At 33.9% G+C, this 57,671-nt stretch carries 57 protein-coding genes, 1 riboswitch and 1 other annotated feature (2 of these 59 only partly in view); of the genes, 36 read left to right on the forward strand and 21 right to left on the reverse strand.

Annotated features, from left to right (window positions below):
* Together AC22L0_RS04985 and AC22L0_RS04990 are read right to left on the reverse strand one after the other, a co-directional pair.
* On the reverse strand, window positions 1-297 hold the start of the coding sequence (locus tag AC22L0_RS04985; RefSeq protein WP_087966365.1) for a GntR family transcriptional regulator. The gene continues 375 nt to the left of window position 1, outside the view; only the first 297 of its 672 coding nucleotides appear in the window; it begins with the start codon at window positions 295-297; its stop codon lies off the left edge, out of view.
* Between the two features lie 16 nt (window positions 298-313).
* Window positions 314-1,279 (reverse strand): DMT family transporter, encoded by a 966-nt coding sequence (locus tag AC22L0_RS04990; protein WP_000378083.1) that lies wholly within the window; start codon window positions 1,277-1,279, stop codon window positions 314-316.
* Window positions 1,280-1,414: 135 nt separating this feature from the next.
* On the opposite strand from AC22L0_RS04990, the gene AC22L0_RS04995 reads away from it, so the two are divergent.
* On the forward strand, window positions 1,415-1,726 hold the full coding sequence (locus AC22L0_RS04995) for a DUF3784 domain-containing protein (RefSeq protein ID WP_000879376.1): 312 nt from the start codon (window positions 1,415-1,417) through the stop codon (window positions 1,724-1,726).
* A gap of 35 nt (window positions 1,727-1,761) precedes the next feature.
* Here AC22L0_RS04995 and AC22L0_RS05000 read toward each other — a convergent pair whose 3' ends face one another.
* Window positions 1,762-2,949, reverse strand: a complete 1,188-nt coding sequence (locus AC22L0_RS05000) for a GTP-binding protein (protein WP_070757108.1) — start codon at window positions 2,947-2,949, stop codon at window positions 1,762-1,764.
* A gap of 168 nt (window positions 2,950-3,117) precedes the next feature.
* On the opposite strand from AC22L0_RS05000, the gene AC22L0_RS05005 reads away from it, so the two are divergent.
* The 4 genes from AC22L0_RS05005 (at window position 3,118) to nhaC (ending at window position 7,647) form a co-directional block, all read left to right on the forward strand.
* Window positions 3,118-4,110, forward strand: a complete 993-nt coding sequence (locus AC22L0_RS05005; protein ID WP_170925781.1) for a permease — start codon at window positions 3,118-3,120, stop codon at window positions 4,108-4,110.
* Window positions 4,111-4,123: 13 nt separating this feature from the next.
* On the forward strand, window positions 4,124-5,008 hold the full coding sequence (locus AC22L0_RS05010; protein ID WP_087965981.1) for a TIGR03943 family putative permease subunit: 885 nt from the start codon (window positions 4,124-4,126) through the stop codon (window positions 5,006-5,008).
* Window positions 5,009-5,120: 112 nt separating this feature from the next.
* Window positions 5,121-5,780: a class I SAM-dependent methyltransferase gene (locus tag AC22L0_RS05015; protein ID WP_001104673.1), complete on the forward strand. Its 660-nt coding sequence runs from the start codon at window positions 5,121-5,123 to the stop codon at window positions 5,778-5,780.
* A 463-nt stretch (window positions 5,781-6,243) separates the two neighbouring features.
* A complete protein-coding gene (nhaC, locus tag AC22L0_RS05020; protein ID WP_000843992.1) occupies window positions 6,244-7,647 on the forward strand; it encodes a Na+/H+ antiporter NhaC in 1,404 nt (467 codons plus the stop codon).
* A 40-nt stretch (window positions 7,648-7,687) separates the two neighbouring features.
* Here nhaC and AC22L0_RS05025 read toward each other — a convergent pair whose 3' ends face one another.
* Together AC22L0_RS05025 and AC22L0_RS05030 are read right to left on the reverse strand one after the other, a co-directional pair.
* The gene (locus AC22L0_RS05025) at window positions 7,688-8,068 is read right to left on the reverse strand and encodes a MerR family transcriptional regulator (RefSeq protein WP_000291861.1); all 381 of its coding nucleotides are present in this window, start codon (window positions 8,066-8,068) and stop codon (window positions 7,688-7,690) included.
* Window positions 8,069-8,084: 16 nt separating this feature from the next.
* Window positions 8,085-8,795 carry an SDR family NAD(P)-dependent oxidoreductase gene (locus AC22L0_RS05030; protein ID WP_000759549.1) on the reverse strand — a complete coding sequence of 237 codons (711 nt, stop codon included), beginning with the start codon at window positions 8,793-8,795 and terminating at the stop codon, window positions 8,085-8,087.
* Between the two features lie 191 nt (window positions 8,796-8,986).
* Here AC22L0_RS05030 and fumC point away from each other — a divergent pair, with 191 nt between their 5' ends.
* Complete coding sequence (gene fumC, locus AC22L0_RS05035) at window positions 8,987-10,375, forward strand: class II fumarate hydratase (RefSeq protein WP_000456608.1); 1,389 nt, start codon at window positions 8,987-8,989, stop codon at window positions 10,373-10,375.
* Window positions 10,376-10,469: 94 nt separating this feature from the next.
* On the opposite strand, the gene AC22L0_RS05040 is transcribed toward fumC, so the two are convergent.
* On the reverse strand, window positions 10,470-10,892 hold the full coding sequence (locus AC22L0_RS05040; protein ID WP_087965979.1) for a PH domain-containing protein: 423 nt from the start codon (window positions 10,890-10,892) through the stop codon (window positions 10,470-10,472).
* A gap of 692 nt (window positions 10,893-11,584) precedes the next feature.
* Here AC22L0_RS05040 and AC22L0_RS05045 point away from each other — a divergent pair.
* Together AC22L0_RS05045 and AC22L0_RS05050 are read left to right on the forward strand one after the other, a co-directional pair.
* Window positions 11,585-12,349 carry a DUF2087 domain-containing protein gene (locus tag AC22L0_RS05045; protein ID WP_001280278.1) on the forward strand — a complete coding sequence of 255 codons (765 nt, stop codon included), beginning with the start codon at window positions 11,585-11,587 and terminating at the stop codon, window positions 12,347-12,349.
* A gap of 97 nt (window positions 12,350-12,446) precedes the next feature.
* Complete coding sequence (locus AC22L0_RS05050) at window positions 12,447-13,856, forward strand: MATE family efflux transporter (protein WP_000804128.1); 1,410 nt, start codon at window positions 12,447-12,449, stop codon at window positions 13,854-13,856.
* Between the two features lie 57 nt (window positions 13,857-13,913).
* On the opposite strand, the gene AC22L0_RS05055 is transcribed toward AC22L0_RS05050, so the two are convergent.
* Window positions 13,914-14,612 (reverse strand): peptidase E, encoded by a 699-nt coding sequence (locus AC22L0_RS05055; protein ID WP_000762123.1) that lies wholly within the window; start codon window positions 14,610-14,612, stop codon window positions 13,914-13,916.
* Window positions 14,613-15,005: 393 nt separating this feature from the next.
* Here AC22L0_RS05055 and AC22L0_RS05060 point away from each other — a divergent pair, with 393 nt between their 5' ends.
* The 5 genes from AC22L0_RS05060 (at window position 15,006) to AC22L0_RS05080 (ending at window position 18,203) form a co-directional block, all read left to right on the forward strand.
* Window positions 15,006-15,401, forward strand: coding sequence for a DUF3942 family protein (locus AC22L0_RS05060; RefSeq protein ID WP_000347526.1), 396 nt, complete (start codon window positions 15,006-15,008; stop codon window positions 15,399-15,401).
* 110 nt (window positions 15,402-15,511) lie between these two features.
* Entirely contained in the window at window positions 15,512-15,928 is a 417-nt protein-coding gene (locus AC22L0_RS05065) for a BlaI/MecI/CopY family transcriptional regulator (protein ID WP_000495075.1), read from the forward strand.
* A 1-nt stretch (window position 15,929) separates the two neighbouring features.
* The gene (locus AC22L0_RS05070) at window positions 15,930-16,742 is read left to right on the forward strand and encodes a M56 family metallopeptidase (protein ID WP_087965977.1); all 813 of its coding nucleotides are present in this window, start codon (window positions 15,930-15,932) and stop codon (window positions 16,740-16,742) included.
* Window positions 16,743-16,950: 208 nt separating this feature from the next.
* Window positions 16,951-17,505 carry a TlpA family protein disulfide reductase gene (locus AC22L0_RS05075; protein ID WP_000733174.1) on the forward strand — a complete coding sequence of 185 codons (555 nt, stop codon included), beginning with the start codon at window positions 16,951-16,953 and terminating at the stop codon, window positions 17,503-17,505.
* A gap of 17 nt (window positions 17,506-17,522) precedes the next feature.
* Window positions 17,523-18,203 carry a prolipoprotein diacylglyceryl transferase family protein gene (locus AC22L0_RS05080; RefSeq protein ID WP_033667336.1) on the forward strand — a complete coding sequence of 227 codons (681 nt, stop codon included), beginning with the start codon at window positions 17,523-17,525 and terminating at the stop codon, window positions 18,201-18,203.
* Window positions 18,204-18,326: 123 nt separating this feature from the next.
* Here AC22L0_RS05080 and AC22L0_RS05085 read toward each other — a convergent pair whose 3' ends face one another.
* Both AC22L0_RS05085 and AC22L0_RS05090 read right to left on the reverse strand, forming a co-directional pair.
* Window positions 18,327-18,464 carry a hypothetical protein gene (locus tag AC22L0_RS05085; RefSeq protein ID WP_000724010.1) on the reverse strand — a complete coding sequence of 46 codons (138 nt, stop codon included), beginning with the start codon at window positions 18,462-18,464 and terminating at the stop codon, window positions 18,327-18,329.
* Window positions 18,464-19,558 (reverse strand): response regulator aspartate phosphatase, encoded by a 1,095-nt coding sequence (locus AC22L0_RS05090; protein ID WP_000114846.1) that lies wholly within the window; start codon window positions 19,556-19,558, stop codon window positions 18,464-18,466. Before AC22L0_RS05090 ends, AC22L0_RS05085 begins: the two co-directional genes overlap by 1 nt.
* A 143-nt stretch (window positions 19,559-19,701) precedes the next feature.
* On the opposite strand from AC22L0_RS05090, the gene AC22L0_RS05095 reads away from it, so the two are divergent.
* Window positions 19,702-19,878: an ATPase gene (locus AC22L0_RS05095; RefSeq protein ID WP_069604915.1), complete on the forward strand. Its 177-nt coding sequence runs from the start codon at window positions 19,702-19,704 to the stop codon at window positions 19,876-19,878.
* Window positions 19,879-19,917: 39 nt separating this feature from the next.
* On the opposite strand, the gene AC22L0_RS05100 is transcribed toward AC22L0_RS05095, so the two are convergent.
* The gene (locus AC22L0_RS05100) at window positions 19,918-20,463 is read right to left on the reverse strand and encodes a helix-turn-helix domain-containing protein (RefSeq protein ID WP_000427637.1); all 546 of its coding nucleotides are present in this window, start codon (window positions 20,461-20,463) and stop codon (window positions 19,918-19,920) included.
* A gap of 150 nt (window positions 20,464-20,613) precedes the next feature.
* On the opposite strand from AC22L0_RS05100, the gene dsdA reads away from it, so the two are divergent.
* Both dsdA and AC22L0_RS05110 read left to right on the forward strand, forming a co-directional pair.
* A complete protein-coding gene (gene dsdA / locus AC22L0_RS05105) occupies window positions 20,614-21,945 on the forward strand; it encodes a D-serine ammonia-lyase (protein WP_087965975.1) in 1,332 nt (443 codons plus the stop codon).
* 154 nt (window positions 21,946-22,099) lie between these two features.
* Complete coding sequence (locus tag AC22L0_RS05110; RefSeq protein WP_087965972.1) at window positions 22,100-23,347, forward strand: DUF445 domain-containing protein; 1,248 nt, start codon at window positions 22,100-22,102, stop codon at window positions 23,345-23,347.
* Between the two features lie 30 nt (window positions 23,348-23,377).
* On the opposite strand, the gene exsE is transcribed toward AC22L0_RS05110, so the two are convergent.
* Genes exsE through AC22L0_RS05130 form a run of 4 tightly spaced genes read right to left on the reverse strand, consistent with a single transcriptional unit; the run spans window position 23,378 to window position 26,379 of the window.
* On the reverse strand, window positions 23,378-24,334 hold the full coding sequence (gene exsE / locus AC22L0_RS05115; protein ID WP_001261427.1) for an exosporium protein ExsE: 957 nt from the start codon (window positions 24,332-24,334) through the stop codon (window positions 23,378-23,380).
* Window positions 24,331-25,401, reverse strand: a complete 1,071-nt coding sequence (locus AC22L0_RS05120; protein WP_087965970.1) for a hypothetical protein — start codon at window positions 25,399-25,401, stop codon at window positions 24,331-24,333. Before AC22L0_RS05120 ends, exsE begins: the two co-directional genes overlap by 4 nt.
* Window positions 25,394-25,837 carry a hypothetical protein gene (locus AC22L0_RS05125; RefSeq protein ID WP_000972351.1) on the reverse strand — a complete coding sequence of 148 codons (444 nt, stop codon included), beginning with the start codon at window positions 25,835-25,837 and terminating at the stop codon, window positions 25,394-25,396. Before AC22L0_RS05125 ends, AC22L0_RS05120 begins: the two co-directional genes overlap by 8 nt.
* A complete protein-coding gene (locus AC22L0_RS05130; RefSeq protein ID WP_306302920.1) occupies window positions 25,834-26,379 on the reverse strand; it encodes an RNA polymerase sigma factor in 546 nt (181 codons plus the stop codon). The genes AC22L0_RS05125 and AC22L0_RS05130 overlap by 4 nt, the downstream gene beginning before the upstream one ends.
* A 220-nt stretch (window positions 26,380-26,599) precedes the next feature.
* On the opposite strand from AC22L0_RS05130, the gene AC22L0_RS05135 reads away from it, so the two are divergent.
* The 5 genes from AC22L0_RS05135 to AC22L0_RS05155 all read left to right on the forward strand — a co-directional run bounded on the left by AC22L0_RS05135 (window position 26,600) and on the right by AC22L0_RS05155 (window position 31,699).
* Window positions 26,600-27,238 (forward strand): response regulator transcription factor, encoded by a 639-nt coding sequence (locus tag AC22L0_RS05135; RefSeq protein ID WP_000694095.1) that lies wholly within the window; start codon window positions 26,600-26,602, stop codon window positions 27,236-27,238.
* Between the two features lie 4 nt (window positions 27,239-27,242).
* The gene (locus AC22L0_RS05140) at window positions 27,243-28,343 is read left to right on the forward strand and encodes a sensor histidine kinase (protein ID WP_087965968.1); all 1,101 of its coding nucleotides are present in this window, start codon (window positions 27,243-27,245) and stop codon (window positions 28,341-28,343) included.
* Between the two features lie 123 nt (window positions 28,344-28,466).
* Complete coding sequence (locus tag AC22L0_RS05145; RefSeq protein ID WP_001093830.1) at window positions 28,467-29,405, forward strand: ABC transporter ATP-binding protein; 939 nt, start codon at window positions 28,467-28,469, stop codon at window positions 29,403-29,405.
* A 37-nt stretch (window positions 29,406-29,442) separates the two neighbouring features.
* Entirely contained in the window at window positions 29,443-30,552 is a 1,110-nt protein-coding gene (locus AC22L0_RS05150; protein WP_001020151.1) for an ABC transporter permease, read from the forward strand.
* Between the two features lies 1 nt (window position 30,553).
* Window positions 30,554-31,699 (forward strand): ABC transporter permease, encoded by a 1,146-nt coding sequence (locus tag AC22L0_RS05155; protein ID WP_058839107.1) that lies wholly within the window; start codon window positions 30,554-30,556, stop codon window positions 31,697-31,699.
* Between the two features lie 44 nt (window positions 31,700-31,743).
* Here the strand turns inward: AC22L0_RS05155 and AC22L0_RS05160 are convergent, their stop codons facing one another.
* Entirely contained in the window at window positions 31,744-32,682 is a 939-nt protein-coding gene (locus AC22L0_RS05160; RefSeq protein ID WP_087965966.1) for an esterase/lipase family protein, read from the reverse strand.
* A 117-nt stretch (window positions 32,683-32,799) separates the two neighbouring features.
* Here AC22L0_RS05160 and cls point away from each other — a divergent pair, with 117 nt between their 5' ends.
* Window positions 32,800-34,011, forward strand: coding sequence for a cardiolipin synthase (gene cls, locus AC22L0_RS05165; RefSeq protein ID WP_002102956.1), 1,212 nt, complete (start codon window positions 32,800-32,802; stop codon window positions 34,009-34,011).
* Window positions 34,012-34,064: 53 nt separating this feature from the next.
* On the opposite strand, the gene pyrH is transcribed toward cls, so the two are convergent.
* Entirely contained in the window at window positions 34,065-34,808 is a 744-nt protein-coding gene (pyrH, locus tag AC22L0_RS05170; protein ID WP_001248059.1) for a UMP kinase, read from the reverse strand.
* A 376-nt stretch (window positions 34,809-35,184) separates the two neighbouring features.
* Between pyrH and AC22L0_RS05175 the strand changes: the two genes are divergently transcribed.
* From AC22L0_RS05175 to AC22L0_RS05200, 6 genes are all read left to right on the forward strand, one after another.
* Window positions 35,185-36,456, forward strand: a complete 1,272-nt coding sequence (locus tag AC22L0_RS05175; RefSeq protein ID WP_000713291.1) for a cation:dicarboxylate symporter family transporter — start codon at window positions 35,185-35,187, stop codon at window positions 36,454-36,456.
* Window positions 36,457-36,480: 24 nt separating this feature from the next.
* Window positions 36,481-37,920, forward strand: a complete 1,440-nt coding sequence (aspA, locus tag AC22L0_RS05180) for an aspartate ammonia-lyase (RefSeq protein ID WP_000224178.1) — start codon at window positions 36,481-36,483, stop codon at window positions 37,918-37,920.
* Between the two features lie 75 nt (window positions 37,921-37,995).
* On the forward strand, window positions 37,996-39,708 hold the full coding sequence (malS, locus tag AC22L0_RS05185) for an oxaloacetate-decarboxylating malate dehydrogenase (RefSeq protein ID WP_002100899.1): 1,713 nt from the start codon (window positions 37,996-37,998) through the stop codon (window positions 39,706-39,708).
* A 64-nt stretch (window positions 39,709-39,772) separates the two neighbouring features.
* The gene (locus tag AC22L0_RS05190; protein ID WP_074595886.1) at window positions 39,773-41,071 is read left to right on the forward strand and encodes a sensor histidine kinase; all 1,299 of its coding nucleotides are present in this window, start codon (window positions 39,773-39,775) and stop codon (window positions 41,069-41,071) included.
* Window positions 41,072-41,073: 2 nt separating this feature from the next.
* On the forward strand, window positions 41,074-42,006 hold the full coding sequence (locus AC22L0_RS05195) for a response regulator (protein WP_087968092.1): 933 nt from the start codon (window positions 41,074-41,076) through the stop codon (window positions 42,004-42,006).
* Window positions 42,007-42,124: 118 nt separating this feature from the next.
* Complete coding sequence (locus AC22L0_RS05200) at window positions 42,125-45,319, forward strand: SNF2 helicase associated domain-containing protein (RefSeq protein ID WP_487272162.1); 3,195 nt, start codon at window positions 42,125-42,127, stop codon at window positions 45,317-45,319.
* A gap of 98 nt (window positions 45,320-45,417) precedes the next feature.
* On the opposite strand, the gene AC22L0_RS05205 is transcribed toward AC22L0_RS05200, so the two are convergent.
* Window positions 45,418-45,552 carry a DUF3934 domain-containing protein gene (locus AC22L0_RS05205; RefSeq protein ID WP_000047588.1) on the reverse strand — a complete coding sequence of 45 codons (135 nt, stop codon included), beginning with the start codon at window positions 45,550-45,552 and terminating at the stop codon, window positions 45,418-45,420.
* Window positions 45,553-45,958: 406 nt separating this feature from the next.
* Window positions 45,959-46,217: a binding site (T-box leader), on the forward strand.
* 69 nt (window positions 46,218-46,286) lie between these two features.
* Between AC22L0_RS05205 and asnA the strand changes: the two genes are divergently transcribed.
* Complete coding sequence (gene asnA / locus AC22L0_RS05210) at window positions 46,287-47,270, forward strand: aspartate--ammonia ligase (protein ID WP_487272163.1); 984 nt, start codon at window positions 46,287-46,289, stop codon at window positions 47,268-47,270.
* 137 nt (window positions 47,271-47,407) lie between these two features.
* Window positions 47,408-47,848, forward strand: a complete 441-nt coding sequence (locus AC22L0_RS05215; RefSeq protein WP_061654567.1) for a helix-turn-helix domain-containing protein — start codon at window positions 47,408-47,410, stop codon at window positions 47,846-47,848.
* 207 nt (window positions 47,849-48,055) lie between these two features.
* Here the strand turns inward: AC22L0_RS05215 and AC22L0_RS05220 are convergent, their stop codons facing one another.
* Both AC22L0_RS05220 and AC22L0_RS05225 read right to left on the reverse strand, forming a co-directional pair.
* Window positions 48,056-48,508: a VOC family protein gene (locus AC22L0_RS05220; RefSeq protein ID WP_001107257.1), complete on the reverse strand. Its 453-nt coding sequence runs from the start codon at window positions 48,506-48,508 to the stop codon at window positions 48,056-48,058.
* A 226-nt stretch (window positions 48,509-48,734) separates the two neighbouring features.
* Complete coding sequence (locus tag AC22L0_RS05225) at window positions 48,735-49,964, reverse strand: aspartate kinase (RefSeq protein WP_000448031.1); 1,230 nt, start codon at window positions 49,962-49,964, stop codon at window positions 48,735-48,737.
* A 203-nt stretch (window positions 49,965-50,167) separates the two neighbouring features.
* A riboswitch (Lysine riboswitch) is annotated at window positions 50,168-50,354 on the reverse strand.
* A gap of 192 nt (window positions 50,355-50,546) precedes the next feature.
* Between AC22L0_RS05225 and AC22L0_RS05230 the strand changes: the two genes are divergently transcribed.
* The 3 genes from AC22L0_RS05230 to AC22L0_RS05240 are packed head-to-tail and all read left to right on the forward strand — an operon-like array spanning window position 50,547 to window position 53,695.
* Complete coding sequence (locus AC22L0_RS05230) at window positions 50,547-51,455, forward strand: DoxX-like family protein (RefSeq protein ID WP_000823949.1); 909 nt, start codon at window positions 50,547-50,549, stop codon at window positions 51,453-51,455.
* 3 nt (window positions 51,456-51,458) lie between these two features.
* Window positions 51,459-52,064 (forward strand): DUF4166 domain-containing protein, encoded by a 606-nt coding sequence (locus AC22L0_RS05235; RefSeq protein ID WP_087968088.1) that lies wholly within the window; start codon window positions 51,459-51,461, stop codon window positions 52,062-52,064.
* Window positions 52,065-52,069: 5 nt separating this feature from the next.
* Window positions 52,070-53,695 (forward strand): YndJ family protein, encoded by a 1,626-nt coding sequence (locus AC22L0_RS05240; protein WP_000789374.1) that lies wholly within the window; start codon window positions 52,070-52,072, stop codon window positions 53,693-53,695.
* Between the two features lie 28 nt (window positions 53,696-53,723).
* Here the strand turns inward: AC22L0_RS05240 and AC22L0_RS05245 are convergent, their stop codons facing one another.
* Complete coding sequence (locus AC22L0_RS05245; RefSeq protein WP_087968081.1) at window positions 53,724-54,209, reverse strand: 8-oxo-dGTP diphosphatase; 486 nt, start codon at window positions 54,207-54,209, stop codon at window positions 53,724-53,726.
* A gap of 137 nt (window positions 54,210-54,346) precedes the next feature.
* On the opposite strand from AC22L0_RS05245, the gene AC22L0_RS05250 reads away from it, so the two are divergent.
* Window positions 54,347-55,609 carry an MFS transporter gene (locus AC22L0_RS05250; RefSeq protein WP_001161173.1) on the forward strand — a complete coding sequence of 421 codons (1,263 nt, stop codon included), beginning with the start codon at window positions 54,347-54,349 and terminating at the stop codon, window positions 55,607-55,609.
* Between the two features lie 195 nt (window positions 55,610-55,804).
* Here the strand turns inward: AC22L0_RS05250 and AC22L0_RS05255 are convergent, their stop codons facing one another.
* Window positions 55,805-56,269, reverse strand: coding sequence for a hypothetical protein (locus AC22L0_RS05255; RefSeq protein WP_000823343.1), 465 nt, complete (start codon window positions 56,267-56,269; stop codon window positions 55,805-55,807).
* A gap of 403 nt (window positions 56,270-56,672) precedes the next feature.
* Between AC22L0_RS05255 and AC22L0_RS05260 the strand changes: the two genes are divergently transcribed.
* Both AC22L0_RS05260 and AC22L0_RS05265 read left to right on the forward strand, forming a co-directional pair.
* Window positions 56,673-57,479, forward strand: a complete 807-nt coding sequence (locus tag AC22L0_RS05260; protein WP_087968080.1) for a polyphosphate kinase 2 family protein — start codon at window positions 56,673-56,675, stop codon at window positions 57,477-57,479.
* Between the two features lie 152 nt (window positions 57,480-57,631).
* Window positions 57,632-57,671 carry the 5' end (the start) of a PadR family transcriptional regulator gene (locus AC22L0_RS05265; RefSeq protein ID WP_070757096.1) on the forward strand. 500 nt of this gene lie beyond the right edge of the window, so only the first 40 of its 540 coding nucleotides appear in the window; its start codon is at window positions 57,632-57,634; its stop codon lies beyond the right edge, outside the window.

The following is a 57,671-nucleotide window of genomic DNA, read 5'->3' on the forward strand; positions in this document are numbered from 1 at the left end:
TATAATAGAGTGAAGACCAGCCATCGTTTCATAAATGATAGATACGTCGTCTAACTTAATAGGAGCAATTTTCGTTTTTTGCCCTGGTACCATTTCCACTAATCCAGAAAGCTCTAATATTTGAAGTGCTTCTCTTACAGGTGTTCTGCTTACTCCTAGTGCCTCAGCCAATTCCCCATCATTAATTTTTTCATTGGGCTTCAGTACACCTTCAATAATCCAATTTTGTAGTTGATTTAAAACGAGTGATTTTGCTGAAATTCTTCCTGGTTTTTTATAATTTTGAGGGACAGGCATAGTGAATTCAATCCTTTCATTGTATATTTTCCTTTTTTGCATGAACAAGCTTTAATTTTTGTTTCCCTTCATCCGGCTTTTGGCTTAAGATGAGCACCATTACAATGACACAAAAAGCGCCTAATAACTGAAAAGATTGAAATGGCACGTGTAATATAAGTACAGAAGAAATAATAGCTGCGAGTGGTTCTGTGCAACCAAATAATGTTGTTTCTTTCGGAGTCAGGTATCTTATGCTGTCTAAGTATAAATAAAAGGCAATAAGTGTCCCGAAAATGACGACAAATGTGATGAGCGGTAGGGTACTTAGTTTTACATATTTCATAGTTGATAATAAAATGAATTCGTTTGTAGAAATAAAGTGTACAATCGTTACACCAATACCCCCAATAATCATGCCCCATCCAACGATAACGGAGGAAGAACATTTTTCTAACAATTCCTTTGAATATAAACTATAAAAAGCGAGAGATAATCCAGATAAAACACCCCAAATAATAGCTGGTGTAGAAACAGCCAAGTTATGAACAGACCCGTTTGTTAGTAAGAGAAAAGTGCCTACTAATGAAAGGGTAATTGAAATGAAATCAATTTTTGATGGACGAACGTTCCATTTGAAAAGTAAGTATACAGTGATGAATATAGGAGCTAAATATTGTAATAATGTTGCCACGGCAGCATTTCCTTCTTTAATTGAAGCGAAATACGTATACTGTACAGCAAGCATACCGAATAGACCAAACAAAATCATTTTAATAGCATCAGATTTTTGTTTCCAAATGCCAAATATCTCTTTTTTTCTCGTTCCGAATGAGGAAATAATGAGCAAAATAATTCCAGATATAAGTAAACGGATCGTAACTAACCATTCGGTTGAAACATTGTCATATTGAAAAAGTTGTTGTGCAGCTGTACCAGACAAGCCCCATAAACAAGCACCGATTATGACCATTATAATTCCTTTTAATCGATTTGAATCCATATGATCTAAAATTCTCCTTTCTAAAAATACAAATTGAATACAATATGCAATATATCACAGAACGACTCGTTAATAAACTGAAATTTCTAATTTGTTTTTTATGTATAGTAAAATATTGTAGAGGAGGGGGAGTATATGTTAGCTGGATTTTTAGTTTGTTTATTTGTTGGGTTACTTATCATTTTTTTAGGGTATCAAATACATGTGAAAAAGAGGTTGTTTTTGTTAGCAGGATATCAAGAAGAAACGTTTGTTGGAGATAAAAATAAATTAGCGAAGCTTTCAGGAGCATTTTCTTATATAGTTGGAGTTGCTACTATAATATTACCGCTTGGCTTAGAAAAAATAGGTAATGTAGTTGGTATCGTATATGCTATATTAATTGTTTTAGGTACAATTGTATTCATAATTAAAGCAAACTTATTAAATAAGAGTACTATAAAGTAAAAAGGCTTCATTCTACTGAAGCCTTTTATTAATTGTTATGAAGTATAAGTAAAAGCTGGAATAGGATCAACAAATATATCCCAATCTTGTTTCATTTCTTTCTCTGTTAATAGACAACTATCTAATGATTGTTCAATTAAAGAACGGTTCATATCAATTCCGATAAATACGAGTTCGGTAATTCGATCTCCATATTGTTTATCCCAGTTTTTCAATACTTCTGGTTCTTCTGTAATCATTTGATTTCTTTCAGTTTCAGGTAATGCCGCTATCCACTCACCGGCTCCTTGAATTGTAATAGAGGAACCTGCTTGAGATAGAAGCCCTATCATATTATTACGAGATGCCAGCCAGAAGAATCCTTTCGCTCTTACAACATCTAAAGGCCATCTTTCTAGCCAATTCATAAGGCGCTCGGGATGGAAAGGATATTTGCGGCGGTAAACAAAGGAATTGATACCGTATTCTTCCGTTTCTGGTGTATGATGGTCACTATTTAATTCTTGTATCCAGCCGGCCGATTGACTGGCTTCTTCATAATTAAATAGATTTGTGTTTAAAATTTCTTGTAATGGTACTTTGCTAAACGAAGATTCAAGAACTTTTGCATTAGGATTTAATTTTTTTAGTAAATGATGAAGCTCTATCACATCTTCTTTTTCTAGCAAATCTATCTTATTAAGAATAATTACGTTTGCAAATTCAATTTGATCTATTAATAAATCAATAACTTCTCGGGTATCATTCTCATCGATGGCTTGTTTTCGGTCTAATAAACTTTCTCCATCTGCAAAATCATCCCAAAATCTATTTGCATCTACAACTGTAACCATCGTATCGAGGCGACAATTTTTCGTTAAATCAATGTTAAGGACTTCGTCTGTATAAGTAAACGTTTGAGCAACTGGAATAGGCTCACTTATACCAGAAGATTCAATAATAATATAGTCAATATCACCATTTTCCACAAGACGATTCACTTCTATCATTAAATCTTCTCGTAGTGTACAACAAATACAGCCATTTTGAATCTCTACTAGTTTTTCCTCCGTACGTGAAAAACCACCCTTTTTTATAAGAGATGCATCAATGTTTACTTCGCTCATATCATTAACGATAACAGCTACTTTTAAGTTATTCTTATTAGTCAAAATGTGATGTAGTAAGGTAGTTTTTCCAGATCCTAAAAAACCACTTAATACAGTGATAGGTACTTTTTTCATGAAATGATCTCTCCTTTAAATCGTAATGATTACGTTTTATATTAAACGATAGGGAAAGAAAAATCAATAATAAATCATAATGATTACGATTTAAGAATAGAAATAGACTATAAAATTTGTGCTGTAGTATGAAGCATTTGGACAAGCACATGTTTACATGTAAATAAAATGGAGGCGAGAAGCTTGGTCTTTAATAGAGTTTCAAAAGAATTAGTAGGCATAGCTCTTATCGCTATGTTTCTCTTTTTATTATTTTTTGTAGATTTTACAAGTCTAGTAAATTTGCACAAAAATATACCGCAGGAATGGCTGAATGTGAATACGGTATTTTTAAGTATCATTTTTGAAGCAATACCTTTTATTTTATTAGGGGTAATTGTTTCTTCATTTATTCAAGTGTTTGTGACGGAAGATATGATTCAAAAAGTAATGCCGAAATCTCCAATTGTTGCAATGATTCCAGCAGTATTTGTGGGAGTTCTTTTTCCAATGTGTGAATGTGTCATTATACCAATTGTAAGAAGGCTCATTCAAAAGGGGCTACCACTTCATGTAGGCATTGTTATTTTATTGAGTGCACCCATTATGAATCCAGTTGTTCTTTTATCTACTGTATATGCGTTTCAAAAAAATGATTACGTTGTATATGCACGCTTTGGGATAACAATTCTAGTTGCTCTATTCATAGGTCTAATTGTGTATTATTGCTATCGCGAAAGAAATGTTTTAAAAGACGTAGAGGTTTCAGTTCAAACAAGCAAAAAAAAGAGTTGGAAAGATGTTATGAATCACACTGTAGATGAGTTTTTTGATACTGGTAAGTATTTATTGATTGGTGCTTTTTTAGCAAGTGTATTTCAAACGTTTTTTGATCGGAATGTACTGGATGCAGTAGCACATAACGAAGTAATTGCTCCCATTATTATGATGGGGTTCGGTTATGTTTTATCAATTTGCTCTGCAGCCGATGCTTTTATAGCTGCGTCTTTTGGACATGTTTTCTCGATAAAGGCACTTCTCGCATTTCTTGTGTTTGGGCCTATGCTTGATATGAAAAATACGTTAATGCTATTTGCGTATTTTCAAAAGAGATTTGTATTCTTTTTGATGGGAATTGTCATTGTATCTGTGTATACCATCGTGCAAATCATAATGTTATAGGAGGTGAGAAAGAATGGAGAAAGAGGAGCAGAAGGCATATCATCGCTATATTCGTGGCATTATTTTAATTGGTTTAGCAATGCTCTTATTTAAACTACTTGTAACAGGGAATATTTATAATTTTATCGCTCCAAAAATGATCAAATTTACGTATATAGCTTTTGTAGTAATTTTAATTTTTGGTATTGTACAAGTTTGGGGAGATGGAAGAGAAAAACAGCATGATTATAATTGTTGTAAACATCATACAACATCAAAATCAGGGATAAAAAGTTTCTTTGTATATGTTTTATTTGTTGTTCCGATAGTTAGTGCTTTTCTCTTTGGAAGTGTAACAATTGATGGAAGTTTAGCAGGAAAAAGGGGTATGAATCAAAGTGTACAGGCGAGAAGTCTGGAAAGAAACGAAAAAGAGGGGAAACAGGTTAAGTTTGATGAGCGAGAAGTATTAGTTGATTCAGAAGAAACATCAAATTTAGCAACGACTTATAAAACGGAAGAGCAAGTAGTAAAAAGTATGTTAGGACAGCGTAAACTACAAGTAAAGGATAAGGATTATGTTCAAACAATGAATGTAATTGGTCAAAATGTTAATTGGTTTAAAGGGAAAGAAATTACATTCTTAGGGTTTATATATAAGGATAAAGATGTGACGGGGAATAAAGTAGTAGTGGCTCGATATGGCATAACTTGTTGTATTGCGGATGCATCAGTCTGGGGGATGATTGTTACCGGGAAAAATATTGAAAAAATTCCAGAAGAAACATGGGTAAAAATAACAGGATTATTAGATGAAACGACATATAAAGGAACAGTCTTTCCACTTGTAAAAGTAAACAAAATCGAAAAAATTAATAAGCCAACTGACCCATATGTATATGATGTTTTACCTCAATAGAAAAGAATAAATTCTTCATATTTTCATGAAATAGAATCATAATCAAGACGATAAAAAAATAAAGATAAGAGTAATTTGGTTTGTTAAAAATATGTGCAGAAGGAGTTATGCGATGAACTGGGTTACTCATAAACCATCATTTGAATTTGAAACATTTAGTCCTATTATTCGGTCACAATCTGCGTGGAGTGGACATTTAGATTTTGCATATGACTTAGTACGATTTGAAAAACCAGAAACTTTAGTTGAGTTAGGTACACATTTAGGAGCTTCCTTTTTTAGTTTTTGTCAGGGAGTAAAAGATGGAGGGTTATCGACTAAATGCTTTGCAGTAGATACTTGGGCTGGAGATGGGCATACAGGTCCATATGGAGAAGGGGTTTTTCAAATAGTAGAAAAAGTAGTGAGCGATAACTACCTTAATATAGGAAATTTAATTCGATCTACTTTTGATGATGCTGTAGACCGGTTTCAAGATGAAACGATAAATCTTTTGCATATTGATGGCTATCATACGTATGAAGCTGTTTCTCACGATTATAATACATGGCTACCGAAAGTCGCGAAAAACGGTATTGTATTATTTCATGATATTGAAGTTAGAAGTAGTGATTTCGGCGTATATAAGTTTTGGGATGAGGTAAAAGCGAAGTACCCTCATTTTCAATTTGCGCATTCATATGGACTGGGAGTGTTATTTCCGAAGGGTTGTAGTGATAAGTTTGAGGAAATACTTAAAAATAAAGAAGAAATACAAAATATGTATAAATAAAGATAGGGCATACATCATTTTTATGATGTGTGCCCTATTTTTTATGTAGAAAATAATGGTGTGAATTAAAAAGCGAAGATAGTTGTAAAAAGTTTTATTGCAGCAAATATTAAAAAAGTTAGTATGGGATTTTTCTTTGTAAATAAAGTGAAGCTTTAATACGTTCATATCAATTCGGAATTTTACAGTAGTTAATTTCTTACCTAAGTGCTTTGCACTTACTGAATTTTGAGACGGGGGTCTTATTGGCCGAAAATATCGGGATAAATAAAAATACAACATTTTTTATATTTTTCATTGCGAAAAACGTAATCTACTTTTACAATAGAAAGGGTTGTGAATATATTATACTGAAAAAATAAATCGAAATAATATGAAAATTTTGTTTTGTCTTCGCTAATTGTATATTACATACATGTAAGACGACATACGTCATGTTATCGACTTGTAAGGAGAGAAAAAAATGAAAAGTGTAAGATTACCATCGATGCTAGAAATCATAGTTCTTTTATTACTATTTCTTGCTGTTGTCTTTTCCTTCCAAACGATTTTTGATCTCCCAATTCAATTAGCGCTATTTATTTCATGGTTTTTAGTAATTGCGCTTGGATTAAGATTAGGATTTCGTTATCAAGAATTGCAAGATGCAATTACGAAAGGGATTTCTAACGGATTAGAAGCGATACTGATTTTAGTTGCAGTAGGTGCTTTAATTGGAACATGGATTGCTGGTGGGGTAGTACCAACATTAATCTATTATGGATTAGAATTTATTCACCCTAGCATATTCCTATTAGCAACATTAATTATTTGTTCTATAACTTCTATCGCAACAGGAACGTCTTGGGGAACAGTGGGAACAGCAGGTATTGCTATGATGGCGATTGGTGAAGGACTTGGTTTACCACTTCCGCTTGTTGCTGGTGCAGTTCTTTCAGGAGCTTATTTCGGCGACAAATTATCACCACTTTCTGATAGTACAGTTCTTGCAGCTTCTATGGCGAAAGTAGATGTTATTGCTCACGTTCGAGCTATGCTCGTATTAGATGTTCCAGCTTATATTATTACTAGTATTATGTTTACTGTAGCTGGTTGGATGTATGGCGGCGATAATGTAGATTTGAATCGAGTAGAATTTTTAAAAGAAGCTTTATTAAAGCAATTTGATATTAAAATATGGATGCTTGTTCCGGCGGTCATTGTTATCGTTCTATTAGCGATGAAGAAACCGTCTATGCCAACAATTGCAATGGGAGCTTTAATTGGTGCAATTTGGGCAACCCTTTTCCAAGGGATGAACTTTGGAGAGGCGATTGGAACAGCTTATAACGGATTCTCAATTCAATCTGGTGTTGAGTTTGTTGACAAGTTATTAAACCGTGGTGGAATTAACGGCATGCTTGGCTCAGTAGCCGTTATTATTTTCGGTTTAGGATTTGGTGGATTACTTGAAAAACTAGGTGTTTTAAAAGTAATCGTATCAAAATTTGAGAAGAAATTAAATTCTGCAGGTAATGTAACATTGTCTACATTAATCGTGGCATTCTTAGCTAATATATTTGGTTGTGCGATGTATGTATCACTAATTTTAACACCAAAAATTATGGAAGATAGCTATGATAAATTAAAAATAGACCGTCGTGTATTAGCGCGTAACTCAGAAGTAGGTGGAACGTTAACTTCAGGTATGGTTCCATGGTCTGATAATGGTATTTTTATGGCTGGTATTTTAGGTGTAGCAACGTTCTCATACGTTCCGTTTATGTGGTTAAGCTTCGTATCGTTAATTTTAGCAGTTATTTACGGATATACAGGCAAATTCATCTGGTATGTAGATGATGCCGATAAAGGAAAGCAAGCATCATAAAATAAAAATCACCTTCTACAATATGTAGAAGGTGATTTTTTTATTTTTTAATAGCATTTGCTGAAGTTATTTCATTCTCATATTTAGCAATTTTTTGTTGTATCTTTTTTAAGTTTTTTTCAGTGTCTTGAATGAGCTGTAAGACATTGGTCTCCTGTTGTTTCATTAATTCTAACCTTTGAAGGATGGTAGATTCTCCTTCCATAGACCAGTCGATAAATTGTTTTATTTTTTGAATTGGCATACCAGTGTTTTTTAAACACAAAATCATCTCTAAATATTTCAGTGCTTCTTCATCAAAAACTCGATCTCCTTTTTCGTTTCTTTGCAGAAAAGGAAACAGTCCTTGTTTATCGTAATAACGTATTTGAGAAATAGTTAAGTGTTGCATTTTGGCGACTTGCCCAATTGTATAATACATATCATTCATCCTTTTATTACCAAGGTATAATGCCATCTTTGTTAAGTATTTTACCATTATAGTTTGTTTCACTTAATGCATATTTAATAATAATTTTAGCACTTTCAGTGGTTGTATGGCCACCGGGGGAATTTCCATTAAGATCCGTAGTTGTAAAACCAGGAGTTACCCCAAATACTTCTGGACCGTTAGTGGCAAATTCTTTACTAAAAGCTAATGTTAAAGCATTAATAGCTGTTTTTGAAGAATTATATCCTAGTGTATTAATTGGATGTGTTTCACCATTAGCAAACATTGTTAGTGAGGCCATGTCAGTTGTTACATTTATTATTTTACTGTTGCTTGAATTCTTTAATAATGGTAAAAAGGCTTGCATCATTTGGAAAGTTCCAAAAAAATTAACTTCAAATCCTTGGCGTAAAGTTTCAATATTTAATTCACTAGGTAGCATATTGAAGTCTAGCGCTATGCCTGCATTATTAATTAATAAATGTAAGTGATCAGTCGTTTCGTAAATTTTCTTTGTTGCTTCTTGAATGGATTGTGAATTTGAAATATCTACTTGAATATAGGAAACGTTTGAAACATTTAAAGATTCTACGGCTTGTTGTCCAAGTTGTTCATTACGAGCACCTAAAAATACGTGATAATCTTTTTCTGCTAATTGACGAACAAGTTCATATCCAATTCCTTTATTCGCACCTGTTATAAAAGCATATTTTTTCATATTGAATTCCTCCAGTAATGTTATAGTAGGTTACAATGGAAAGGATACAGCCTAAACTTAAGTTTAGGTCAAGAGGAATTTTTTTAAATAAATATAGAATATCTATATATAAGAGTGAGAATTCTTATCATTTAAGAGAAAGTCTGTTATTATAAGAGATGTAGGTATTATATTTTCAAGGGGATGAAAACATGGAGTACAGAATTGAAAGAGATACATTAGGAGAAATAAAAGTTCCAGCTGATAAATTATGGGCAGCACAAACACAACGTAGTAAAGAAAACTTTCCAATTGGAACAGAGCAAATGCCGCTTGAAATTGTAAAAGCATTTGCAATTTTAAAGAAGAGTGCAGCGCTTAGCAATCAAAAATTAGGAAAGCTATCAGAAGAAAAAGCAGAAGCAATTGTAGAAGCTGCGGATGAAGTGATTGCAGGGAAATGGAATGAACATTTTCCGCTTGTCGTATGGCAAACAGGTAGTGGTACACAGTCAAACATGAATGTGAATGAAGTAATTGCAAATCGTGGGAATCAAATTTTGAAAGAGAAGGGATCTGACGTACATATTCATCCGAATGATGATGTGAACATGTCACAAAGTTCAAATGATACATTTCCAACGGCGCTTCATGTAGCTTGTGTAATCGCAGTAGAAAATCACGTATTACCAGCAATTACGAAATTAAAAGAAACTTTAGCAGAAAAAGTAACTGCATTTGAACATATTATAAAAATTGGTCGTACACATTTACAAGATGCAACGCCGTTAACTTTAGGGCAAGAAATTAGCGGATGGCACCGTATGCTTGAAAAAACAGAGCGTATGATTGCAGAGAGCAATACATATATGAAAGAGTTAGCAATTGGTGGAACTGCGGTTGGAACAGGTATTAATGCTCATCCTAAATTTGGTGAGATGGTATCAGAGGAAATTAGTCAATTTACAGGTAAACAATTTGTTTCTGCACCAAATAAGTTCCATGCATTAACGAGCCATGATGAAGTTGTATATACTCACGGTGCATTAAAAGCATTAGCTGCGGATCTAATGAAGATCGCTAACGATGTACGTTGGCTTGCAAGTGGTCCACGTAGTGGTCTTGGAGAAATTATTATTCCAGCAAATGAACCGGGAAGCTCTATTATGCCAGGTAAAGTAAATCCAACGCAAAGTGAAGCGTTAACGATGGTTGTAGCGCAAGTAATGGGGAATGATGCAACAATTGGATTTGCTGCGAGCCAAGGTAACTTTGAGTTAAATGTATTTAAACCTGTTATTGCTTATAACTTCTTACAATCAGCTCACTTATTAGCGGATGCAATTGTTTCGTTTAATGACAATTGTGCAGTTGGTATTGAAGCAGATGAAGAAGTAATTAATGAAAATGTGAATCGCTCACTAATGCTTGTAACAGCGCTAAACCCACATATCGGATATGAAAATGCAGCGAAAATTGCGAAGCATGCTCATAAAGAAGGATTAACTTTAAAAGAAGCAGCATTGCAATCTGGGCTACTAACAGAAGAGCAATTTGATGAAATTGTAGATCCAAAGAAAATGATTGCTCCAAAAGAGTAATAGAAAAAGCCAGGGTTCTGAGTATAGAATCTTGGCTTTTTGATGTTCATTTTTAAGTTTCATCTACTTGCAATAATGCAAGCTTCAAAATATATTATTTGTTAGCAGGCGTATTCATTACTTTCATCTGTGGGCAGTTCTCTTTTAAGAGTGAAATGAATTTTTCTTCTTCTTGTGGTACGAAAGAGGTCACTGAGTCAAATAAATTATAATTAATTTCTAATTGTTGCCTAGTCCATTTTTTTGAACGAAGTTTTTTGCCAGAGTGCTTAATATGGCGAATGTCTTTAAATGGGATTTCAGTACGAAGTATGAAACCGTGTTTTACAACAAGAGATGATTCCGTTACGTTGTAGTGAGAGAAATAGAATGAAGAAAGATTCACGATATTTAGCAGCATCATGAGAGTGAAAAAAATAGAATTTTCATTTTGAAAGAATAACGAAACGAAAAAAAAAATTATAAATAATGTAATGAAAATGACGTGGAATGGATTTTTTTTCGCTTTAAATTTCAAGTTAGTCACCTCGGTATACTTGTTCTTTAACTAAATTAAATCATAACATTGTGATAAAACGTGTGAATATGCAGAATTGCATATTCACACGTTTTATTATTCATGTAAAATTTCTTGATGGGATAAATTCAAAAGAAGTTTTGTAATAGTGGAGTGGCATAAAGTGACTTACAAGAATAGAAAGATAGCGTTAGTCATAATTAGTTGTATGATGATTATGAGTAGTTGTGCTAATAAATTTGTTGAAGATAGAAATCGAAAAGCATACATTTGTACAAGCAAGTAAGGTTTTAGTAGAGACTGTAAATAGAATATATAAAAAGTAAAGGATGTTTTCTTATACGAAAACATCTTTTTTGTAGTTAAAATTGAATACTGAAGTTTTGTAATGAGTGAATACCAGTTCCATATTCACTAATCGCATATGCGTTCTGTGCAATTTACTTAACGGTAAACCAAGGGTCTTGAAGAATATTCATGTTCTATTTTACATCCTATAAAATGAATTTGTATAAACATATTCGCTTTTCGTTGTATTAAATCCTTTCGATAGATGTTTTTATAAAAGTTTATAAAATGGGCAAACGAAACGTTGAAATGTTTGTTTGTGTTGTGATAAGATGATGAAGTAATAATAAACGATATAGCGATTTGTTTGGTTTTTAAATAAACATTTTGAAGGAGTGTTTAGTATGAGCGATATTTCAGAGAAGTTTTGGGATGCGTCAATAGAGGAATTAAAGAAAGGGTATGTGTTTGATGAAGAAAAAGAGGGGTACATTTGCTTAGCTTGTGGTGAAACATTTATTAAAGGTGTTATTTATCAAGATAATCAAGTTTTGTATGAAGCAGAGAAGTTCGTCCAATTGCATATTCAAAATGAGCATACGTCTATGTTTGATTATTTGCTAAATATGGATAAGAAATTTACTGGATTAACGGATTTACAAAAGAAAATGGTTCAGTTTTTCTATATGGGACTGAATGATAAAGAAATTGTAAAAGAGATGGATGGCGGAAGTACATCAACAATTCGTAATCATCGATTTACACTGCGAGAGAAAATGAAACAAGCAAAAGTATTTTTAGCGCTAATGGAATTATCAGAAGAAAAATCAAAAGTACAAACGAAATTTGTGCCAATTCATAGAACAGCAACGATGGTAGATGATCGATACAATATTACGGAAGAAGAAAATGATGAAGTATTAAAAGCTCATTTTACAGAAGGGTTAGATGGACCTCTCTCTAAATTTCCGAAGAAACAAAAGCGTAAATTAATTATATTGCGCCATTTAGTGAAGAAGTTTGATAGTAATAAAAAGTATACTGAAAAAGAAGTAAATACAGTGATAGAAAATGTATACCCTGATTTTGTAACATTAAGAAGATATTTAATCGAATATGGATTTTTAGATCGAACAGCCGATGGAAGTCAATATTGGGTGAAGTTATAATCATACGAAAAGAAAATGAATAGAAGCACAGTATTATAACAACTATACAAAGAGATAGAGATTGAAAATAGATGTTTAATAAAAGGAGAAATGAAATTTGAAACCACCTGCAGATAACAATAAAGAAGGTGCGGAGTCACATAAGTTGGAAAGTGAGAGTAAACCGATTTGGAAATCGATGTCGATGTTTTTAGTACCGTTATTATTAAGTAATGTACTACAATCAGTTGGACAATTATTTGGTATGGTAGTAGTAGGAAGATGGCTTGGAGTTAATGATTTAGCGGCTATATCAGCATTCTTCCCATTATTTTTCTTGCTCGTTTCATTTGTAATTGGTATCGGTTCAGGAAGCTCTATTTTAATTGGTCAGGCGTTTGGTGCTAAAAACGAAGATCGTTTAAAAGCTATCGTTGGTACGACGCTGACATTTACCTTTATTATTGGAGTTGTGTTGGCGATAATAGGAAGTATTTTTGCGATGGATATTATGCGTCTAATGGGAACACCAGAAAATATTATTGAAATAAGTGTACATTATGCACGGATTTTATTTATATCGATGCCAGTATTATTTTTATATTTCGCATATACAACATTTATGAGAGGTACAGGAGATTCTAAAACGCCATTTTACTTTTTAATTGTAAGTACAGCACTAAATATGATTTTATTACCAGTTCTTATTTTTGGATGGTTAGGAGCTCCGAAATTAGATGTGTATGGAGCAGCCTATGCATCTGTTATATCTACAGTTATTACGTTTATTGTCATGCTTGTGTATTTAAAGAAGAAAAATCACCCATTACAACTAGATGGAACGGTTAGAAAATACCTTCGAATGGATGGGGAGTTATTAAAGCTATTGCTAAGGCTCGGTATACCGGCAAGTATAAATATGATATTAGTTTCATTATCTGAGATTGCCGTAATCGCATTTGTAAATCGTTACGGTTCGGATGCAACAGCTGCTTACGGCGTTGTGAATCAAGTTGCAAGTTATGTACAAATGCCAGCAGTTAGCCTTGGTATTACAGTTTCTATTTTTGCAGCACAATCAATTGGGGCGAATCAATTTGATCGATTGCAGAAAGTTGTGAAGGCCGGAATTATTATGAACTACGTCATCGGTGGTGTGTTAATATCTCTTATTTATTTATTCTCAAGAGACATTTTATCACTATTTTTAACGAGTCAAACTACAATTGAAATTGCTCATAGCTTAGTTATGATTACGTTATGGAGTTATTTAATTTTCGGTCATGCACAAATTATTAGTGCGACAATGCGAGCGAGCGGTACAGTACTTTGGCCAACTGTTATTGGAGTTGTTTCAATTTGGCTTGTAGAAGTACCCGTAGCATATTATCTTTCTTACCATACAAGTCTTGGAATAGAAGGTATCTGGATTGGGTATCCAGCAGCATTTATTGTCAGCTTACTATTGCAGTATGCATATTATAAGCTTTCATGGCAAAAGAAACGAATTACACGATTAGTTAGTTAAATAGAAAAAATGTCCCTAAGTTATTAGACTTAGGGACATTTTTTCTTAAGTGCAGGTTTACAAATAGCTTTTTAAAGTTATATCAAAATGTTGTCTAATGAGAGTTTTATCACTCATATAAAACTCCCACGCTTTTTCTGATTCACCGATAATCTCAAAGGATTCCTCTGTAATATATAAAGCGCAATTATCCTCCAGTGCAATTCCTTCTATATTCCCTTGATGATTTTGTAAAAAGGAATGGAAGGCGTTCATTCTGTTTAATTGATTATAATGTGGACAAAATCTTTTATTAACAATACCCCATCCGTTACTCTCTATGTAACCAGAACCTTCATAATCTGATCGGATACTAGACGTGAACCAACACATAGCACCAGCGCTATAACCAGCAATAAGTGTTCCTTGTTGCAGAGCCAATAATAATTTTTTATCAAGTCTATGTTCTTTCCATTGCGTAAGCATGTGAATATAGTTTCCGCCACCTAGATAAATTAAATCGGCTGAATGAATCATCTCCTCTATTTCATACTTAGAAGGTGAATCTGTTGTAATGCGTAAAATTTGTACTTCACAATGTAATTGTTTTTCAAACGTGTCTAAAAATAATTTTATATAGCTTTCATCATCATGACTAGCCGTTGGAATAAACAATACTTTTGGATACTGTTTATTTGTTAATTCTATAAGGCGTTCATTAATAGGCAAGTGATTTGAATCTTGTAAATCACCGCCACCAATGACAGCTAATTTCATAGTAAAGCACCACCTAATTATTTTTGTTATATAAAAATTCGATAGAAGAGAGTTACATTCCTTCTCTATATGTAATGAATAAGTAGAAAATGTAGTTTAAGTATATCGGGATAGTAAAGAAACTACTGACTATATATACCAATGAATTAGAAACCATTCATTGATATATAATATTTCATACTAATGTTTCAAAAAATGGAAAAAATATGTTTAAATAGATGTAATGAAGCATTCATTCATATTGAATTTATACTTATATTTTAAAAGGGTATCGGAAATAATAGCGATTTTCTAAAACAGTTTTTACTTTTAATAGGAAGTTGTATTACAATATGGTAAAATTATTTCAATATATTTATTTAATATGAAATACAAAGAAGGAGCGTGAAAAAAGTGGATTTTCGATTTGAATTTACAACGAAGCTGAAAGAATACTTAGACGATGAGAAGGATGAAAAAATAATAAAAGATGGACATAGAGATGTAATTTTTCACTATTTATATGCGTTAGAGACTGAAATTGGCGTTGTTAAAAATCCTAATTTTACTTTTTTTGCATCAGGAAGACGTTCACATATAGTGTTAGAAAACGTTGAATTTAAAACAGAAGTAAATGTAAAAAGTAATATAATTGAAATTACAAAAATAGTGGATAATGTAGTTATTCCGTTAGATACTATCGTAGCGAAGGATCGGGAATTATTTGCCCTTGGGCGTAATGAGAAGTTTAGTGTACAAATATTAGAGCAGTATCTCTTTGATACATTTGGAGATAAGTTAGGCTTATAATGAATAGAATGAGGTACGTATTTATAGGTAGTGAATTTTAGTTTGTATTACTTGCGTTTGACCTCTCATTTAATTTGTACTACAATTCGTAGTGTGAAAGGAGTCATACGATGTTTACGCAAAACTATAGGTTAAATGAGCAAGGATTAAATCATTTCTTTGGACCGCTTGAAGCGAAGATTATGGAGATTATTTGGTCTACTGAAGGTATTACTATTAAAGAAGTCCAGCAGAAATTAAGTGAAGAATCGCCTGTGAATTTTAATACTGTTATGACAGTTATGAACAGGTTAGTAGAGAAATTACACTTAGAAAAACAGACTGTAAAAAGAAGTGGCATATATCGTGCTATACAAACGAAAGAAGAATTCTTATCCAATCAAACGAAGAAAATGACACAGGAATTAGTGGGGGAATTTGGAGATTTAGTTATAACACATATGATAGATGAGTTAGAGCAGGCTGATCCGAATTTAATAAAAAAATTAGAAGACAAATTGAATCAGTTAAAAAAAGAGGATCGATGAAATGAAATGGCAAATGCGTAAAATCGTATTGTTAGCGCTCATTGTTAGTACCCTCTTTTTCAGCTTGTTATTGTATTATGTTACATATCCATTTCTCTTTCAAAATAAGGCATTCTTCCTTTCAAAGTTTTGCTTGTTTCAGTTAGAAAAACATATGAAAGAACTATCAATGGTTCGTATTATAGTAGCGGGGTTATTATTAATTACTGTATTGATTGTGTGTAAAAGAATTTGGCGGCAATTTTTCTATAGTAAAAAAGTACAAAAAGTACTTATCCCATTTATTAGAAAAGGGAAACAAATATATATACTGCCGACTGAGGAAGTTGCAGCGTTTACAATTGGATTATTCCGTCCGAAAGTTGTCATGTCGGAAGGTTTGCTTCAGACGTTTTCAGATGAAGAGATTGATGCGATTATTTTCCATGAAGAATATCATCAAAATAATTGGGATCCGCTAAAATTATTTTGTTTTACGTTATTAGCAGAAGGCATGATGTACATCCCGATATTAAAAGAATTGTTACAACGATATCATACGTATCAAGAGTTAGCAGCAGATAAATATGCGATGCAAAAAATGGAATCTTCATTTGAGTTAGGTAGCGCGTTATTAAAATTAATTAAAATAAAGACAATGGAAAATCGATGTGTTACAGCTTCATTTGCAAAAACAGCAATAAATTTACGAATCGAGCAAGTGTTAAATGAAAAGGTTGCTAAGCTTACTATTCCGTTACATACGAACTCGGTATATGTAACAGTAGGGTTATTCTGTGTGTCAATTGTACTTATTGTCGGAGAGTGCATATAGCCTCTTTTTTTTTAGGGTAAACACTACTCTATGTAGTGTGGATAGAGTGTTGTCATTTATATCATTATACTTTTTATCGCTATATATATCTTATTTATCATATATTACAGGTATTTTATTGTATACAAATCAAATGACGAAAATTACAGCACTCTTTATTCGTCTATTCGGTGGATTTACAGGTTTTTAAAAATGAGGAGGAAGAAAAGTGAAGAAACTAATTGCTATTATACTAGTAGGTGCTCTCGCTTGGGCGGGGGTTAACTTTTATAATTCAAAGAAAGAAGAAAAGGAAAGAAAAGCGAAACAAGCAGAGTTACAAGAGAAAGAAGTATTACCACAAGTAGGTTTTAAAGCACCTGGCATCACATTAAAAGGATTAGACGGAAAGTTGCAGTCGTTAAATGATGCCAAGGGAAAACCATATATTATTAATTTTTGGGCATCATGGTGTGGGCCGTGTGAAATGGAGGCACCTGACTTAGTTCATATGTATGATAAATATAAAAAGGATGTTGAAATTTTTGCGGTGAATGCAACTGTTAGTGACCCAGTACAAGAAGCAAGCGCATTTGCTAATCGCTATGGATTTGAGTTTCCGGTTCTACTAGATATGGACGGAGTAGCTGGACTAGATTATAAAGTATTCTCTTTACCGACGACATTTTTTGTTAATAAAGATGGAATTATAGTAGATCATGTACGAGGTGTATTACCACCAGATCAATTAGAAAAGAAATTTAAGAAATTGATTGAGAGCTAAAAGGGGATTTCGTGATGATGGAGTGGATCGTGAGATTACAACCCGTATCTCTTATAATTGGAAGTCTATTTGGATTTATGTTGATGAAACGAAAGATGAGGCATCAAAATGCATCATATGAAAAAATGATGGATGCCGTAACAAATGCATTTATTATCATCGTATTTGTATGGAAGTTTGCACCAGCAATTTTAAATCCTGTATGGGCTTTTAAATCGCCATTGCAAGCATTATTAGCTATAGGAAGTATGCAACATATTGTAGTAGGATGCGTAATTGCTAGTGTATACATTGTTTGGAAAAGTAAAAAGGAACAATTTTCGCTTCGCATTTTACTTGATGTACTCCCTTTTGGATTGTGTGTGTGCATTATCTTTTATTTTCTATTACATCATGAAGTAGGTGTACAAACGACACTACCATGGGGAATGAATATATACGAATCTAAATTTTTGTATCATCCTATTTTTGTATATGAGATTATCCTCAACCTTTGTATAATGGGTTTGTTATGGATGAAAAATGAAAGGCTCGGAAATGGAAAGAATATAAGTATTTTTCTAATTGTTGAGGGGTTTGCTCAAATTATTATTTCGCTTGTTAGTGAACAAAATTCGGTACAGTTTGGTCTATCAGCACAGCAAATAATGAGCTTTTGTATTATTAGTTTAGGGATTTTGTTGGTGCCGAAAAAATAAAAAATATCCATGTACAGAGAGTATCTGTGTATGGATATCTTTTATAAGCGTATTTCTTCATCATATGCTAAATCATTATATTGTAGAAACCTAAAAACCCCTTTATTAGGGGTTTTTAGGTTTCTACAGGTCTGCATGTGTTTCTTGTTTATCTGTATCCCATTTTGGAAGTTGTTTTGCTTGTTGATTTTCAGTGAAATTATTAAAGCCAAAAGCAAGTATGCATGTAAAGGTTAAAATAGCTAAACTAATCTTTTTCATTATCTTAGTGCCTCCTTAGTTAATAATTTTTGTTTTGCTTCGTAAGTTTTGAAAAAATATTTTTGAGATTTCTCTATTTTATTCACTTTATGAAATTCTACTGCTAATAATTCGTAATATTCTTGTGCATAATCGTATAATTCTTTACTGTTAAAATATGTGGTGCCTGCAATGATTGCGTTTTCTAAGTCGTCTAGAATACCAGTGTGTTGTGTTTTTAAGATAGTGAAATGGTGTTTATATTCTTGATTATTTAATTCATTACAAATTTCTAAGCCTTTTTGAACCCAATCGTTTGCAAGTTCTTTTTCATTTAAACTAAAATGTTCTTTGGCTTGTAGAAAATTGGCTTTTAGGTGTTTAGGTAATTTGTTTGTAACTATTGTAAGATGTCTAATAGCAAGGGTTGATAGATTTTGAGAAGAGTAGAGCCAACCTAAGTTATTTCGAACTTTTAAGATTAGTGTATCGTCTTTCAGCTTTTGTAAAATATTGATTGCTGAATTATAGTTCTCTTCGGCTTGTTCGAATTGTTTTAAATAAACAGAACATGAGCCTAAAATGTTTTCGCATAGAGCTATTTTAATTTCATAACGTGGATATTTTGAGAAAATCTCTTTCGCTTGATTTGCATAATTGATTGCTGTAAGTGGTTTGTTTGTATGGTGATTAAATATAGCAAATTTATATTTATATTCAGCTTCTTCTAGTTCACCTGGTACATGTTTTAAAAGGGATTCAGCTTTTTCGTATTCTTTTTTTGCTTCATCATAATTTCCAATAATGGTAGCATGTTCAGCTTTAAAAAAGTGATAATAATAAGTAATAAAGTCTTCAGTTATTGGATTGTCTAAACGAACAATTTGACTAAAAGTATCATACTTAATGTTTGTCCAATCGGTTAGGACCTTATATTTAAAGTTTAGTAGGGAGTAGTAAAGCGATAGATTTTGATCAGCTTCAATTTTATTAATCTGTTTCTCTATTTTTTCTTTTAATTGTTTCGCTTCAATTAATTGCTCCGCTACCATTACTTGATATAAAATGTTTAATTCGTTGACAATCTGTTCATGCCCTTTTAATAACACACTCATTATATATTCCCCCATCCGATAAAAGTATTCTAATTTAATTATTTCTATAATAGCAAAATAGAAGAAGTATAAGAGTAATTTTACCATATTTTTCAACAAAATTCTGAAAAAACAATTAATTTTTACGTGTTTCTTATTTTTATGTGAATATTACAAGTGCCTCTGGTAGTGGTGGGATGAATCTGACTCATGATACGTTAGCATCAATGGGAGGGATAGCTTCACTTGTAAATATGTTTTTAGGAGGATTGTTCGGATTGGGTCCAACTGTTAAGCTTTTAACAAAAATTTCACTTTCTTATTTAATAAAAACAGGATAATCCGCATTTTATAAGAATCATCCTGTTTTTATTGATATATTAAAAAATCGGCGGAGTAACAGAAAATAAGACTATCGCATTTTTCTCAAAATGATTCACCCATTTATGCTTTAAATAAGCAGGTATCTTTACACTGTCGCCAGTTTCTAATACGTATTCTTCCTCGTTTAAATATAATGTGATTTTCCCATCTAAGACAAATGCTAATTCTTCTCCTTTATGTTCTAGCACATTTTCTGATGAAGCTGTATTAGGCGGGACGGTCATAATTGCTGTTGCTAAATTTCCAGTGAAATCAGGTGAAAGCATTTCATATGATAAATTATCGATAATCATTTTCTTTCGTTTATGGGAACGTACAATTAAATCGTCTGTATTTGTATCTTCAAGTAAAAAGCTAAATGTTGGCACATCAAGAGCTTTAGCAAGCACTTTTAATGTTTGAATAGAAGGGTTAGCGGACCCACGCTCAATTTGACTTAACATAGATGGTGTAATATCGGCCATCTTTGCTAGTTCTTTACTAGTTAAACCTTTTTCTTTTCTTTGTTTTTCAATTTTTTTACCAATATCTATATTTTCCATAATGAAAATCTCCTTAAGGGTTATTAAATTATATTTAAATAAATTAAATTAAAATTAACTAAAGTTAACGATTTGTGTTAAACTATATTAAAATTAATTTAATTATAATTTATTATATGGTGAGCTACAAGGATATAAGGAGGAAACAAAATGAAAGAAATAGGGGCATTACAAGCAGAATACCCATTAGTGAATAAACTTATTGCAACAGAAGAAGTATTTTGGATAAATCCAAACATAGAAAAGTATGAAAGGGCAATAAAAGATTCACCACTTAATGAAGAGAATGTAAAAGATGCGGAAGAGAGATTAAAGCGTTTTGCACCATATATTGCGAAAGTTTTTCCTGAAACGAAAGGGACGAATGGCATAATCGAATCACCTTTAGTGAAAATATCTTCTATGAAAGAAGCTTTAGAGACAAATTACAAGCAACCTATTTTAGGAGAATTATTATTAAAATGTGATAGTCATCTTCCGATATCAGGATCAATTAAAGCTAGGGGCGGCATTTATGAAGTTTTGAAACATGCTGAGCAACTAGCATTGCAGCACGGAATGTTAACAGAGGAAGCGGATTATTCCATTTTAGATAGTGATATATGTAGAGAATTTTTCTCGAAGTATTCAATTGCGGTAGGTTCGACAGGGAATTTAGGACTTAGCATTGGGATTATGAGTGCGAAACTAGGTTTTAACGTAACGGTTCATATGTCAGCAGATGCGAAACAATGGAAAAAAGATTTATTAAGAAGTAAAGGTGTAAACGTTATTGAATATGAAGATGATTATAGTAAAGCAGTAGAAGAAGGAAGAAGACAAGCGGATTCGGATCCTAGCTGTTATTTTGTAGACGATGAAAACTCACATGATTTATTTTTAGGATACGCAGTAGCAGCATCGCGATTACAAAAGCAATTAGAAGAGTTAGAGATTGTAGTAAATGAAGAGCATCCTTTATTCGTTTACCTTCCGTGCGGAGTAGGAGGCGGACCTGGCGGCGTCGCATTTGGTTTAAAGTTATTGTATAAAGACAATGTTCATTGTTTCTTTGCAGAGCCAACACATTCTCCTTGTATGTTACTCGGCTTAATGACCGGCCTTCATGACAAAATTTCCGTTCAAGATATCGGAATTGATAATGTAACAGACGCGGACGGACTAGCGGTAGGAAGACCGTCTGGATTTGTCGGTAAAACGATGGAACCATTTTTGAGTGGGAATTACACAGTAAGCGATGAAGAGTTATATAGATTGTTAAAAGAACTAGCTGACACGGAGAATATTTATTTAGAGCCTTCTGCACTAGCAGGTATGATTGGGCCAGTGAAAGTATGTAAAGAAGATGAGTATTTACAAAAGCAACAGTTAACAGAGAAGTTGAAAAAAGGTACTCATATTGTGTGGGGAACGGGTGGAAGTATGGTTCCTAAAGATGTAATGAATGAATACTATAGGAAAGGTTTGGAATTAACGATATAAGAAAAATGAGGCTAGTTGTAGCCTCATTTTTTCATGTACATAAAAATCTTTGTTATTTTCACAATAGTTCTTTATAGTATATATAAAGGATAACTAATATTGAATAAATACAACAAAAAAGCTTTATTTTACATAATAAGAGGATGTGTATACGATGTCATTACAGACTAAATATATAGCGGGTATTTCGCTTGGGGTTATGGGTGTCGGCTTTGCGGCTTCTATCCCTTTTCAAGGAACGGTAGCAGGAGAGATTATACAAGGGGGATTTGAAGCTGGATTGGTTGGCGGGCTTGCAGATTGGTTCGCGGTTACTGCTTTATTCCGTCACCCGATGGGAATACCAATTCCGCATACAGCTTTGTTACCTAAAAACCGTAAACGAGTAACGAAAGGGCTCATCAATACGTTAGAAAATGAATGGCTGACGAAAGAAAGTATTACGAATAAAGTAAAAGAGATGCAGTTAGCACAAATGGTACTGCAAATTGCTGAGAGAGAAATGCAGTCTGATGCTGTGAAAAAAGGCATTGTAACGATTGCTGAGAAGGCGATTGTTTCAATCGATACAGAAAAATTAGCGGTTATTATTGAAAAAGAATTAAAGACGTATTTACATACAATTAATACAAATAACATTTTACAAGTGCTTGTTGATCAATTAGTTGTGCAAGAATATGATGAAAAGACACTTGATTACATATTAGTGAAGGTAAAAGATTGGACAGCGCAAGATGAAGCTCGTTACCAGCTCGGTAGCTTAGGTATGAAGGCGATGGAAAATATAAAAGTAGATGGATTCTTGCAGTTTACTTTGAAATCATTTATGAATATTGTAGATGAAGATAAGATTGGCGGCATTTTGCAGAAGTTTATCATTAGTAATATTAACAGCTTACAAGAGGCTGATAATAGCACAAGACAACTTATATTAGCGAAGATTCGTCAAGAAATTATCAATGTAAAAGAAAATGAAGCCTTATTACAGGAATTAGAAAATTGGAAAGAAAAGTGGATTGCGAATTGGAATGCTACTGACAAAATAAAAGAGATGCTAGAGCAAGTACAGCAAAGAGCAGTTGCTTTTGTAAATAATGAAGAATTTGCTGATAAATATGTTATTCCATTTTTACAAAAACAAATGAATAAAATAAAAGAAGATGAACAAACTGTTCAAAAAATAGAGAAGTGGTTACAAAAGCAAGTTGTCACACTTGTGGAAAAGAACCATTCGAAAATTGGTAAGCTTGTACAAGAAAACCTTGATAAGTTAGATGATAAGACGTTAATCGAAATGATTGAAAATAACGTCGGTAAAGATTTACAGTGGATCCGAGTGAACGGGGCGGTTTGCGGATTTATGATTGGATTAGTGTTAGAAGGAATTAAAGCGATTATATGAGAAAAACCTTCCGCAATTGCGGAAGGTTTTTTATTTTTCGAGAACACTCATATTCAAATTATAAGCTTTCTCAATATTTAACTTGTACGTCCCATTTCCAGTTTTAATCGAATTTTTATACCAATGTTCTTGGTTGTTTAATTCTGGATGTTCTTCTGAAGAAGTATTTTCGTTTTTCGTTAAATCTTCTACTTGTTCCCAAGGTGTACTTCCATGTGTTTCTTTTTGATTCGTTACTGCTGTTAAAGATACATCACTTTCTTTTGCAAGATGGACAGACACTCTTGAGCTTTCCTGTACAAACCAATTATTTTGTAATTGACCTGGATAAAGAGATAGTTCGTTATTTGAAGCACGGATTTCCACATTTTTATTTTGCGGAAGAACAAGCGTTGGTTTCACCTGTGGTGCTGAATTAAATAATGTATGCTGAACAGGTAAAGATTTTAAAGTGATATACATCGTTTCTCCAGCCGTTTGAACTGAAAGGAAATCATCTCGTTTTAAATTGAGTTTTTCATTTGCTTTCGTTGTCATTTCATAAGTTCCCAAAAGATGAATTTGATTTGTATTATTTCCCTCTATCGTTAGAGGCTGATGTCCTGCATCTACTACGATTTTTTTGATAGATTCAGGTATATCAAATTGTCCGTCTGGAATATTACTCGTTTGCCTCGTTGTGTTAATAGAGTGACGAACTTCTTCTAGTAATCCAGTTGATAATAAACAGTAAAAAGCAATTCCGACGCTTCCTAAAACGCCGATAAAGAAAATACTAAAAATATCATATTTAATAAATGATTGTTCCTTCTTAGAAAATAGAAGGTATAGTAAAACTTCGGCTCCAAGTATGATGAGTAAAACTGGCCACCATGCAGTTAGTGTATCTAATACTTGAATTCCTTTTACGACTGAAAATAGTAAAAAGCATCCTAACGATATAATAGAAAGCCCCATTGAGAATGTTCCAACACGCCAAGTCCTCATTCGCTTGTCCCACCTTTGTTTTCTTTATTTCCAAGTAACAATTTAAAGCCGCCGCCAATTAAAAGGAGCGCAACGATAGATGTTTGGAAATAGCGATAATATAGTTCACTAAGATGAATATTAAATATAGTTACAAAATAATCATTCAAAATAGGAAGGACTGTTTGATCTAATAAATAATAACCACCGAGTGTAATTAACCCGATACCGATCCATCTTTGATGATTGATAAAATAATCGATAATGGGTTCGTCTTGAACTCGTTCTTTTCCGTATTTTGCTGTTTGCTGTAACGCATCAAAAAAGCTATAGAACCAAATGATTGGTACTAAAAATAAAAACGCAGAAAGTCTTAATAAGTCGAGTAAATAAATAGATAGTAAGAAGGCCGCCATAAGCTGAAGACCACGGCGTTGTAAGCCTAAATACATATGACCTGCTCCAGGGAACATCGCTAAAATAGAAGCAAATGTTTTACTTTTCTTTCCCTGCTCGCGGTGCTCTTCAAAATCTTCGAAAATAGTACGGTCAATTAATTGCTCGCCACGTTCTTTTTTCTGTAGTTGCTGAACAACGTCAAAGAAATTATAAATCCATAAAACAGGTAACGTAATAAGGAAGATAAGAAAACTTTCTTGCGATGTTAAAAGTGCAACGAAAATGATCATACTTCCGATTCCTGTGCAAGCTACTAAAAATGTAAGTCCGCGTTGCATAAGTCCTAATTGGAAATGGCCAAGTCCAGGGATGATGGATAAGAGAATGATATAAAATCGTTCGCTCTCTTTAGAGGAATTTATCACTTCTCCAGCTTCTTGCTTTTTCGTTTGGTTTATAATGGTGATAACTAAATCTAGTAAGTTAATTACCCATAGAACAGCTAGTAAAAATAGAGAAAGAAAAGCAATATCACGTTCTCTTACTACTATTGTACAAAATACTGCAAAGGAAAATAGAAATAGTGATCCTCCGCTATATAAAATAAACCGTCCTAGCTTTTTTAAGTATAAATGTCCAAGCCCAGGAATTAGCCCTAATACAAGTGCTAAAAAGGGATTTTTATTCATGCTTTGAACCTCCGTCCTTTTTCGATGTGTCTACCGATTTGTTTACAATTTGTTGTGAAATAGAAGACTCGTTATGTTTTGAAGATTTCTCTAAATTTGATGTCGCTGTAAAAATATATTGAAATAAACCACTTACCATAAAAATAATTGTAGCCGCAGTCGCAATTATGTAATGAATGATCGTGCGCTTTAGTGAGGTTGTTTTTATATTTTCATTAGACTGTAGTGTTTCAAAATTAATTTGCGTCATAACTTCGTTCGTAAATGAATCATCATTTATCATTGGAAGGTTTTCATGTTGTTCATCAATACTTTCCATATAAAGTGCTAAACAATGATCACATTCATAAAGATGTTCTTCCATAGATTCACGTTCATTGCTTTCTATAAAATCTAATGTATAATTGCGCCAATCTTCTTTTGAATAATGCATCATAGAAACTCTTCCTCCTTCCAATGTTTTTTAATCCATTTTCGTGCTCGATACAGTTTCATTTCGACTGTTTTTACTTCGATGTTTTCCTGTAAAGCAATTTCTTGATAGCTCTTTTCTTCTAAGTAATGTGCGAGAACGACGTCACGGTAATTTTCGGGAAGTTCTCTCAGTTTTTGAGCAATGAGTAATTTTTGCTCTTTCGTCAATAATAAAGCCTCAATATTATGAGAAGACTGTATATTTTCCTCAGCTTCTTTACATAAGGAGAGTTCTTCACTTTCTCTAGCTTTCTTTCTCTTATAATCAATAGCGTGATTGGTGGCAATACGTGCCATCCACGTTTTTAATCCGCGAAATTGATAATTTGGGAGAGAGGTGTGAATTTTTACGAATACTTCTTGTGTAACATCTTTCGAATCTTCTTCATGTCTTAAAATAGAAAAGATAACTTGAAAAATATAATGACGATATGTTTGTACAAGGATACGAAAAGCATGCTCGCTTCCTTGCTGTGCTTTTTCAATTAATTGTTTTTCCTCAATCGGTCTCTCCCTCCTTTTTGACGCATTCTATTATATAGACGTAAAGAATGATAAGTCACCCTACACATTTTGTAAAAAAAGAATAATATATTTTTTGCGGGAGAGCTAGATGAAAAAAGGTGTGAAAAAATGGTAAAGAGAAGTATATAATGAGCAAGTAGGAAATGTTACACGGAGAAAGGATGTGAATGTTAGTAGGGCAAGGTCCATACTAGCAAACATGAAAATTAAAATATTAATAGCAGATGATAACTCTTTTATTAGAGAAGGCATGAAAATTATTTTAAATACATACGAAGAGTTTGAAGTGGTAGATACTGTAAATGATGGGGGAGAAGCTGTAGCGTATTGTAAAAAGCATGAAGTTGATATTGCTCTTTTAGATGTTCGTATGCCAAATATGAACGGTGTAGAGGCGACGAAGTTCATTTGTGAAGAGACGAAAACAAAACCGCTTATTTTAACGACGTTTGATGATGATGAATATATTTTGGATGCAGTAAAAAATGGAGCGAAAGGTTATTTATTAAAAAATAACGATCCGGAGCGTATTCGTGATGCGATAAAAGGGGTTTATAACGGTCAAACTGTTATGCAAGATGTTATTCTCGATAAAATTAAGTCTAATTTAATGGAAAGTAAAGAGGAAGAATGTAAAATTGATAAGAGCCTTTTCACAGAAAGGGAGCTTAGTATTATCGCATTAATTGCAAAAGGTTTCTCAAATAAAGAAATTTCGAAACAGCTTTTTATATCTGAGGGAACAATTGCAAATTATATTACGTCAGTTTTAGGGAAAACTGGACTTGAACATCGCACACAAATTGCGATTTATTACTTAACAGGGAAAGTAGATTAATGATATGGAATTTTGGTTAACTGTAAGTAAATTAATTGTCTTTTTATATATTGTGTTCAGTTATATTTACGCAAATGTAGCAAATTTACCGTGGGTTATATTTACTTTACTTATTTACCTTTCTGTAAACGTAATGATTTCTATATTTAAAAAAGATACGTATAAAAAAATATTAATCTGTATGTCCATTGGCGTAGTTATGTTATTTACATGGAGGGTTCATCCATTTTTTATTTTGTTTTTACCTTTGAACTTATACGAAATTACATTCTATTACATAGAAAAGAATTGGCCAAGCTTTGTCGTTATGATGCTCCCAATTACGATTGCAGATGAAAGTATTCGAATGACTTATGGATTGATTGTTGCATTTTCTTTTCTCGTTTTAACTATTGCAGATCGATATATATCGCGTGTAGTAAAGCTTGAATCGCAAAATGATAAGATGCGAAAAGATATGCAACGACTTACGAAAAGCTTACATGAAAATAAAGAGTACATAAGACAATCTGAATACACATTTAAGCTAGAAGAGAGAAATCGGTTATCGCAAGAAATTCATGATAAAATTGGTCACTCGATGACGGGTGCACTAATTCAAATGGAGGCAGCAAAGAGGTTAATGGAAATAGATAAAGAAAAATCTGCGGAGTTATTACAAAATGCAATTCACATTTCAAAAGATGGAATTGAAAGTATTCGCATTACATTGAAAAATATGAAGCCACCAACTGAGCAAATTGGTATTCATCGTATGAAATTATTCATAGAGGAATTTGCCGGTAAGAATGATGTGAATATTCCTTTTGTATACAAAGGGAACTTAGATATGATTTCTCCCATTCAGTGGAAAATTATCGGTGAGAATGTTACAGAAGCACTAACAAATGCAATGAAATATGCTGATGCGACAGTTATTTCTATAGATATTCATGTGCTTAACAAGATGGTTAAGGTGCAAGTGAAGGATAACGGGAAAGGCGCAGCTCTTGTTAAGAAAGGTCTCGGTATCATGGGGATGGAGGAGCGAACAGCATCAGTAAACGGAAAAATTATTGTAGATGGAACAAGTGGTTTTGCAGTAACAATGTTGTTGCCGATATGAGGATGAATCATCTCATATGAAAAAAGTGAATAATCTCATGTGAAAAGAATGAACTTCTGCACTGAGCAGGTTCATTCTTTTTGTTTATACTAAAAGCAGAGAAACCGAAATAGGGGTGAAATGATGAATACATTAGAAATTAAAAATTTAACGAAAAAATTTGGTGATTTCATCGCAGTTGATAATATGTCTTTATCTATTAAAGAAGGAGAAATATTTGGCTTTTTAGGATCGAATGGTGCTGGTAAGAGTACAACGATTAATATGATTGCTGGTTTGTTAAGAAGTAATGAAGGCGAAATTAGCATACTAGGAAAAAATATAAAGAAACATAACCGATTTGCGAAGATGAATATCGGTATCGTTCCGCAAGATATTGCGATTTATGAAGAGTTAACTGCCTATGAAAATGTGAAATTCTTTGCTGGGTTGTACGGATTAAGAGGAGTTGAGCTAAAAGCGAGAGTGGAGGAAGCACTGCAATTTGTGGGGCTTAGCGATAAACATAAAAGTTATCCGAAAAACTTTTCTGGCGGGATGAAACGAAGACTGAATATCGCTTGTGCGATTGCTCATAGACCGAAGTTAATTATTATGGATGAGCCGACAGTTGGAATTGATCCACAGTCAAGAAACTACATTTTGCAGTCAGTACGTAAATTAAATGAAATGGGAAGTACGATTATTTACACGAGTCACTACATGGAAGAAGTAGAAGAGATTTGTACGAAAATCGCAATTGTCGACCACGGTAAAGTGATTGCAGAAGGTACGAAAGAACAGTTAAAAGCGATTATTACAGATACGAAAGATATTTGGATTGAAGTGAAGTCAGTAGAAAATTTAGATGTAGAAAAGTTAAAAGAGATAAACGGTGTGAAAGCTGTTCAAATTGAAGAGAACGTAATCAAGGTAAACTCGGATGCAGGATTAAATAATTTAAATCAAATTATTCAGCATTTCATTAATCATGACATTGAAATTCGTTCGTTAGAGGAGCAGGCTCCAAACTTAGAAACAGTATTTCTTACGTTAACCGGAAGAAACTTACGAGATAAATAAAAGGTAAATGAAGAAAAGGTAAAGGGAGGTTCATCAATTGAACATCTTCAATATTGCAATTATGCATATTAAAAGAGATTTCAGAGACGTAAGAACTTTAGTTTTTATGTTAGCATTTCCGATTGTACTTATGCTTGTGTTAGGAACAGCGTTAACCAACGCATTTAATAGTGATAGTCATTCGATTAAAGATATACAAGTGCTATATAAAGATGAAGCGAGTAGCACGTTTTCTCAATCATTTGCAGCATTTACGAAAGAAGTGGATAAATCAGGTATTCATTTTAAAAAAGCTTCCGGCAGTATAGATGGGAAAGAAGAAGTGAAGAAAAATAAATATGCTGCTTATGTAGAGTTAAATAAAGATGGTGCAAAATTTTACGGAAGTGACAAAAGTAGTATTGAGGGGAGTATTGTGGAAGGAATGCTTACAACATTTGTTGATAAGTACAATGTAGCGGTCGAAGTTGCAAAAGTAGATCCTACTAAGGTGAGCACAGTTATTTCAAACGGAAACCATAATGATTATATAAAAGAAACATCTTTACAAGCTGCGAAAAAACCAGGTTCTATGGATTACTACGCGGTTGTAATGACAACGATGATTGCACTGTATGCTGCGATGGGAGCGAGTTCTTTAATTCGAGGAGAACGAATACGTAAAACAGGAGATCGTCTCATTGCTGCACCTATAAGTAAAGCTGAAATATTCATTGGAAAAGTACTTGGTAGCCTAGTAGCAAATGCCCTGTGCATATTACTCGTCATGTTATTTAGTAAATTTGTTTTTCAAGCGAATTGGGGCGACCATCTTGGAATCATATTTCTTATTTTATTAACACAAGTCTTTCTAGCAATTAGCTTCGGTTTAGGAATCGGATATATCACGAAAACAGCTGAAGCGTCTAGGGCAATTATTATGGTTGTTGTGCAATTAGCTTCTATTTTTGGAGGTGCATATTTCGTAGTGGAAGAAAATTTCGTTACGAATTTATCGCCATTAACTTGGGCAAATACAGCTGTTATGAAAATTATTTATGCAAATGATGTAGGGGCAGCACTACCAGTCATTTCTTTAAACATTGGAATTTCAGCACTCTTTTTATTAATTGCAATTATTGCATTACGTAGACGGGAGGGGCTATAGTATGAAGGATATTTTATGGCTCATACAAAAAACGTTATCTGTGCTTTTGAAAAATAAAAAAAGTTTACTAATTATAATTAGCTTGCCGATAATAGGGACGCTCATTTCCTTCTCGATATACGGAAATGCAGGGCAAGGAACGTTAAATATCGGGATTGTAAATAAAGAAAATGAGCCGATAGCAAATGATACGATAAAGTTTTTAGAAGGATTAAATCATGTGAATGTGAGTAAGGTTAAGGAGTCTCAAATAGAAGATAAACTCACTTCCAAAAAACTTGATGGAGTTATTACATTAGATTCTGGTTTTTCAAAAAGTGTTCGAGAAGGGAAACCAGAGCATATTGAAATTTCATCGATTAAAGGTGATCAAGTAACAGGATTTATAAAATCATATTTATATAATTATATTGATAATATAGCAGCTATTAGTAAAGTAGCCGGAACAGATCAAAGCACATTCGACAATATGTACGCAGGGTATCAAAAAAGTTCATTTAAAATGAAAACTGAGACGCTAGAAGATACTTCGAAAAATAAAGATATGACAAATCAAACAATGGGTTACCTTATTATGTTTATGCTGTTTTCAGCAGCGAACTTATCAGGTCATATTTTAAAAGAAAAAGAGAATAGAACGTACTTTAGACTATTATCAACGCCGATAGATGGGAAGAAGTTTATATTATCTAATGTCGGAGTAAATATGATAATACTAACAGTACAAATTTTGATTACAATCCTATTCCTAACGAATGTTTTTCATACGAATATCAATATGCCTTTCATAGTGATGATGGGCGTACTAATGCTATTTGCATTAATCGCAATTGGAATATCATTAGTCCTTGTAGCTTTTTCGAAAAACTCAGCATCGGCAAATGCGATGCAAAATATGATCATTGTACCAACATGCTTACTTGCTGGATGTTATTTCCCATATGACATTATGCCAAGTGCAGTACAAAAAGTAGCTAATTTTCTTCCGCAGCGCTGGTTGTTAGATACGATATCAAAACTACAGCAGGGAATACCATTCTCGGAGTTGTATTTAAACATTTTAATTTTATTCGCTTTCGCAATTGCATTCTTCTTAATTGCTATTTATAAGTTTGGAAGAAATAATGACGCGAGAAATTTTGTTTAATGTGAAAAGGTGTGGCTTAATGCCATACCTTTTTTGTTTGAAACTTAGAGTATCTTTTGTAGTATAGGAATGCTTTTGTAGAGCACTTCGTTATGTGAAGCATGCAAAACATATTTATTTCCCTCTAGAAGAAAAACGCTATGTAGAACAGCGTTACCGTCACCATGTTTTGTAAGTAAATCACCGACGACTTTGCCGTCTGTCCATTTCAGTTTGGAATGTGAAGGGACGACTTGTAAATATTGAGTTGTTTCCTCTCCATCTCCGGCAATGAGTGTCGTTTCAATATTTCTTTTTTGTATAATAAATCTATTTGTATTTAATATATCGAGGAAAGGGTTTTTCATTTTCATCTTACTATAAGGAAGAAATGTAATAGAAGAGTCGGATTTTATAAATAAATAATTTCCGTAATCTTTACAAGGAATAACATCTTGTAATCCTGGAAAGTAAATGTGTATCGCCTCAACTTTATTCATTTTATGTAAGATGCTTAAGTAACAAATATATTGTTCCATATAAAAATGAACGATATTTATTTTAGAAGAGGCATGGATAGGGAGACTGCCTCCAGTCCAATAACTATAATTTGGTGGAGATCCAGCGTTTGGTGTGCAGAGTATTATAAGTTGATTCACATCATTTTTATATTCGTCACTTTGAACGTAAGAACGTCCAAGAAGGCCGCCCATACTATGACAAATTAAATTTAGTTTATCGCAACCTGTAATCTTTTTAGCATAAGCAATCGTTTGTAATAAATATTTTTGTGTAGAAAAAACAATACGCTGCCGCCAGTCATAAAAACAGATGAACAAGTCTTCATTTCGTTCGTACCCCATACTTTCTAGCATCATGATGAATGGTTCGTAAACAAATGCAGAAAGTCCAAAACTCCAATTACCAGTGCCGGGAATAATAATATTGCTCATTGAACCGAAAAGACCTGGGATAAAAACAATAGGAGTTTTTCCTTTTCTCATATTCGTATCTCCTTTAACTGTTTAGTATCAATAAAAATAAGAAATACATTTCGTATGAAAACATATTTAAATGAAACACTACGAAATAGTAAGGAATATGATTGGAAGGAAACCAAAATGATAAAAAAAATATTAAGAGTTACTTCTATTATTATTGCTATTTTCGTTTTTATTTTAATTTGTATGCATATCGATGTTACCTTAGGTAGGAAAATGGAAGCTGGAAAAAACATGCCGACAGAGTATGCGCCTCATTATAGTGATTTTCAATTATATGTAGAAGGGAAATCATTATATGAGCAGCTATTTGAAGATATTAAAAAAGCGAAAAGCTCCATCTACACTTATTTCTTCATTTTGTCGGATGATAAAAGTAGTCATACTTTTTTAAACTTATTAAAAGAGAAGGCAAAAGAAGGAGCAAACGTCTATTTATCAGTTGATCGCATTAATGATTTATCATTTGAAAGAAAGATGATAAATGAATTACGGGAAAGTGGTGTGCATTTTACATATAGTAGAAAACCTGCATTGCCATTCGGATTTTATTCACTTCACCATCGTAATCATCGCCGTATTACGACGATTGATGGGGATATTGGCTATACAGGCGGATTTAATATAGGAGATGAGTACTTAGGGAAAGATAAGCGATTTGGATATTGGCGTGATTATCATGTACGGCTTAAAGGAGAAGGAGCAAAAGATTTAGAACAGCAATTCGCTTTAGATTGGAAACGAGATACGAAAGAAGAGATAAAGAGGAGTACGAATAAAGCTAGTAAAGGGAATACATTACATACTATGACTAGTTACAATGGGCATTACGTTGCTGAAAAATATATAGAGCTCATAAAACAAGCTCAGCACTCCATTGTAATTGCAACGCCGTATTTTATAGCAAAAAATAAAGAGTCCATGAATGCTTTAATCGCAGCACAAAAGCGTGGTGTTACAGTAAAAATACTTTGGTCATATAAACCAGATCTACCTCTTATAAAAGAAGCGGCGTATCCATACATACGTCAAGCTGTTAATAATGGGATTACTGTATATGGGTATAAAAAAGGAATGTTCCATGGCAAATTAATGCTTATTGATAATGAATTAACCGTTATTGGTACAACAAACTTTACTTCGCGTAGCTTCAATATAAATGATGAAATGAATTTTTATATTTATGGTGGTCCTATTGTAGGACAAGTTAATAAGGCGTTAACAGAGGATTTTCATGATTCGAAAGAAATGACGAAAGAGTTTTTTGAAAAGTTATCTTTTTGGGAGCGTTGTAAGGAGAAAGTGGCGGGATTGGTTGAGTTCTATTTGTGATGATGGATTAGAAAAGGGTGCCTACAAAAGGCACCCTTTTTGGTGGGAAATCATTATTTTTCATGCACCAGCATCGTAACATCATCATTAATCAACGTCCCCACATGTTCACCTAAACATATTTTTTTCATCACTCCAGGCTCATCAAAGTTAAAGACATGTGCTGGTAAATTGTAGTCCCGGGCAAGCAGTAATGCCGCTTGATCCATGACTTGTATATTTTGTCTAACGACATCATTATAGTTTAGTTTGCTGTACATTTTTGCTGATTTGTTATGCTTTGGATCACTTGTAAAAACACCATCGACACCTTGTTTTGCGACTAATATGGCATCACTATTCATTTCAATAGCCCTTTGTACACTTGGATAATCTGTTGTCACGAACGGTTGCCCGTTTCCGCCTCCAAAGATAACGATATAGCCGTTATCTAAATGGTGGACTGCACGTAAGCGAATGTATGGTTCAGCTACTGCATTAAATGGAATGGACGTCATAACGCGTACTTCTCTATTTGTTTTACTTGTTAAAACACCGCGAAGCATTAAGCTGTTAATGATCGTACCTAGTGTACCGATATTATCAGCTTCTACGCGATCAATTCCCCACTCTTCAGCTAGATGCCCCCTAAAAATATTACCGCCACCGATGACGATGGATACTTCGATACCTAAATCAACAATGGATAAAATTTCGTTTGCGATATGTTCTAATCGTTTGGAGTTAAAGCTATTTCCAGTTTGATCGGCAAGTGCACCGCCGCTTAATTTAATTAAGACACGTTTATATGGCCTCATAACAATTCCCCCTATATAGATCGCAATAAAAAAGGAACAAAGGCGAATGCCTTTGTTCCTTTTTAAGAAAATGAAAAAGAAAAGAAGAAGATAGGACGAATTGCTTTGTATAGTTTTTCATAACATCCACTCCTTTTCATTTTGATTTGTTTTAAGTATATATCTTTTTGATTATACGAAACAATCTGATTACTTATCAAGTTTATTTTATCGTTTTTTAACAAAATGGTGTCAATGAAAAAAAGAAGAAAAATATTTGAATTTTTTGTGACGAACTTGTAGGTTTTTGTATGATTTTGTAGGTTCGCTTATAAGATGTGTGAGTAGCTTTTATAAATTCAAATTGAAAGCGTTCGCATGAAGGGGATGAACATAAATGAAAAAATTCGGATTGGCAACACAAATTTTTGTCGCGCTTGTTTTAGGGATTGTAGTAGGGGCAGTCTTTTATGGCAATAAAACGGCGATTTCTTATATCACACCAATTGGGGATATATTTATTCACTTAATTAAGATGATTGTAGTACCAATTGTTATTTCAGCATTAATTGTTGCAGTAGCTGGTGTAGGAGATATGAAGAAGCTTGGGAAACTGGGTGGTAAGACAATTCTTTATTTCGAAATTATTACGACGATTGCTATTTTAATGGGATTACTTGCAGCGAATATATTCCAACCAGGTACTGGTGTTGATATGAGTAATTTACAGCAAAGTGATATTTCTTCTTATAAACAAACTGCAGATGCAACAGAGAAGAAAGGTTTTGCTGAGACAATTGTTCACATTGTACCGAAAAACGTATTTGAATCGATTGCACAAGGTGACCTATTACCGATTATATTCTTCTCAGTATTATTCGGCTTAGGAGTTGCGGCAATTGGGGAAAAAGGAAAGCCTGTCTTTAACTTTTTTGAAGGCGTACTCGAAGCCATGTTTTGGGTTACAAATCAAGTTATGAAATTTGCACCATTTGGTGTATTCGCATTAATTGCCGTTACGGTTGCAAAATTTGGTGTAGCAACACTACTTCCGCTAGGAAAACTAGTGCTAGCTGTATACGTAACTGTTATACTATTCGTTGTGATTGTATTAGGTATTAATGCACGAATGGTTGGAGTAAACATTTTTACATTAATAAAAATTTTAAAAGAAGAATTGATTCTTTCATTTACGACAGCAAGTTCAGAAGCTGTTTTACCTAATATAATGAGAAAAATGGAAGAGTTCGGTTGTCCAAAGGCAGTTGCCTCTTTCGTAATTCCGACAGGTTATACATTTAACTTGACTGGATCGGCTATTTATCAAGCGTTAGCGGCATTGTTTGTTGCACAAATGTACGGTGTGCACATGTCACTAACGGAGCAAATAACGTTATTATTCGTTCTCATGTTAACATCCAAAGGTATGGCGGGAGTTCCAGGTGCATCGTTCGTTGTTGTATTAGCAACGTTAGGTTCAATGGGGTTACCACTAGAAGGTATCGCATTAATTGCGGGAATTGACCGCATTTTAGATATGATTCGCTCATCTGTCAATGTATTAGGAAATGCATTAGCGGCCATTGTTATGTCGAAGTGGGAAGGCGAATTTGATAATGAGAAAGCAAAACAATATGTAGAAACAGTCAAAGAAACAAAAGCAGCATAAGAAATCGTTAAGGAGTGAATAATCATGGCAACATTAACTGAAGTTAAAAATGGTGTTCGAATTGAAAAAGATTTTTTAGGTGAAAAAGAAGTACCAAACTATGCATACTACGGCGTACAAACAATGCGTGCAGTTGAAAACTTCCCAATTACAGGATACAAAATCCATGAAGGTTTAATTAAAGCGTTCGCAATTGTAAAAAAAGCTGCAGCGCTTGCGAATACAGATGTAGGAAGATTGGAATTAAACAAGGGCGGTGCGATCGCAGAAGCTGCTCAAGAAATTCTTGATGGAAAATGGCATGATCATTTCATCGTAGATCCAATCCAAGGCGGAGCGGGTACTTCAATGAACATGAATGCAAATGAAGTCATTGCCAATCGTGCTCTTGAATTATTAGGAATGGAAAAGGGAGACTATCATTATATTAGTCCAAATAGTCATGTAAATATGGCCCAATCAACAAATGATGCATTCCCAACGGCGATTCATATCGCAACGTTAAATGCATTAGAAGGCTTATTACAAACGATGGGTTATATGCATGATGTATTTGAATTAAAAGCCGAACAGTTCGATCATGTGATTAAAATGGGACGTACACATTTACAAGACGCTGTGCCAATTCGCCTTGGACAAGAATTTAAAGCGTACTCACGTGTACTTGAACGTGATATGAAACGCATTCAGCAATCACGTCAACACTTATATGAAGTGAACATGGGAGCAACTGCAGTTGGTACAGGCTTAAATGCAGATCCAGAATATATTGAAGCAGTTGTAAAACATTTAGCTGCAATTAGTGAATTACCGCTTGTTGGTGCAGAAGATTTAGTAGATGCGACGCAAAATACGGATGCTTATACTGAAGTATCTGCAGCGCTTAAAGTATGTATGATGAATATGTCTAAAATTGCGAATGACCTTCGCTTAATGGCATCAGGTCCGCGTGTTGGTTTAGCGGAAATTATGTTACCAGCTCGTCAACCAGGTTCATCTATTATGCCAGGGAAAGTAAACCCTGTTATGCCAGAAGTAATTAATCAAATTGCGTTCCAAGTAATTGGTAATGACCATACAATTTGCCTTGCTTCAGAAGCAGGACAATTAGAATTAAACGTGATGGAACCAGTACTTGTTTTCAACTTACTGCAATCGATTAGCATTATGAATAACGGTTTCCGTGCCTTTACAGATAATTGCTTAAAAGGAATTGAAGCGAATGAAGATCGCTTAAAAGAGTATGTTGAGAAAAGTGTAGGAATTATTACAGCCGTGAACCCTCATATCGGTTATGAAGCAGCAGCTCGCGTTGCGAAAGAAGCAATTGCAACAGGCCAATCCGTTCGAGAACTTTGTGTGAAAAATGGTGTATTGTCACAAGAAGACTTAGAGTTAATTCTAGATCCATTCGAAATGACACACCCAGGGATTGCAGGAGCAACTCTTTTAAAGAAAAATTAAAAGAAGAGGGGGGACAATCCCCTCTTTTTTGTTTACAATATAGAAATGCTATATATGAATAGAGGTAGGGATGTTATGAGCAAGTTTACAGTAGCTTCTAATGGCGCATTAGAAACAACATTAAGAGGAGCAGAAGTATTATCAACACCACTTTTAAATAAAGGGGTAGCTTTCACACAAAATGAAAGAGAAGAGTTAGGTTTAAAAGGGTTATTACCGCCAGCGGTTTTAACGTTAGAAGAACAGGCACGCCGAGCATACGAACAATTTAGTTCTCAGCCGGATGATTTATTAAAGAATGTATACTTAACTGCGTTACATGATCGAAATGAAGTATTATTTTATCGTATATTAACAGATCATTTACGCGAAATGTTACCGATTGTATATACACCAACTGTCGGTGTAGCAATTCAAAGATATAGTCATGAATATCGTAAACCACGTGGTGTTTATTTATCAATTAACGATCCATCAGGTATCGAAGAAGCATTCACGAATATCGGTGCAACAGCTGAGAACATTGATTTAGTCGTTGTAACAGATGGAGAAGGCATATTAGGAATTGGTGACTGGGGCGTTGGTGGTATTAACATCGCAATCGGAAAATTAGCTGTTTACACTGCTGCAGTTGGAATCGATCCTAGTCGTGTATTACCGGTAATTTTAGATGTAGGTACAAACCGTGAGGAGCTATTAAACAATCCATTTTATATTGGAAATCGTCACCCTCGTATAACAGGTAAAGCTTACGATGAATTTATTGATACGTTTGTACAAGCGGTAAACAAACAATTCCCGAAAGCACTTTTACATTGGGAAGACTTTAGCTCTCGTAACGCACGAAAAATTTTAGATAAATATCGTCATGATGTTTGTACGTTTAATGATGATATTCAAGGTACAGGTGCAGTTTCACTTGCGGCAGTATTATCGGCAGTGAAAGCTTCTGGTGTACCGCTAAGTGAACACCGCGTTGTTGTATTTGGTGCTGGTACGGCTGGAATCGGTATCGCAGATCAAGTTAGAGATGCGATGGTCCGCGTAGGCGTATCTGAAGAAGAATCATATAAGCGTTTCTGGTGTATTGATCGTAATGGGTTAGTTACAGATAATATGGAAGATCTTCTTGATTTCCAAATTCCGTACGCAAGAAAAGAAGTAGAAGTAAGTGGGTGGAAGCAAAATGATGTGATCGGACTTGCTGAAGTTGTGAAACATGTAAAACCGACAATTTTAATTGGTACATCTACTGTTGCAGGTGCATTTAAAGAAGAGATTATTAAAGAAATGGCTTCTCACGTAGAAAGACCAATTATTTTACCAATGTCGAATCCGACGCCACTTGCTGAAGCAAAACCAGCAGATTTAATCGAGTGGACAGAAGGAAGAGCGTTAGTTGCAACAGGAAGTCCATTTGAACCAGTTACATATAACGGTGTAACGTATGTGATTGGACAATCAAATAATGCACTGATTTTCCCAGGTCTTGGTCTTGGAACAATTGTAGTACGAGCAAGCGTCATGACGGATGGAATGTTCGCAGCAGCAGCTGAAGCAGTTGCAAGTATGGTAGATACAAGTCAGCCAGGAGCACCTATTTTACCAGAGGTCGAAGAATTACGTAATATCTCAGAAATGGTTGCAATTGAAGTAGCTAAAGTTGCAGTTGCAGAAGGTGTTGCAAGAGTGAACTTAAGTGATAACGATATCAAGATGGCAGTGAAAGAAGCAATGTGGAAGCCAGAGTATCGCCAAATAAAAGCGGTAGAAAAGGTTAGAATATAGAAAAAAAGCCCGTTTATAACAATAAGCGGGCTTTCGCTTTTACTGCTGAAAAAAAGTATAGGAAGTGTCACCTTTGAATTGGAATCAATTATGGAAGAAAGATATGTCCCTTTTAATTATATTAATGGTCGTTGTTCCGATTGCTGGGGAGCTGAACTTTCATCCCTTTAATGATACGTTTCGAGTTAGCTTCGGTACACCGCTATTCTTCTTTTTATTATTATTTTTAAGAAGAGTACCAGCAGGAGTTGCAGGTATTCTTGTTGGTATATCTGTAGTCTTATTCCGAGTATGTCTTGACTGGATCATGCAAGGTTCATTTCATATGACAGAATCATTTTATTTGCGTTATCCTGTGTTCTTCTATTATTTTATTTATGGCAGTTTTTTTTCGCTTTGCAGGGTAAATAAGTTCCATCAGAAACCAATCATTATTGGATGCCTTGGAATTTCAATTGAAATTGTTGCAAGTATGTCAGAACTTGCGTTTTATCACATGTTAGTACTAGGTACAATAATAACGATTTCTGAAGTAAATAAACTCATCATTATTGCTATTTTTCGTAGTTTCTTTGCACTTGGTTTTTTAAATATGATGAATTTATATGAAACGAAATTAAAAGAATCGCAAGTTCGAAAAGAAAATGAAAATATGTTAATGCATCTTTCTAATTTATATGTGGAATCTGTTCATTTGAAAAAGACGTTACAAAATGCGGAGTTAATTACACAAGAAGCATATCAACTATATCGAAATTTACAAGTAAGCGCTGATTCAAGTAGTAAAACAGCATTGAAAATAGCGGGGGAAGTGCATGAAATAAAAAAGGATAATCAAAGGATATTTGCAGGATTATCTAAACTGTTATTAGATAAAAATGTGGCTGAATATGTAGAAGGACATGAGTTAGCAGAAATGATTGTTAGAATAAACGAGAAGTATGCTGAAATGCTAGAAAAGGATATACGTTTTTCTAAACATATAGAAGGTGAGCATGCTGCATATCACGTGTATACAGTTCTATCAATTTTTAATAACCTCGCTGCAAATGCAGTTGAAGCAATTGAAGATAAAGGTGTCGTTATTATTAAGCTATATAAAAGAGATCAACATATATTTTTTGAAGTAATTGACGATGGACCTGGTATTGCACAAAAGTATAAGAAATTAGTATTTAAGCCAGGGTTTACTTCCAAGTATGATCAAACGGGAACACCGTCAACTGGTATTGGGCTTTCTTACATAAATGAAATGGTAACAGAGCTAGGCGGAGAAGTGAGATTAGAAGGCCGAGAAAATAAAAGAGGATGTAAGTTTATCGTTTGTTTACCGGAGGGTAGTTTAAAGCGGGAAGGGGAATAGATTTGTTTTATTATATCGTAGACGATGATGAAGTTTTCCGTTCGATGCTTTCGCAAATTATTGAAGATGGAGATCTTGGAGAAGTAATTGGTGAGGCGGATGACGGAGCTTTTATTGAGGCGGATCAACTAAATTTTAAAAAAGTAGATATTTTATTTATTGATTTGTTGATGCCGATGAGGGACGGAATTGAAACAGTTCGTCACATTGCGTCAACTTTCACGGGGAAAATCATTATGATTTCTCAAGTGGAATCGAAGCAGCTTATAGGTGAGGCATATACACTTGGTGTAGAATATTATATTACAAAACCATTAAATAAAATCGAAGTTGTATCGGTTGTACGCAAAGTGATGGAGCGTATTAGATTGGAGCGTTCTATACACGATATTCAAAAATCATTGAATAACGTGTTTCAGTGGGAAAAACCGCAATTGCGTACTGAACCAGTGCAAGAAGGAAAAAAGATAGGGGATTTAGGGCGCTTTTTACTATCAGAACTCGGTATTGCGGGAGAGAATGGAAGTAAAGATTTACTTAGTATGCTGGAATGTTTATATGGTCAAGAAAAGGCACAGACATTTGAGTTTGGCTTTCCTGCGTTAAAAGAAATTTTCCATCATATTACGATAAGAAAATTAGGGGATTTAGCTTTAGAGGCGGATATTGATAAAGAGAAAAAAGCGTCTGAACAAAGAGTACGTCGAGCTATTTATCAGTCGTTAAATCATTTGGCTTCTTTAGGATTAACAGACTTTTCAAATCCAAAATTTGAAAGCTATGCTCCAAAATTTTTCGATTTTACCGTAGTTAGAAAACGGATGACAGAAATGACGAAAGATGAACTCGCATCTTCTGGTCATACGCGAATTAATACGAAAAAGTTTATTCAAGTGTTGTATTTTGAGGCGAAGAGGTTGATGGAGATAGAGTGAAGAAGATGCTTATAAATAAGCATCTTCTTTTGTTAAATCAACATTTTATATTTTCTCGTGGAGCATGTAAAATGTTAAGTAAGAGAAAATGGTTTTATATTAAGGAAGTGTCAAAGCAATGAGTTTCACATTGAATAAATCGATTATTAAAGAAGTGTGCGGAGAGACCTCATATAAAAGAGGTGAAGCCTATTATAAATCAAATAAAGTGATAATAGATCAGTACGATGAAAATAAAGAAATTTGTGAGGCGACAGTAAAAGGGAACGAGGATTTCCATGTTACAGTAGCAAAAGCCAAAAAGGGTGATGTTGTTGCAAAATGTAGTTGTCCTTCATTAGCGTCTTTTCAAACGTACTGTCAACATGTTGCAGCAGTATTAATACAAATAAACTATAATCAACAAACAGGTAGAATGAGCTCCACTAGTAGCAGAAATGATCAATTGACAAGTGGTATGTTTCAGCTGTTTGCAGACAAACCACTGAGGCCAAAAAGTAAACAACACCGTTTTGATACACGTGAAATATTAGATATTGAGTTTATATGTACACCAGTAGCTACGAGAAGTGGTGGGGCTCTTCTTGGAATTCAATTGAAACTTGCCAAAGTGTATTTCATAAATCATATTAGAGAATTTCTTTCTAAGGTGGAGAAAAGGGAATCTTTTCATTGTTCAAATGAATTTACATATACACCAGATGTACATAGTTTTAAACAAGAAACGGATGCGATTATTCAGCAGCTCATTAAAATGTATCATAACGAAAAAATGTATGAAGATACGCTAGAAGTACATGCGAAACAAGATGAAAGTATGATATTTATACCACCAGCTTCATGGAAAGATATGCTCTCTTCACTTTCTAAAGTTGAATATGTACATCTGAAACAAAATGAACAACTGTTTCAGGGATTACAAGTTTCAAAAGGGTTGTTGCCGTTACACTTTGAATTTACGAAGGGAAATAATGGCGGATTTACACTTCATATAGATGGTTTAAATCGTGTACAAGTTATGGATATGTATAACAATGCACTTTACGATGGGAAATTATACCACTTACACATTGAAGATTGTATGCGACTTATTGAATTACAAAAGATGATGAGTCGCTCAAATAGTAATCAGTTTTATATTCCAGAAAGTAAGATGGAACATTTCGTCGCGAAAGTTGTACCAGGATTAATGAAGCTCGGAACTGTACACATTGATGAAGTAATATCGGATCGTGTTGAAACACCTTCGCTAAAAGCGAAATTGTATTTAGACCGCGTGAAAAATCGCTTATTAGCAGGTCTTGAATTTCACTATGGGAACGTCATGATTAATCCGCTAGAAGAGGATGGACAGCCGTCTGTTTTTAATCGTGATGAGAAAAAGGAAAAAGAGATTTTAGTCATTATGAGTGAAAGTGCTTTTGCAAAAACAGAAGGCGGTTACTTTATGCATAATGAAGAAGCTGAGTATAATTTTTTATATCACGTCGTGCCAACATTAAAAGGTTTAGTTGATATTTATGCGACTACAGCAATCAAATTGCGAATTAGTAAAGGGGATGCAGTTCCTCTTATTAGAGTGAGAAGAAAAGAAAGAATTGATTGGTTGTCATTTCGTTTTGATATAAAAGGAATACCAGAAGCAGAAATTAAAGGTGTATTAGCGGCCCTTGAAGAGAAACGTAAATATTATCGATTGGCGAATGGTTCGTTTTTATCGCTAGAGAGTAAAGAGTTTAATGAAATTAATCAGTTTATAAAAGAATCAGGTATTCGGAAAGAATTTTTACATGGAGAAGAGGTAAATGTTCCACTTATTCGGAGTGTAAAATGGATGAACGGACTTCATGAAGGCAATGTTTTAAGTTTAGATGATTCTGTTCAAGAGTTAGTAGAAAACATTCAAAACCCGAAAAAATTAAATTTTGCTGTGCCAAATACTTTAAATGCAGAAATGAGAAAGTATCAAGTATATGGGTTCGAATGGATGAAAACACTTGCTCATTACCGTTTTGGGGGTATTTTAGCAGATGATATGGGACTTGGAAAAACGTTGCAAAGCATTGCTTTTATAGATTCTGTTTTGCCTGAGATTCGAGAAAAGAAACTACCTATATTAGTCGTTTCACCATCATCTCTTGTTTATAATTGGTTTAGTGAATTGAAAAAATTCGCCCCGCATATTAGAGCAGTTATTGCAGATGGAAACCAAGCAGAGCGCCGGAAAATTTTGAAAGATATAACGGAATTTGATGTCGTAATTACGTCATATCCATTACTGAGAAGAGATATAAGATTGTATGCAAGACCATTTCATACACTATTCCTTGATGAAGCGCAGGCGTTTAAAAACCCTACAACGCAAACGGCAAGAGCTGTGAAAACAATTCAAGCTGAATACCGTTTTGGGCTAACGGGTACACCTGTAGAAAATTCATTAGAAGAGCTATGGTCTATCTTCCATGTCGTCTTCCCAGAATTATTACCAGGAAGAAAAGAGTTCGGTGATTTAAGGCGTGAAGATATAGCGAAGCGAGTGAAACCATTCGTATTAAGACGATTAAAAGGGGACGTATTAAATGAGTTGCCAGAGAAAATAGAGCACTTACAATCATCGGAGTTATTACCCGATCAAAAGAGTCTCTATGCTGCTTATTTAGCGAAGCTAAGGGAAGAAACGTTAAAGCATTTAGACAAAGATACGTTACGTAAAAATAAAATTAGAATTTTAGCTGGTTTAACGAGATTGCGACAAATTTGTTGTCATCCTGCTTTATTTGTTGATGATTACAAAGGAAGTTCAGCTAAATTTGAACAACTGTTAGAGATTTTAGAGGAATGTAGAAGTACAGGAAAGAGAATATTAATTTTTTCTCAATTTACGAAGATGCTTTCCATTATTGGTCGTGAGTTAAATCACCAAGCAATTCCATACTTTTATTTAGACGGGAGTACACCAGCGCAGGAACGTGTAGAGCTGTGCGATCGGTTTAACGAAGGAGAAGGGGATCTATTTCTCATTTCTTTAAAAGCTGGTGGTACCGGACTTAATTTAACTGGTGCAGATACAGTAATATTATACGATTTATGGTGGAATCCAGCTGTTGAACAACAAGCGGCCGATAGAGCGTATCGAATGGGGCAAAAAAATACAGTGCAAGTTATAAAGCTAGTAGCCCACGGAACAATTGAGGAGAAAATGCATGAACTGCAAGAAAGTAAGAAAAATTTAATTGCTGAAGTGATTGAGCCGGGAGAAGAAAAATTAGCATCCATCACGGAGGAAGAAATACGAGATATTTTAATGATTTAATATGAAAAAGCTATGCTTTCACATGTGAAAGCATAGCTTTTTGTTGTAATAATTATATTTTGTTTTGTGCAAAGTAAAGAAATCAAATGTTATTTAAATTACTTCTTTGTACCTTTACTTTTGTATGGCTTTGCAGCTGCCTTTTTCTTTGCACTTGATTGCCAACGGTTCCATCCTTTACTTCCTGTACCTTGTCCTACACCTTTTTTCGGTTTTGCCTTCGTTTTACTCATATGATCACTCCGTTATTTAAAAATCTTATTTGATAATAGTCAATGATTTAGAAAATACTCTTTATAAATGACTATGATTGCTTTAAGTAAAAATAAACTGCTTGAATGCTATAGTATATCATGAAATTGCAAGTAAACTGAAAGGAATTATAAAGAAAATGAAAATAATAAGAAATACTGCGGATTCTATATTCCGAACGATCACATTAATTATTGTTTATACGTTAGTTTCGGTCAGTGAAACATTTTTTGGATTGACGAGGCAGAAAAAGTAAAGATGTTAAATTAACAACAATCAATAAAGCCGTAAAATAAAGAATTGAAAAATATTTTAAAACTTTTTGTTGACTTTCTTTATTTTTTGTATAGAATAATCATTAATAAAATGTTTCAGAGATGTGACAACAAAACGACTATGAAAGGACGAGTAGTAGTAGGACGTAGTTTAAGCGAGTCAGGGGTGGTGTGAGCCTGATACGAAGCCTATTATGAAGAACCTCCTGGAGTTGCTAACCGAAATCCTTTATAGGAAAGTAGACTTAGCCGGGAACTTCGCCGTTACAAGAAGAACAGTATCGAGATATTTCATCTCCGTATTGTATAAGTGAGCAACCTCTGTTGCTAATTTGGGTGGTACCGCGGAACCAAAGCCTTTCGTCCCAGTTTTTTGGGAAAGAAGGGCTTTTTTGTTGGCTTCTTTTCACAACATCCAAACATTTTAGGAGGAAACCACCATGTATCAATCATTAATGACAGTAAGAGAGACTCAAATTGCAATTAAGGAAGTTAAAACATTTTTCGAGGACCAATTAGCAAAACGCCTTGAACTATTCCGCGTATCTGCACCATTATTCGTAACGAAAAAATCAGGATTAAACGATCACCTAAACGGTGTAGAACGTCCAATTGAATTTGATATGTTACATTCAGGAGAAGAATTAGAAATTGTTCATTCACTAGCGAAATGGAAACGATTTGCATTACATGAATATGGATATGAAGCTGGTGAAGGTTTATATACAAACATGAACGCGATTCGTCGTGATGAAGAACTAGATGCAACGCATTCCATTTACGTTGACCAATGGGATTGGGAAAAAATCGTTCAAAAAGAATGGCGTACTGTCGATTACTTACAAAAAACAGTACAAACAATTTATGGAATATTCAAAGATTTAGAAGATCACTTATTTGAAAAATATCCGTTCCTTGGAAAGTATTTACCGGAAGAAATTGTTTTCGTTACTTCTCAAGAATTAGAAGATAAACATCCAGAATTAACACCGAAAGATCGTGAACATGCAATTGCGAAAGAACACGGTGCAGTCTTCATTATCGGAATTGGTGATGCACTTCGTTCAGGTGAAAAGCACGACGGACGCGCAGCTGATTATGACGATTGGAAATTAAACGGTGACATTTTATTCTGGCACCCAGTACTACAATCTTCATTTGAATTATCATCAATGGGAATTCGTGTTGATAGTAAATCACTTGATGAGCAGTTAACGAAAACTGGTGAAGACTTCAAACGTGAGTATGATTTCCATAAAGGTATACTAGAAGACGTACTACCATTAACAATCGGCGGTGGTATTGGACAATCAAGAATGTGCATGTACTTCTTACGTAAAGCTCATATCGGTGAAGTTCAATCTTCTGTATGGCCTGACGATTTACGTGCAGCTTGTAAAAAAGAAAACATTCATCTGTTTTAATAGAAGTGAGGGAGGGTAGCTCAAAGAGTTATCCTCTCTTTTTATTGTGTAAACGAATGGTTTACAGTGAATTTTACTAATGGTTTCTTTCTTTTACATCTCTTTTTATGTAATAATTTGTTAAAGGAGGGGACGTTATGAATTTAGGAGAACAGTTAAAAAAACTACGAGAGTCAAAGGGGTTTTCACAAGAGGATGTTGCTAAAAAGATTGGTGTAACGAGGCAAGCGGTATATAAATGGGAAAATGATAAAAGTTATCCTGATATTGATAATTTAATTTTACTGAGCGAAATGTATAATGTTACGCTAGATGAGTTGATAAAAGGGAATCAAGATTTCAAAAAGAAAATACATAGTGATGCAGAAGATGAGGATTTTGAGAAAGGAAATGAATTTGGTTTTTATATTGGATGTGGTTTGCTAATTTTAAGTGCTTTCGTTGATTATGAAGGAATGCAAGAAATCTTATTAGGAATAGCACTATTCATGATAGTTTTTTACTCTGACGTGAAGAAAGTTATTTTGAATGAGTTCAGATCGTTTTTTAAAAGAAAAGATATATATGATAAGAGGTGAGAAGAATCAGTTATATTTCCTAGGAAAGAGTATAGGAAGTAATTGAATTGTTTTATAATGATTTTAGGATGTTGATAGTGTGTTAAAAAGTTCAAACAAGCATAACCCCGTTCTAAAGCTAGGACGGGGTTCAAAATCTAAGTTTTATGAAGCGAGAATTTCTTTCAAATATTTTTACTTTAGTAAAGACTTCTTATAAAATATTACTTATTTATTACCGAGTTCTTCCGCTAAACCGATTAAAATTCCTTCGACTCCACGAATGTAGCAGAGACGATACGAGTTCTCGTACTGAACTACTTCACCAACGAGCTCTGCACCATGCTTAGTGAGTCTCGATACCATTTCGTCAATGTCTTCAACGGTGAACATGACGCGTAGATAACCGAGGGCGTTTACAGGAGCATTTCGGTGATCTGATATAGTAGGTGGGGTGAGAAATCGCGAAAGTTCAATTCGGCTGTGGCCATCTGGAGTGGCCATCATAGCGATCTCTACGCACTGAGAACCGAGTCCAGTTACGCGACCAGCCCATTCACCTTCGACATTGGCTCGACCTTCGAGATTCAAGCCAATCTCCTCAAAGAAAGAGATTGCGTTATCAAGGGATTCTACAACGATGCTGACATTGTCCATTCGTAGTAATTTGTTTTTTGCCATAGTCTTATCTCCTTATGTATAAAAGTCTATTATTTAATTATCCTCATAATTATACTACTAAGTAGTTACAAATTCCTTTCAGTTAAAAACACCTTGTCACAGTATAGGAAAATGTGACAAGGTGTTTTTTAATATGTCATATAGCATCGTGTTAACGAACAGCTTTTTATTTAATAGGAAGGTAATACATTAATCTGATTTTTTTAGTATTACTAAATATATCAGATTAGCTCATTTGCACGAAAGGCTCAATTTTCGCCATAAATGATTGATGCAGCGCCTCAACGCCTGTTACTAAATGAAGGCGGTCAATAACGACAGACACTTTAATTTCTGATGTACTTACCATTTTAATATGAATATCTTCTTCTTTTAAAGTAGTGAACATATTTGCAGCGACACCTGGGTTAGATACCATGCCAGATCCTACGATTGATACTTTTGCTAAGTGATTTTCATGTTCTACAGATTCATAGTGAAGAGTTTCTTGATTTTGTTCCAAAACTTCTAAAGTTTCTCTTAAATCATTCGAATGAATGGAGAAGGAGAGGTGTACAGTTCCTTCATTTGTAATACTTTGAATGATGATATCTACATTAATGTGTGCTGCTGCTAATGTAGAGAAAACTGTTGAAAGCGAGCCTTGTTCTAATCCTTTAATTGTGACACGTGTAATGTTATCCTCAAATGCAATACCTTTAACGATTGATTGTTGTTCCATGTTACATTCTCCTTTTACAATTGTTCCGTTTTCTTGTTCCATACTTGAGCGAACTTCTAAAACTACATTATGATTTTTAGCAAACTCAACAGCGCGCGGGTGTAATACGCCGGCACCGAGATTAGCAAGCTCTAACATTTCGTCATAAGAAATTTCGTCTAATTTGTAAGCATCTTTTACAACTCGTGGGTCCGTCGTATATACACCTGTCACATCCGTATAAATATCACATTTTTTTGCTTTAAGTGCAGCGGCTAGTGCGACAGCAGTTGTATCAGAGCCACCACGGCCAAGCGTTGTAATTTCATTTTCTACACTTATACCTTGGAAACCAGCTACGATAACAATCGTACCTTCAGCAAGATAAGATTGAATACGATCTGTATGAATGTCAGTAATCCGTGCACTACTATGTACAGATTCTGTCGTAATACCTGCTTGCCACCCTGTTAATGAAATTGCATGATAGCCTTTTGCTTGCAGTGCCATTGTTAATAATGAAATAGTTACTTGTTCTCCTGTAGATAGAAGCATATCCATTTCACGTTTACTTGGATTTTCTGTGATAGCGTTAGCGAGTGCGACAAGTTCATCTGTGCTTTTTCCCATTGCTGAAACGACAGAGACAATGCTATGACCTCGTTCATATTCTTCAATAATTAAATTTGCTACATGTTGAATGCGTTCGACGCTTCCGACAGAAGTGCCACCAAATTTTTGAACAATTGTTTCCATTACAAATTCCTTCTTTCGTCTATTTTTAAGAATAGATTAGGAAATATATAAATCCCAATACTCCTGTAGTTACCAGAAAGACAAACAAAAAACACCATCTCAAATAAGTGAGGATGGTGCTGTTACAGGAAAAGGGAAACAGAAAACGGAGCTAATAAAAAAACCGCCAAAAAAGGAATATCATAAAAAAATGATATCTCTTTTTTGTAGATAGCTCTTCATACGTACACGTCTGTACATATGACAGTTCTGTTTCTATTCGAAAACAGCCCCAATTGATAAATGCAGAGAAATTTATCAATTTCGGCAATACTTCCTTTCATCTAAGTTCATAGACATCTCTGTGTCTCCATTAGAATACTCATAAGTATCGCAACCTCTATCTCACGTTTTAGGCGAGAGTGTTTGATTTATGAAGTTGTTGGTAACATTTGTTTTATAATAATTTAAATTTTTCGTGGAATCAAGTGTTTTATATATATTTTAAAAATTCTTTCTTTTTTTGAGGAAGTTTGTGAAAAATGTAGCAAAATAAATTCATTGCATGTACATTAAACTTATAGTGCATAGGAGGTGGGGAGAATGAAAAGGAAACAGCCTATTTATGTTGCGACAAAAATGAACACGACGATGGAAAAATTATGGGAATATACGCAAGAACCAGATATACATACAGAGTGGGATGCTCGCTTTACTGAAATTTCGTATTTAGAGAAAAAAGAAGGAGAACCACAGAAATTTTTGTATAAAACAAAGATTGGATTTGGGCTTGAAATAGTTGGAGAAGGGGAATCAATAGGTGAAATAAGAAAAGAAACTGGTGAAAGAATTTCTTCTTTAAAATTTTGGACGGATAATACATTATCTCTTATTCAAATAGGACGTGGTTATTGGAAGTATACGCCCAATAAAGAATACATCCATTTTGAGACACAATATGATTATGATACAAGATTTGGTCGTATAGGAAATGTGATAGATTCCTATATTTTTCGTCCGTTATTAGGTTGGGCGACTGCTTGGAGTTTTGATGCCTTAAAATTATGGTTAGAAAAGGGGCTTCATCCTAGGTTACTAATTAGAAGAACAATGACGTATTGGCTCGTATGTTCTTTATTTGCTTTTGTATGGATATATCAAGGGATAGTGCCAAAACTACTGTTTACTCATTCAGAAGAAGTAAAGATGCTTTCTTTATTAATCGGTTCAAATGAAAGTAGTGTATGTATACTTAAAATAATTGGGGGGTTAGAAATAATTTTCGGTGTCGTATGGCTGTTGCCACTAACAAAACGAAAATTATTTATACTGCATATTATTGTATTACTAGTTTTAACGTTAGCGGCAGGATTTACGAATATCGCAAGCTTTACAGGACCGTTTAATCCGATTACATTAAATGTTCTTTTAATGGGGTTATCAATTGTCGGTTATATAAATAGCTTCGATTTGCCAAGTGCAAAAAATTGCAAGAGGACGAGAAAGGGATAATGTATGGCTAATATTTACGAAAGACTATTAGGGGATTCTTATAAAAAACTTCATCCGAAATTACAGAAACGTTATGAGATTACAGAAGAAAATAGCTTTACTGGAGAAGGAAAGATGGATGAAATTTACGGTGGTTCTTTTTTCGTAAAATTCATATTAAAAATTGCATCGAAGTTTCGAATATTTTTCTCTGAGAGAGGTAAGGGAGTGCCATTTACAATACATAATACCGCTGAGCGTGATGAACATGGACATGAACTTGTGCGGTGGAATCGTACTTTTTATTTTCATAATAAGAAAAGATATTTTAATGCGGTAATGAAACTTGATGAAAATGAAATTGTAGATTATTTTGGCGAACCACATTTACTCGTTTCTACACTGCATTTTCATATCGATGAGTTAGGGGCAATGCATATTTCTTCAAAGAAACAATGGTTTTATATGTTTGGAAGAAAAATGCCGTTACCAAAATTTTTGTATGGTGAGGCAAAAATTGTTGAAAGTTATGATGAAACACTACAATGTTTTCGAATTCATGTACAAGTACGAAACCCGTTAATTGGTTCGCTTTTTTCATATAAGGGAACATTTGTGGAAAGGGAATAGACGATATGAAAAATATAATATTTGGGCTTGCTTGCTATGTTGTTTTTCTAATATGTGAGTGGTCGAATATAAATCCTGTTGAAGCAATTATATTATTATCTGTTTTATTATTTATACCAATGTCATTTTGTATTATTGATAAAAGAAAAAGAGATGGATCGCAATTATTATTTTATAAATCCGTATCATTTTTATATCCAATCGCAGCAATTTGTGCAATGCTAGCTTTCGTCACAAATCACTATTTATTTGCGCTAGTTTGGTTTGTATATACAGGAATTGTTGCGTTATTTGGTGTAAGTAGATTGCTAGAAAGAGGATGGAAGCCGTTAGAAGAGATCGCCATAGATAGTGCGTTTATTTATTTGTTTTTAGGTGGTTTTTGGTTTTCTGCTTCAGTAGCAAAACTTTCAATTATGCATTTTAGCTCTGACATTGTTTTACTCACAGCTGCACATTTTCATTATTCGGCGTTTCTATTGCCATTATCAGCTGGTTTAATAGGGAGAAAAAGAGAAAAGAGAAGTAAAGTGTATGATGCTATTATGTTTATCATCATGATTTCACCTATGACAGTTGCAATAGGAATTACATACTCAAGAATATTTGAATTTTTTGCAGTGTTCCTATATTTATGTGCAATTTATGGGTATGGATTTTACGTTTGGAGAGCAAAATTTAATGCTATCAGTGCAAAGATTCTTCTAATCGTTTCGTCTAGTACACTCATGGTTACAATTATGTTCTCACTTATATATTCATACGGGAATTTGAAGCATGTCTTGACGATTACAATTGCTCAAATGGTTTGGATTCATGGTGTTGTCAACGGAATTGGAGTAGCGTTACCGGCATTTATCGGCTGGGTGATTGAAAAGAGTGTTCCGAATTATAAATACTATGGGAAACCAATGAGTAAGTTAAGAGGAAATGTGGCAATTGGTGAGGCTTATTTATATAGCAGCAATTTAGTAGACAGTAAGGAATACAACGGTTTAGTTGATAAAGTAAATGACTTTCATAGTGAGGCATTTGATGTGACGAAGGTTCCTTTAAGTATTATTCATTTTTATGAAAATACAGTAGAGTATGAATTGCAATCGAATATTAAATGGGCTCGTTGGTTCCGTCCGTTCGCACTTTGCTATGAGAAAATGAGTAAGCGTGTAGAACAAATACATTTAGGGGTGGGCGGCAATTGGGAAACGATGCATGGCTCTATCATTAGTGTAATAGATGAGAAAGATGGAAGAGAGAATGTAAGGGCTTGGATAAGGAAAAATGAAGCAGGTGAATCTATTTTTGTAGCTCTTTATTCAAAGCATACAAATAAGAATGAGACATATATGAATATCGCCTTACCTTTACCTTATTCGAATATGACTGGTATTTTGAAACTATATAATGATAGTCATGATTTAATCATTACTAGTAAGTTAAGAGAAAATGGTCAGGGAGATGAGGGGATTTATTTACATACTCGGTTCTTAACAATCCGTTTACCATTAGCAGAGACTTTTATTATAAAAGAGCGCACGGATCATATACTAGAAGCTAATCATAGAATGTGGATATTTGGAGTTGAGTTTTTAGAAATTGATTATAGGATTAAGAAAGTAGAGGAGAAGTAAGAAAAGCTTGGAAAAATTCCAAGCTTTTTTACGTATGTGTAATTGTTATAGCAACTTGTTTATCTAGCTCATTATCCCAAACACGTTGAATTTCAAAAGTGCCTGTTTCAAAAAATAATGGGAATCTTTCTTTAAACCAATCTTGCATAGGAAGCTTTAGTGCTGTATCGATTGGTATCCATAATAATTTGCCCTCAGGTGGGTTTAAAAGAAGTTCACCTTCAAATGAGTCTGTCCAGTAGTTAAATACCATGTACCGAACATTCCCTTTCGGATTTACATATTCATCTAATCCCTTAAAATTTAAATCCGAAACAAGTAATCCGGTTTCTTCTTTTACTTCCCTTATAGCGGCTTGAACGATACTTTCGGGAAAATCTACTTTGCCGCCAGGAGCTATGTAGCCAGGGAAACCTCGATGATTGGGTCGTTTTACGAGTAAAACTTCATTGTTGCGCTGGATCATACACATTGTATAGATTTGGTGTTCGATGTTATGTGAATTTGGAGGCATAATGATGTATTCTCCTTTATATTTTTTTGATAATTTTACCATAACATAATGGTTTCTTATATAATTGGAAATATAATATTATGAATTTTCAGTCGTATATTATGTATTCTATAGTCATTTGAAAAGAGGAGAGAGACATGCAAGGGGAAATACAAAAGGAGAAAAGTTTAAGTTATATTGGAAAATTATTATTACCAGTTAAAGTATCAACGCACTTTAAGTTTTTATGGATTGGACAATTACTCTCGGCCTTAGGTAGTTCGATAACTATGGTCATACTTCCAGTTGTTGTGTATTCATTAACTGGCTCAACAGTTGTAATGGGGATGACGATGGCAATGTACATGCTACCTAATATTCTTGCTTTACCGTTTGCAGGTTTAGTTGTAGACCGAATTGATCGGGTTAAATTAATGTTATTTACGGATATAATCCGCTGTATATTAATGCTATTACTTGCATCGCTTATATTTATGGATTTATTAACAATTACGATTTTATATATTCTCGTTGCCATATACGGACTTATGGAAGGGATATTCCAACCAGCATATTCTGCTGTAAGGGCGAAAGTATTCGTTCCTGAAATTCGTAATGCAGCTAACGCACTCACTCAAATGAGTAATCAAGGTATACGATTGATTGGGCCAGCACTTGGTGGGTTAATCGTATCGGTTGCATCTGCAGGGATAGGTTTCGGACTAGATGCAGCAACGTACTTATTATCATTTTTATGTTTATTATTTTTAAAAGAAATTAAGTTTAAAAAAGTAAAACCCATTGAAAAGAGTAAGCTTACTTACAAACAAGAGTTTATGGAAGGTGTTTTAGTTTTAAAAAGTCATCCGTGGCTGTGGATTACAATTTTAGTTTTTTCTTTTATAAATATTTGTTATGCCGGCATTATCGTCGTATTAATTCCATGGTTATTTAATGTTCATCATCATTTTGAAGCTTACGTGTATGGGCTTGGTATGGCCTTTTCTGGTGGTGGGGCTATAATTGCCGCAGTAATATTTGGTGGGAAAGAGCGGTGGCATAAGAGAGGATTACTAGCTTATGGAGGTGTTTTAATGAGTGGCATTGCTTTATTAATTATGCCATTCATTTCTTGGGCACCCGCTTTAATATTCTTAATGGCAATTGAAGGATTTGGCATGATGATATTTGGACTCATTTGGGAAACGAGTTTACAGGAGCTTGTACCAGAAGAAGCATTCGGAAGAGTGGCAAGCCTTGATATGTTGGGTTCTTTTGCTTTATTGCCATTAGGGTATGTAGTTGTAGGCTGGTTAGCTACTGTCATAGGTGGCGAAATAACTATTATAACACTAGCTAGTTTAGTAATTTTAACAATTGGAATAGCATTGTCTGTACCGAGTATTCGTCGATTTAATTGATTATATGGGAAAAGAGGGCTAGACCTATATAGAAAATAACTTAGCATATAATCAACTAGTATTAATAAAACATCTTTGTAATGAAAAACTGTCCGTACATATTTGGCACAACAAAATTAGAAATCACAAAAGAAGTGACGGAAGCGATACAAGCAGGTTTCAAAAATGAAGACTAAGCCCTAAAGAAATTAGGACTTAGTCTTCATTAAATACAAATGTTTGTTTCATTTTTTTACCTTCATTTACCGGATGGCCATTGTAAGAGAAATTCTTTTCTTCCCAAGTGATTACAACTTTAAAATTATGACTATTAAAGTCTAATGGGAATACCATGTAGTCAAAGCTTGTATGACTTTTAGAAATATTTTCATTAGGTGTAGTAGGTTTAAAGGTAGCTTTAGAGGTAGGGTTGTTATCAAGTATTTCCACAGATACGTTTGATACATCATGACCGATGTTTTTTACGAGTAAACTATACGTATCAAATACACCTTGCTTTGGCTGGATTGCTTGCTTGTTTGAGTTATGAGATTTATCAATTTCGACATACCATTGTTTAGACTTTGACGCAATCGGTAGTGACTGAAATGTGTAAGCACTAGCTTGTATTGGTAGTGCTAAGCATAAAAGTGTAAAGAGAGTTAATATTTTTCGTTTCATTTTTTTAGAGCTCCCATTCTTTAATGGATTTACTTGTTATTATCTTCTTTTTACGAGTAAATATACCATATAATGTAAAGTGGCTATAAGAGTAGTGAATCAATATCTTATTCAATACTCTTATAGCCGGCATAATTACGTATGTAGTAAAAAAGAATAAATTTGTTTTTCTATACTTAGATTGCTGCCCTTTTTAAAAGGACTATTTTTACGTTTTAATAAAAAGAATATACTAAGAGTTCAGTATAAATTATTTATTTTAATGTAGTTAAATGTGCTTATATATGTGAAATTAGAGAAGGAAGCTGTGTAGAGATGTTTCTACACAGTTTTTTTAGGATATGAAAAAATTACCAAAAATATGTTAAAATAACATTGTCATACAACAAGGGGGATTTGTTTTATGGAAAATGGACATCTTGCTAAAGTAGACTTAACGAAAAAAATTGAATCAAAATCTAAGTACAATAAGAAATTAGAAAAATATCAAAGGCGCTTATTAGCATTACAGCAAATTTTGAAAGAAGAAAAAATCGCGGTTATGCTTGTTATGGAAGGATGGGATGCGGCTGGTAAAGGTGGGGCAATTAAGCGGGTGACGGAACATCTTGACCCGCGTGGGTTCCAAGTAAATCCAATTGGAGCGCCTGCACCTCATGAGAAACGTTACCATTATTTGCAACGTTTCTGGCGCAAAATTCCACAGTACGGGCAAATCACCATTTTTGATCGCTCATGGTACGGTCGTGTGTTAGTTGAGCGTGTTGAAGGATTTGCTACAAAGGAAGAGTGGATGAGAGCATATGATGAGATTAATGATTTTGAAAAACTACTAACAGATGACCATTACATAATAGGGAAGTTCTTCTACCATATAAGTAAAGAGGAACAGTTAAAGAGATTCAAAGATAGAGAGAAAAATCCTTTGAAAAGATGGAAAATTACAGACGAAGATTGGCGTAATCGTGAAAAATGGGATGAGTATGTTGAAGCAATGGAAGACATGTTTGAAAAAACAAGTAAGCCAAATGCAAAGTGGCATATTATTGAAAGTAACGATAAATTGTATGCTCGTGTGAAAACGTTAAAAATTATTATTTCATTCATTGAGGATTATTTCTTAGAACATGGTATAGAATTGCCTTCTTATTATTATTATGAAATGAAAGAGGATATTGAAGTTTTGCAAGGTGTAGGTGTTAAAGAGTAAATAAGAAAATGGCCCTGTGAATTGGTGAAACCAAATTATGGGGCTTTTTTATTTAGAAACATTTTACAATTAACAGAATAAGGTATATAATCAATAATCATATTAACAATGTTAATATGATTATTGATTATATACTATGTGGGGGTTTTACTTTGAAGGGAAGAGATGTTGTTTTAGGTTTATTAATGGAAA

Source organism: Bacillus sp. LQ01 (assembly GCF_057624735.1).

Excerpts from the sequence above, each read along its gene's own strand:
- AC22L0_RS04990 (WP_000378083.1), bottom strand. The coding sequence starts at position 1,279 with ATGGATTCAAATCGATTAAAAGGAATTATAATGGTCATAATCGGTGCT.
- AC22L0_RS04995 (WP_000879376.1), top strand. The coding sequence starts at position 1,415 with ATGTTAGCTGGATTTTTAGTTTGTTTATTTGTTGGGTTACTTATCATT.
- AC22L0_RS05000 (WP_070757108.1), bottom strand. The coding sequence starts at position 2,949 with ATGAAAAAAGTACCTATCACTGTATTAAGTGGTTTTTTAGGATCTGGA.
- AC22L0_RS05005 (WP_170925781.1), top strand. The coding sequence starts at position 3,118 with ATGGAGGCGAGAAGCTTGGTCTTTAATAGAGTTTCAAAAGAATTAGTA.
- AC22L0_RS05010 (WP_087965981.1), top strand. The coding sequence starts at position 4,124 with ATGGAGAAAGAGGAGCAGAAGGCATATCATCGCTATATTCGTGGCATT.
- AC22L0_RS05015 (WP_001104673.1), top strand. The coding sequence starts at position 5,121 with ATGAACTGGGTTACTCATAAACCATCATTTGAATTTGAAACATTTAGT.
- nhaC (WP_000843992.1), top strand. The coding sequence starts at position 6,244 with ATGAAAAGTGTAAGATTACCATCGATGCTAGAAATCATAGTTCTTTTA.
- AC22L0_RS05025 (WP_000291861.1), bottom strand. The coding sequence starts at position 8,068 with ATGTATTATACAATTGGGCAAGTCGCCAAAATGCAACACTTAACTATT.
- AC22L0_RS05030 (WP_000759549.1), bottom strand. The coding sequence starts at position 8,795 with ATGAAAAAATATGCTTTTATAACAGGTGCGAATAAAGGAATTGGATAT.
- fumC (WP_000456608.1), top strand. The coding sequence starts at position 8,987 with ATGGAGTACAGAATTGAAAGAGATACATTAGGAGAAATAAAAGTTCCA.
- AC22L0_RS05045 (WP_001280278.1), top strand. The coding sequence starts at position 11,585 with ATGAGCGATATTTCAGAGAAGTTTTGGGATGCGTCAATAGAGGAATTA.
- AC22L0_RS05055 (WP_000762123.1), bottom strand. The coding sequence starts at position 14,612 with ATGAAATTAGCTGTCATTGGTGGCGGTGATTTACAAGATTCAAATCAC.
- AC22L0_RS05065 (WP_000495075.1), top strand. The coding sequence starts at position 15,512 with ATGTTTACGCAAAACTATAGGTTAAATGAGCAAGGATTAAATCATTTC.
- AC22L0_RS05070 (WP_087965977.1), top strand. The coding sequence starts at position 15,930 with ATGAAATGGCAAATGCGTAAAATCGTATTGTTAGCGCTCATTGTTAGT.
- AC22L0_RS05080 (WP_033667336.1), top strand. The coding sequence starts at position 17,523 with ATGGAGTGGATCGTGAGATTACAACCCGTATCTCTTATAATTGGAAGT.
- AC22L0_RS05085 (WP_000724010.1), bottom strand. The coding sequence starts at position 18,464 with ATGAAAAAGATTAGTTTAGCTATTTTAACCTTTACATGCATACTTGCT.
- AC22L0_RS05090 (WP_000114846.1), bottom strand. The coding sequence starts at position 19,558 with ATGAGTGTGTTATTAAAAGGGCATGAACAGATTGTCAACGAATTAAAC.
- AC22L0_RS05100 (WP_000427637.1), bottom strand. The coding sequence starts at position 20,463 with ATGGAAAATATAGATATTGGTAAAAAAATTGAAAAACAAAGAAAAGAA.
- dsdA (WP_087965975.1), top strand. The coding sequence starts at position 20,614 with ATGAAAGAAATAGGGGCATTACAAGCAGAATACCCATTAGTGAATAAA.
- AC22L0_RS05110 (WP_087965972.1), top strand. The coding sequence starts at position 22,100 with ATGTCATTACAGACTAAATATATAGCGGGTATTTCGCTTGGGGTTATG.
- exsE (WP_001261427.1), bottom strand. The coding sequence starts at position 24,334 with ATGAGGACTTGGCGTGTTGGAACATTCTCAATGGGGCTTTCTATTATA.
- AC22L0_RS05120 (WP_087965970.1), bottom strand. The coding sequence starts at position 25,401 with ATGAATAAAAATCCCTTTTTAGCACTTGTATTAGGGCTAATTCCTGGG.
- AC22L0_RS05125 (WP_000972351.1), bottom strand. The coding sequence starts at position 25,837 with ATGATGCATTATTCAAAAGAAGATTGGCGCAATTATACATTAGATTTT.
- AC22L0_RS05135 (WP_000694095.1), top strand. The coding sequence starts at position 26,600 with ATGAAAATTAAAATATTAATAGCAGATGATAACTCTTTTATTAGAGAA.
- AC22L0_RS05140 (WP_087965968.1), top strand. The coding sequence starts at position 27,243 with ATGGAATTTTGGTTAACTGTAAGTAAATTAATTGTCTTTTTATATATT.
- AC22L0_RS05145 (WP_001093830.1), top strand. The coding sequence starts at position 28,467 with ATGAATACATTAGAAATTAAAAATTTAACGAAAAAATTTGGTGATTTC.
- AC22L0_RS05155 (WP_058839107.1), top strand. The coding sequence starts at position 30,554 with ATGAAGGATATTTTATGGCTCATACAAAAAACGTTATCTGTGCTTTTG.
- AC22L0_RS05160 (WP_087965966.1), bottom strand. The coding sequence starts at position 32,682 with ATGAGAAAAGGAAAAACTCCTATTGTTTTTATCCCAGGTCTTTTCGGT.
- cls (WP_002102956.1), top strand. The coding sequence starts at position 32,800 with ATGATAAAAAAAATATTAAGAGTTACTTCTATTATTATTGCTATTTTC.
- pyrH (WP_001248059.1), bottom strand. The coding sequence starts at position 34,808 with ATGAGGCCATATAAACGTGTCTTAATTAAATTAAGCGGCGGTGCACTT.
- AC22L0_RS05175 (WP_000713291.1), top strand. The coding sequence starts at position 35,185 with ATGAAAAAATTCGGATTGGCAACACAAATTTTTGTCGCGCTTGTTTTA.
- aspA (WP_000224178.1), top strand. The coding sequence starts at position 36,481 with ATGGCAACATTAACTGAAGTTAAAAATGGTGTTCGAATTGAAAAAGAT.
- malS (WP_002100899.1), top strand. The coding sequence starts at position 37,996 with ATGAGCAAGTTTACAGTAGCTTCTAATGGCGCATTAGAAACAACATTA.
- AC22L0_RS05200 (WP_487272162.1), top strand. The coding sequence starts at position 42,125 with ATGAGTTTCACATTGAATAAATCGATTATTAAAGAAGTGTGCGGAGAG.
- AC22L0_RS05205 (WP_000047588.1), bottom strand. The coding sequence starts at position 45,552 with ATGAGTAAAACGAAGGCAAAACCGAAAAAAGGTGTAGGACAAGGTACA.
- asnA (WP_487272163.1), top strand. The coding sequence starts at position 46,287 with ATGTATCAATCATTAATGACAGTAAGAGAGACTCAAATTGCAATTAAG.
- AC22L0_RS05215 (WP_061654567.1), top strand. The coding sequence starts at position 47,408 with ATGAATTTAGGAGAACAGTTAAAAAAACTACGAGAGTCAAAGGGGTTT.
- AC22L0_RS05220 (WP_001107257.1), bottom strand. The coding sequence starts at position 48,508 with ATGGCAAAAAACAAATTACTACGAATGGACAATGTCAGCATCGTTGTA.
- AC22L0_RS05225 (WP_000448031.1), bottom strand. The coding sequence starts at position 49,964 with ATGGAAACAATTGTTCAAAAATTTGGTGGCACTTCTGTCGGAAGCGTC.
- AC22L0_RS05230 (WP_000823949.1), top strand. The coding sequence starts at position 50,547 with ATGAAAAGGAAACAGCCTATTTATGTTGCGACAAAAATGAACACGACG.
- AC22L0_RS05235 (WP_087968088.1), top strand. The coding sequence starts at position 51,459 with ATGGCTAATATTTACGAAAGACTATTAGGGGATTCTTATAAAAAACTT.
- AC22L0_RS05240 (WP_000789374.1), top strand. The coding sequence starts at position 52,070 with ATGAAAAATATAATATTTGGGCTTGCTTGCTATGTTGTTTTTCTAATA.
- AC22L0_RS05245 (WP_087968081.1), bottom strand. The coding sequence starts at position 54,209 with ATGCCTCCAAATTCACATAACATCGAACACCAAATCTATACAATGTGT.
- AC22L0_RS05250 (WP_001161173.1), top strand. The coding sequence starts at position 54,347 with ATGCAAGGGGAAATACAAAAGGAGAAAAGTTTAAGTTATATTGGAAAA.
- AC22L0_RS05255 (WP_000823343.1), bottom strand. The coding sequence starts at position 56,269 with ATGAAACGAAAAATATTAACTCTCTTTACACTTTTATGCTTAGCACTA.
- AC22L0_RS05260 (WP_087968080.1), top strand. The coding sequence starts at position 56,673 with ATGGAAAATGGACATCTTGCTAAAGTAGACTTAACGAAAAAAATTGAA.